Raw genomic sequence first — 57,671 nt, 5'->3', positions numbered from 1 at the left:
TGGGTGGAGGCGCTGATCGACCGGGGCGAGCCACCGATGTCGTACGTCACCGTACCGGCCAGCTCGTGGCCGTCGCCTGTGGCGTCAGCCGGAGGTGTGACGGCCCACGTGGTCTCGACCGTCGCTCCGGGGACTACCGTGGCGAAACTGGACGGCGACGTCGCGTCGACCTGCCAACCCTCCGGCACGGACAGCGCCAGCTCGACGTCGTTCGCGGCCTGCTGCTCGGTGCTGGTGAACGCCGTGGTGACCGTGGTCGCCTGACCGGCCGGGAACTGATCGGAAGCGGGTTCTACGTCCATGCTGCCGCAGGCGGGTTCGTCGTCGACCACGCCGAGATCCTCGACAGTGAAGTCGTCGATCACGAGGTCGGACTCGTCGCCGCCGCCACCGACCAGGTTGCGTAGCCCCACCCAGTAGTCGCCGCAGCTGCCGGCGACGAATTCTTCCGTGTGGCGCAGCGTGGTGCGCTGCTCGGGGAGCGGGGTACGGGTGACCTCGGTCGACACGGGCTGGCCGTCAGCGATCCGGTCGTATCCGGTGACCCACTGGTAGTGGCCGCTGCGGCCGGACTGATGGTCGAAGGAGACGCGGTAACGGTGACCCTGCTCGAACCGCACCGACTGCGGCAGGGTGCGGTATACGAGGCCGACCCGTTCCTCGTGCGACTTCAGCGACTCTTCACCGTCGATCACGTCGTCGACAAGCTTGCCGTTCCAACCGGCCTGCGTGTAGGGCGCGTGCCTCTGCGCGATGTGGGTCCGCGGTCCGGCCACACCTCCGGTGTCACCCTTCACGAACGGGTACCAGCCCTGGGTGACGTCCTCGAAGTCCTCGTGGATCACCACGCCGGGCCCTGTCGAGCGAGGCCCGTCGGTCTTCAGAACCCGCAGGTTGTCGAGCCGGACCTGCGCATCACCGGCCTCGGCGGCGATCCGCAGCGTGGCGGATCGGGTGCCCCGCGGGACCTCGAAGCGGACCTCTGCGGTCTGCGCGTAGGTGGTCAGTTTCTCGTCCGCGTTGAGGTAGTTGGGGGCGGTGGACCGGTCCAGGTAGGTGTGGGTGGTGCGGCCGGCAGAGGTGACCGACAGGGTCGTACGGCGGGTCTTGCCCGGCTCCACCTCGACCTGGACGTTGGCGGCCCACGTGCCCGGCGTGAGGCCGGTCAGCTTCTGGCCGATCGAGGACGTGCCCCCAGGACGGAGGATCGCCTCGTACTGCCCCTTGGCGTTGCGTTCGACGAACGCGTCTCCGGTCGTTTCCCACGCGCGCAGGTCGCCGGCGTTGAAGCCCGGGTCGTCGACGTGGGAGCTCTCGCCCCACGTCGGGTCGGTCTGCTTCGCGTGGCTCGAACCGGGCTGGCGGTCGAGCACGTAGGCCGTGCCGGCGTCCGCTGGGATGCTGACCGTTCCGTCCGTCACGGCGATGGTGCGCACGAGCTCGCGGCCCTGGTCGGTCAGCCGGTACTGGGCGAGCCGCCTGGTCTTGGCCCAGTCGTCCGTCAGCTTCCACGAGGTGGTGCCGCCGTCGGCGTTGTAGTGGTAGAGCTTCTCGGGGCCCTTTACCCCGGCCTGGTCGGACTTCCACGGGAGCAGGTAGGTGTCGCCGTCGAGCACCTTGGCGTCGCCGACGAAGACCTTGCGTCCCGCGAGGTCGGAGCCGTCGTTGGTCGCCCGCACGTCGCCCGTGAAGCGAATCTCGTGCGGCTCCCAGTCGAGGATCTCCTCCTGCTGAAGGAACTTCGTGGGCAGGTTGCGCTGCCAGATGTTGTCGTAGAACCAGTTCCAGTCGACCTCGGCGGTCCAGCCCTCGAAGTCGCGCAGCTCGGTGTTGCCCAGGATCGGGTCCGGGTTCCAGGTGTCCTTCTGAGTGTTGCGGACGAATCGGATCAGCTGGGAGTTGAGCCCCTTGTTGGTCTGGCCTCCGTACGACTCGTCGTTGGCCCAGTGCGACCACAGCGACTGCCGGTCGAAGTGATAGGACCACTCGGTGCTGATCTGCCAGCCCTGGTCGTCGAGCTCCTGTGCCAGGCGCTCCTGCTTCCATCCGTAGGAGTAGTACACGTCGAGGTAGAGCAGCTCGAGGTTGTCGTGGGTCTCCTCACGCAGCTGGGCAAAGCGTTCGGCCACGTCGCCGGAGATCAGGTCGCGCCGCTGGTCGATGTAGTACGACTGGTCGAGCCAGTCCCACCCCTTCGCGTCCGGGTCCACGAGATCGTCCGAGAAGCTGTTCGCGACCGGGTACGCCTCGGTGGCGTTGACGTGGACCCCGAAGTCGGCGCCGTACCTCTCGCCCTTCTTCAGCAGCGTGTTCAGCGCGTCAAGCCCGCCCGCACGCTTGTTGTAGTTCCCGCCGTAGTCGGGGTGCGCGGAGTCGTGGCCCTCGGACTGGTAGCCCTTGAGGATCGCCAGCTGACCCAGCCCGTCGGTCGCGAGCGAGATCCGCTTGGTGTCGTCGAGGGTGCGCAGGAATGGGTGGGTGGCCATACTGCCGAAGTTGTAGGGGATCCGCTGGACCACGCGGTCTGGAGTGGCCTCGGCGCCGCGCGGCGCGGCGACGATGCCGCGCAGCGCGACCGCGCCGTCCTGCCAGTCGACAGTCCGGTCGTCGTTGGCGTCGGGCGTCACCACGACCTTGGCCCAGGGCAGCTCCTCGGTGAACGGGGCGCCGTCGGCCCGGTAGGTCCACTGACCGCTCCAGAGCCCGACCTTCGTCTCGCCGCCCTGCTTGGTCGACTGTCGCCAGATCCGCCGGTTGTCAGAGCCTGCGTCCTCCTGCTGGTCGTAGGTCGAGTTGGACTCGATCGCCGCCGCGAGCCGGTCGGTGTTCACCACCGCGTACGCCGATCCCCTCGGCGCCTCGTCGGCCGGCGTGTCGGCCGTCACCGCGGTGGTGGTGTCGCCGTCCTTGGTGCGGTCCGCGGAGATCGCCGCGGTCGTGACCGTGGCGCCGGGCTGGTCGGACCCGACCGAGATCAGGTCGTGGCCCGGGATGTCGATAGTCCCGACCCGGAACGCCTCGGTGTCGTCGACCGCGTCGATGTTGAAGGTGGTCACGCGTCCCTTCAAGCGGAGGGACGCCTCCATGGACACGCCCGCCAGCTGCGGGAAGGACAGGTCGTAGGACACTGCCGACCTGCCGACGCGAGACGTCTCCGCCTCGACGTCGTAGGCCGTGCCGTTGAGAATGATCGTGGACAGGGGCTCCGTGCGACCAGCGATCGAGGAGCCGGTGCGCCTGTCGGTATAGGAGATCACCTGCGGGAAGTCCTCGCTGACCTCGACCTGCAGGTCTCCAGAGGTGAGCTTGAGCGTCGCCCCTTCGGTGGGCAGCGCAGTTGCCGTGGACGCGGGGACGAGCAGGGCGGATGCGGTGAGGAGCGTGGTCGCGACGGCCGCCGCGCCGCGGTTCCGGGTAAATGCGCTCACGAGACCATCTCCCGCTCTTCGATGCCCTTGAGGTATTCGTCGCGGATCTTGTCGCCGACGGACTTGCGCCAGGAGGCGACGACGTCGCCGAGCTCGCTCAGGTCCTTGCGCCCGAGAATGACGTCGTTCTGGACGTCGTAGACCTTCTGCGCCTCGCTCGCGCCGGCGATGGCCGCCTCGGAATACAGTCCCTCGGTGGGATCCTTCACCCGGCTTGCGGAGACCTCGCTCTGGAACTGGTGCATCTGCTCGACCAGGCGCCGGTCGTTGCTGGACGACGACAGCACGTCCGGGCCGCCCGCGATGAAGCGCAGGCACAGCGGGTTGACCTCGGCCTCGCCGCGCGCGGTGATCACCGGTTGGCCGGCTTCGACGGTGTGGTCGACGCCCTCCACGCCGTAGCTCCGGAGGTAGTTCTCTTCGCTGCCGTACGGCGCCGAGAGCCAGTTGAGGACACGGAGGCACTCCTGGACCCGCTCGTCGTCGGCCTTCTTGATGTAGGTCACGAAGTCGGTCCGCGCGCCCTCGTACGCGGTCGGCGTACCGTCGGGGCCGTAGACGGGCATGATGTCGGGCTTGAGCCCGTCGTCGTTGCGGACGGCGTAGCGGACGATGGAGTCCTGGCGCAGGGCCACCGAGCCGTTGGTGAACAACGGATCCGCGTCGAAGCCCTCGCTCGGGCTGTCGGGGTGGAAGTAGCCGCCGTCCCACAGCTTCTTGACGTAGGCGACCGCCTCCGTCCATTCCTCTGTCTCGAAGTCCTTGGTCAGGGCTCCGTCGTCCTCGAGCCGCCAGTCGTAGGGGACGCCGAACATCGGGTGGAAGATCGAGCCCGCCATCCAGCCGGGTGCTCCACCAGCGGAGGGCGCCCCGGCGAGCGCGTACCTGTTGGCACCCGGGTCGGTGAAGGCCTTGCACATCTCCTCGAACTCGTCCGGGGTCCGCGGGTTCGGGTTGGCGCCGTACTTGTCGAGCACGGAGGGCTGGAAGAAGCCCACGGAGCCGGTGGGGATGCGGAGCGTGGGTGTCGCGTAGATCCGCCCGCCGATCAGCGTCAGCGGCCACGAGTCTTCTGGAAGGCGAGCGAGGTTCGGGTAGTCCTTGACGGCGTCGCCCGAAAGGTGGTCGCTCAGGTCGGCGAAGCGCTCCCGCGCGAGATCCTCGAAGCGCCGCAGCCCGTTGGCGTCGGACTTGTACATCGTCACCAGGTCGGGGATGTCACCGCCGGTCAGGATGGCGGCCAGCTTCGTCGCGAAGTCCTCGGGCACCAGCGTCGGCTTGAAGTCGACGTTCAGCGACTCGTTGATCGCCTGCCAGTAGGCATTCTGGGAGACACCGGGTGGTGGCGGGGAGAACGAGACGACGAACGCGCTGAGCTCCCCGCCGGAGCCCACCTCGCCGTCCACGGTCTTGACCAGCCGGTCGATCGGGTACTGGAAGTAGCCGGGGTTGATGCCCTTGAGGACGTCGCCGGCCAGATCGGGCGTCGGGCCCTCGAACGGCACGTACGTCGGAAGCGACACGGCAGGTCCGGCCGCGCCGCCCGCGGAGGGCGAGGAGCTGCACGCGCTGAGCAGGGGACCTCCGAACGCGGCGGCGGCCAAGCCGAGCGACGCACCGCCGAGGAAGCGACGGCGGGAGAGGTGGGGTGTGGCCATGGCGACGATCCTTTCGGGGGATCAACCTTTGACGGCGCCGGTGAGGACACCGGCCTGGAAGTGCTTCTGGAGAAACGGGTACACGCAGACGATGGGCACGATGGCGAGCACGACGACCGCCATCTGGAGGGCTTGCTGCGGCGGAAGCGCACCGGCCGAGGCGGCGGCCTCGGCGGCCATCGGGCTGTCCTGCAGGACGTAGCTGCGCAGCACGAGCTGGAGCGGCCACTTGGCGGAGTCGTTGAGGTACAGCAGGGCGTTGAAGAACGAGTTCCAGTAGCCGACGGCATAGAAAAGGCCGACCACGGCGATGACGGCCTTCGACAGCGGCACCATGACGCTCCGGAGCACGCGCCAGTGCCCCGCGCCGTCGATACGGGCGCTGTCGAGCAGCTCCCGCGGGATTCCCTGGAAGAACCCGCGGACGATGACGATGTTGAAGGCACTGATGGCCGCAGGCAGGATCAGGGCGGCGTAGCTGTCGAGGAGGCCGAGCTGCTTGACCGTCAGGTACATCGGGATGATGCCGGGGGTGAACAGCATCGTGAGCAGCACCAGCGTGAGCAGGGGCCGCTGCCCGACCATCTCCCGTCGGGTCAGTGCGTACGCCGCCAGCACGGTCGCGACGAGCGAGATCGCAGTACCGACCAGCGTGACGCCGACGCTGACTGCTACGGCCCGGGTCACCGCGCCCCCGGCGAGCACCTGACGGTAGGCGTCGAGGCTCGGCGAGGTCGGCCAGAGCACGTAGCCGCCGGTCGAGTTGATCTGGTCCTGTGACGCCAGGCTGGTGGAGACGACCAGGACGAAGGGGAAGACCACCGCCGCGAGGATCACGAGCACCGCGAGGCCCTTGAGGGTCCTCGCCAGCGGTGACGGCTTCTCCATCCAGATCGGCCGCTCGCCGAGGATCGCCTTACTGTTCACGGCTGTAGACCCCCTGCTCGCCGAGCATGTGCGCCGCCTTGTTGGCGGCAAGAATCAGGACCAGGCCGACCAAGCCCTTGAGCAAGCCCGCGGCCACGCCGACGCTCCAGTTGCCGTCGATGACACCGTTGAAGTAGACGTAGGTGTCCAGCACCTCAGCCGCCTCGGCGCCGACGTTGCCGCGCTGGAGCAGGATCTGCTCGAACCCGACGGTCAGGGAGCTGCCGAGCTGGAGGATCAGCAGCAGCACGATGATGGGACGGACGCCCGGCAGCGTGATGTGCCAGAAGCGTTGGCGGCCGTTGGCGCCGTCGACCACCGCCGACTCGTAGAGCGCCACGTCGATCGCCACGAGTGCGGCGAGGAAGAGGATGGTGCCCCAGCCCGCGTCCTTCCAGACTCCCTGGGAGACGATCAGCAGCTTGAACGTCTCGGGGTTCGTCATCAGGTTGGTGGCATCGACGCCGAGGTCGCGCAGCGCCCGCGTCACCGCACCCGTGCCGCCGAGCATCTGCTGGAACAGCGCGACCACCACCACCCACGACAGGAAGTGGGGGAGGTAGATCACCGACTGCACGAACCGCCGCACCACGGGAGAGATGAGGCTGTTCAGCAGGACGGCCAGCAGCAGCGGCACCGGGAACGAGAAGACCAGCTGGAGACCGCTGATCACCAACGTGTTCCACAGGGCGTTCCAGAAGGCAGGGTCCTGGAACATCAGCTGGAAGTTCTGCAGGCCCACCCAGGGCGACTCCGACAGGGGCAGGTAGGGCACGTAGTCCAGGAACGCGACGAAGTTGCCCAGCAGCGGGATGTAGGTGAAGAGCAGCAGCAGGATGACCGCGGGGGCGATCATCGTCAGCAGGCCGCGGTCACGGACCAGTCGCTGCAGAAGGTTCGGGCCTCGCCGGCCTTCGCGGTCGTGGCGACCGCCGGCGCGGCCGGTGCGCCATGACGGCGCCTTCTGGTTGATCGGGTCCTCGATCGACAGGTCGGCTGCCACGCTGCGACTCCTCTCACCACCATTGGTGCTCTGATAGCACCATAGAGAGGAATTGCTAAGATAGCAACATGCGTCCAGCCCAGCCGAACCAGTCGCTCATCGACGGACTGTCGGTCCTCCAGGCCCTGGCGGCGCACGGAACGCCCATCGGATCGCGCGAGCTGGCGCGGATGCTGGGGCTGGAGCCCACCCGGGCCAACCGACTGCTCAAGACCCTCGCGCTCGTGGGTTTGGCGCAGCAAGACGCGGCCCGGCGGTACGCCCCAGGCCCCGGGATCCACGTGCTCGCCGCACAGAGCCTGCGCGGGTCGGGCCTGATCGGCCGGGCGCTCGGCCCGCTGGAGGAGCTCCGCTCTCGAGGACACGTGATCGCGATGGGTGTCCTGTGGTGGGACCAGGTGAGCTACCTCTATCACGCGGGCGCCGGGGCCGAGCACGGGCGTGGCATCGGCGGCGAGGCGCTCTTCCCGGCGGCGCAGTCGGGTCTGGGGCATGCCCTGCTCGCCGAGCTGTCCGACGAGGAGATCCGCGAGATCTACTCCGACGGGCACCGGCTGCACGCCACGCGCCCTGACAACGAGGCAGTGGTGCTCGACGGCGAGGACGGACTGCTGGCCGCGATCGAAGGCACCCGTCGGCGGGGCTACGCCCTGACCGGCGTGTACGGCGCCGAAGATCCCACCCGGACCATCGGTGTCGTGGTCGGTGACCCGGTGGTGGCCGCGATCGGCATGTCGGGCGACTTCACCGACGACGAGGTGCCCGAGCTCGTCGACGCCCTCCGCGCCACCGCCGGCCGGATCGCGGTGGCGTAAGCGTGGGCCGGCCGGCAGGCCGGGCCCTGACTCGTCGAGGGCCCGGCCCCCGCCGGCCATGGCGGGGGCCCGGTCCAGACGAGTCTCAGGCGCCAGACGGGTCTCAGGTGTAAGCGAGCTGGGCCGTCACGGTGGCGTCGGTGTCAGGCACCAGACGCACCCAGTGCGCGCTGAACCCGGTAGGAAACACGTGCTGGGCGTAGCCGCCGTCGTCGACCTCGACCGTGGTGTACCGGTGGAACTCACCGACGCCCTTGAAGTCGACCTCCACGGCGACGCGCACCGGACGATCCGCCGTGACGTGCAGGCACTTGTGCTCGAAACCGGTCATCAGGTACGGGTCCGAGGGGTTACCGGCGGTGACCTCGGTGTCCCACCACGGTCCGCCCCAGCCCTGCGGCTTGCCGAAGCTCCACAGGTCGTCGGTCTTGCCGAACCAGAGGTTCGCCTGCGGCTGACCCGCGACCGGGTTGGCGTCGTTGATCGGGGTGGTCTGGTCCCCGGCGAGCACCAGCATGCCGTTCCACGAGCAGAAGTCGCCCACGATCCGCAGGTGCGAGGAGATCGGCCGGATCCCCCACACCGCGTTGGCGTAGGTCAGCGAGGGCAGCTCGTAGAACATCCCGGACGCGTCCATCAGCAGCCGCTCGGACTCCACCTCGCGGATCCGCGGCCACTCGGTGGTGAACGCGTGGTCCTGGGTGTGCGTGGACTTCGGGAGCCGGTAGACCTTCCAGCCGGTCGCGGGCAGGTGGACGTGCAGGAGCGCGGACGCGCGATCCTGGCCGACGGCGTACAGCGCCTCGCCCATGCCGTTGGCGCTGGCGAGCGTGTTGAACTGGGTCTTCGCCAGGATCGTCCACTCGGTGCCGTCCCACTCCGCGAGCCGGCCTTCGCTCTCGCCGGTGGGGAAGTCGTGGTCGAAGTAGGAGTTGTTGACCACCACGACCCGGCCGTTGCGGGTGTAGCAGTCCTTGAAGTGGGGATAGCCCTGCACGCCGAGCACCTCGAGCAGGTCGAAGAGCTGGGTGACCTCCAGCGTGCGCACGTCGACCTCGAAGAACTCGCCCTCCATGCCGAGCACGTACACCTTGCCGGCCGGGTCGGTCAGGTGCCGAGCAGTGGCCGTGAGACGAACGTCGACCAGCGCGTCGATGGTCCGCACGTCGCCGTCGGTGGAGATGACGTGGGGGCCGATGAAGAGCTGGTCGCTTTCCTTGTGCACCAGGCGGTTGGCATAGGTGCCGACCACGCTGGCAGCGTGCTTGGTGATCGACATGTCGTCGTCGATGCTGAAAAGGCCCGTCCCGCCACCCGTCTTGCCGGTGTGCGCCACGTACGTGACGAACCAGAGCTTGTCGGCCCACGGCATCAGGGCACCGATGCCGGTCTCGGAACGAGGGGTGTGGTCGGCCTTCACGGCGAGGTGCGGGAAGACGCCGCTCGCCACCGCCGATCCGGTGCGGACGCCGGCGGACAGGGCATGAGTCGCAAGGGACATGGGATTCCTTCGATCTGGTGGGGCGGTCAGTGGCTCTGCTGGTTCATGGCGGCCTCGACGTCGCGCCGCCCCGCGTGCAGCACGAGGCGGACGGTGTCGGGGTCGAGAAGGTCGCTGCGACCGGCGACGGAGAGCGCCACCGGGGCATGCCCGGGAAGGTCGACGGTGATGGCGGCGGCGCGCTGCCCGGGGGCCTGCCAGTCGTCGAGCAGCAGGCAGTCGTGGTCGAGCGCCGCACGGGCCTGATCGAGGGCCTCGCGGGCCGAACCCGGCGCGGCAGGACCGGGTTCGGCCCAGCCGAAGCGCTGGCGCGACTTGTCGAGGAGGGTGAGCGCGTCGCCCTCGGGCAGGTCGAGCAACAGGCGCATGCCGGGGGCGGACAGGTGCAGGGGCCAGCCTTCGGCGTCGAACAGCCGCGGTTCGGTCCTCGATGACGACCGCAGGAAGTAGATGACCTGGTCCCGCCACAGGATCGACAACGCCACGGTGTGACCGACAGCCCGGTCCGCCACCGCCTGCATGGCCGCGCGAGGACGGTGCGCGAGGTCGAACTTGTCGACGGCCGCGGCTCCGAGGGAGAGGACGCCGAAGTCCGGCGCGAAGCTTCGGGGGCCGGTCTTGCGGGCGAACCCCGCGTCGGCCAGCGTCGCCAGGATCCGAGAGGCCGAGCTCTGGTGCAGGCCGACCCGTCGCGCGATCTCGGTCGCCGACAGCGGCGCGTCGGCGTCGACGAGGAGCTGCAGCACGCGCAGCCCGTTGGCGAGGGCGTTCGGGCTCGCGCTCGGAACGCTCGGGTGATCGGTCATGGCTTCATAGAACCATGCACAGGACGCATGGGCAAAGCCATTCATGCGTGGTAGAAACGCCCCATGACTTCCTCACCTCGCGTGATCTCAGGCGCCTTCCACTATCAGCGGGTCCACCCCGGCCAGTGGCGCGAGCGCCTCGCGCTCGTGCACGCCATGGGCTGCGACACCGTCGAGACCTACGTGCCGTGGAACCTGCACGAGCCCCGGGAGGGCGAGTTCGTCTTCGACGGGCTCGCCGACCTTGGGCACTTCCTCGACCTCACCGCCGAGGCCGGGCTGAAGGCGATCGTGCGGCCAGGTCCCTACATCTGCGCGGAGTGGGAGAACGGCGGGCTGCCCGCCTGGCTCACCGGACGCCCGGGCATGCGGATCCGAACGGCGGAACCCGCGTTTCTCGCAGCGGTCGACGCCTGGTTCGACGTGCTGGTCCCGCTCGTCGCCGAACGGCAGGTGACGCGCGGCGGCAACGTCACGATGGTGCAGGTCGAGAACGAGTACGGCTCCTTCGGCGACGATTCCGCCTACCTCGAGCACCTGGCCGACGGGCTTCGTCGGCGCGGGATCGACGTCCCGCTCTTCACCTCCGACGGCCCCGCGGACTACCTCCTGGCGGGCGGCACCCTGCCAGAGGTGCGTGCCACGGTGAACTTCGGCAGCAAGCCCGCAGAGGCCTTCGAGACGCTGGCGCGACACCGTCCCGAGGACGAGCCCTTCTGCATGGAGTTCTGGAACGGTTGGTTCGACCACTGGGGCGAGGCGCACCACACCCGCGACGCCGCCGATGCGGCGCGAGTGCTGGACGAGATGCTCGGTGCCGGCGCGTCGGTGAACTTCTACATGGCCCACGGCGGCACCAACTTCGGGTGCACCGCCGGGGCCAACCAGACCGCGCCGGACGCGGATCACCCGCACGGGCAGTACCTGCCGACGATCACGTCCTACGACTACGACGCGCCGATCGACGAGGCGGGCCGTCCGACGGCGAAGTTCTGGGCCTACCGCGAGGTGATCGGCAGGTACACCGACCTGCCCGCAGCACCGGTCGTGCCGGAACGCCTCGTGCTGCCCGCCGGGGAGGTCGCCGTGACCGAGGAGCTGTCCCTGGCGGCACACCTGGACACGGTCGCGACGATCAGCCGGTCCAACCCACCGACCTACGAGGAGCTCGGCCTCACGCACGGCCTGGTGCGCTACCGCACCCACGTGCGCGGCCCGCGCGAGCCCCTCCCGCTCTCGCTCCCCGGGCTCGGCGATCGCGCCCACGTGTACGCCGACGGCGAGCTGCTCGGGATCGTCGACCGTGCGTTCCCTGGCGAGCCCCTCCAGCTCCAGGTCCCGGCAGATGGTTGCGACCTGGAGATCTGGGTGGAGTCGATGGGGCGGGTCAACTACGGGCCCCAACAGGGCGACCGCAAGGGCCTGGTCGGCGGGGTCCAGCACGGGCAGCCGTTCCTGCACGGCTGGGAGGTGGCGACCATGCCACTGCCCGGCCTCCCGACCGACCTCGGCGGATGGCAGCCCGTCGGTGAGGCGGGGCCGGGACGCCCGACCCTCTACCGCGGATCCTTCGATGTCGCGCGCCCCGCCGACGGCTTCCTCGCACTCGACGACTGGCGCAAGGGATACGTCTGGGTCAACGGGTTCTGCCTCGGCCGGTATTGGTCCGTCGGACCCCAGCGCACGCTCTACCTTCCCGGCCCTGTCGTCGTCGAGGGCCGGAACGAGATCGTCGTGCTCGAGCTCGACGGGTGCGACCGACCGGTCGTGGCGTTCGAGGAGCGGGCAGACCTCGGCGCCCCGACCACCAACCCGCTGGTCTGACGGCCTGACGTCCACTTCCTGACCACTTCGGTGGACACGACGGACGCGGCCCTCCACCCGTCTCGGGTGAGGGCCGCGTCGTCAGGTTGGGTGGGGTGGGATCAGCGGGTCGTGTAGACCGAGACGTCGTCGACGAGGAAGTCGGTCTGCTCGCCGGCGTCCTCGGTGCTGACGAACTTCAGCGTGACGGTCTGACCGGCCCAGTCGGACAGGTCCACCACCCTCTGGGAGTAGACGGTGGTCTTGTCGACGTTGGTCCGGAAGTAGACGATCGACGTCTCGCCCGCCTCGTCGGTGACCTGCGCCTCGAAGGAGTCCGCGGCGGTTGTGGTCGGCTCCGCGGAGTTCACCCGCAGCCAGAAGTCCAGCAGCGTGGTCCCCGTCTCCGGGACGGTCACGTCCTGGAACAGCGTGTCAGTGCTCTCGACACCGTTGCCGCCCATCCAGGCGTAGAAGTTCCCGCCGTGCGCGGGGTAGTGGGAATAGGTGCCGACCACCCCGTTGGTCCACTCCCACCCCTCGCCCTGGTCCTCGAGGCCCGGGTTGGTGACGTTCTCGGTGCGGTTGACCTTGCGCAGGTCGATCGTGTACTTGAACAGCTGGTTGCGCGCCTTGGCGCTCACGTTCAGCCCGGTCTTGGGCCGGTCGACGTTGAACCATTCCTCGAAGCTCTCCGAGGCGTAGCGGTCCATGTTGTCGAGCGTCTTCTGCGGCCCGCCGTCGATCTTGGTCCAGAGCCCGTAGAGGGCTCCGGCCACGCGGCACTCGCAGTCCGCGCCGTTGTCAGGGTTGGTGCGCGACGCCGGCAGCGAGGGGTCGGAGAAGCCGGACTGGCGCAGGTCCATCCAGGCGTTGACGTTGTAGTAGTAGCGACCGTCCTCGAACAGGTAGGCCACCAGACCGTTGGGGAAGCCCTCGGTCCAGCCGCACGCCTGGCTGCTCGACTTGTCCAGGAAGTGCGGCGAAGGGCAGTTGGTCTTCGGCCAGTACCAGTCGTACAGCAAGTGCTGCAGGTTGTGCCCGGCCTCGTGGACGACGGTCGTCGGCGCGTCGGGCATGGCGTCGGTGAGGAACACGGCGCGGACCGCGGCCGCGGTCTGGTAGTAGCCACCGTTGGTGTTTCCGGGCGCCCAGCGGGCCTTCAGCTTGCCGCAGTCGGCGCTCTCCTGGTAGGTCCAGCAGTCGGTGCCGGAGCCGCGGACGTCGTACACCTTGTTGATCACGTCGAAGGCGTGGAAGGCCCGCATGTGCAGCGCATCCGGGGTCGTCAGGCCGAAGTCTTGGACGCTGCCGCGGCGGACGTTGAGCTTCTGCGCGGTCTCGACGACGTACGGCGACGCGCCGGTCATCTCGGTGACCTCCCACCAGTCGTTGCTGGTGGTGAGCTTGACCCACATCGTGGCGGTGTTGAGGGTGGTCGGCTGGAAGCAGAAGTTGTAGGCGCCCGTCGCCGAGGTCAGTCCGCTCGCGAGCGTCGTGACCGGCCCGTTGACAGCGGTCTGGCCGACCACCTCGACCTTCACCTGACGACCGGGCTTCCAGGTGCCGTAGTAGTCGGCGTAGTTCAGGCTGCCGATGGCGCAGACGTCGCTGGCACCGGCCGTGGCCTGCACCTTGCCGCTCGTGCGTGCCGGGGTGCGATCGGCGGTGGCGTCCTGCTGGACCGAGCCATCCTTGCTGTGGGCCTCGGACCTGCGGCCCTTGACCCCCTCGAAGGTGGTGGCGGCCGTCTTCCCGACGGTGAGCTCGGTGGTGGCGTGCGCCGACCTGTCGGCCTCGGGCCGGTCGGCATCGACGGCGTCGACCTGCAGCTGAGCCCGGCCGGTCTCGTCCGCCTTCACGGTCACGCTCAGCGTGGTCGAGCCCTGGGGAAGGGCCATCACGCGCGTCGACTCCGCGTCGAGCCCTCGCTGCACGGCGGCGGAGAACCCTTCGCTGGCGAAGCTCAGGCCCTCGGGCGCGCGCAGGGTCACCTTTGCCCGGTCGATCGCCACCTCCGACCGGATGGTCACGGTGGCGGTCGCGGTCTCGCCCAGGGCGGGGATCCGGTCCAGGGCGACCTCGGCGGCGACGCAGCTGGTCGGCGCCTCACTCTTGGCGCTGGCTGGCGGAGCGAGCGTGCAGGTCTGCTCAGTGGTGGGCGCTGCCGGGGCAGCGGCCGCGTTGGGCAGAGCGGCCATGGTGGAGAGGCCGATGATGGCCGCGAGGCCGGCAGCGGTGAGGTACTGCGCCGGCCTGCGGCGCGTGGTTCTCATGTGAGTCATGGGGACCACTGTGAGGTGGCTCACAGGCTTCGACAAGGCTAATCGCGATTCGTCTCACGTTGTGAACGACTTTTCGTAACTCCTGTCATAACCACCCTCTGGCAAGCAACCGGGACGGTCCGCAGCCCGCACATGCGAGCACTCGCGGAGAACCTCAGGAACGAGGCACCGCGGGCCGGAGCGAGCGCATGTTCGGCGGGGGGACGGGGCGGTCAGGTGGCCGCGACCGGCAGCACCAGCGCCGCCGAGGTGATGACGGCCATAGTGGCCGCCACGACGCCACCCGCCGCCTCCCGCCCGGCGGTGCCGCGCCACCACGACTCCGCGACCTCGTGCGTGCGCGCCTCGGCCTCGCGACGACGGTCGCGCGGCACGCGGGACAGCAGCCAGCCGGCCCCGTCGGCCAGGGTGAGCAGCGCGGCCGTGCGGTCCTCCGGCGGCGCGCCGTCGAGCAGCGCCCGCTCCACCCGGCGGCGGAGCGTCACGACGGCGGGCCCGGGGACGGCGCGCCACCGCGTGCTGCGCAGCACGCCCCACGTGGTGCGCTGCTCGGGACGCAGCAGGCCCCGGGCCTCGAGGGAGTCGATCAGCGGGCGCTCGACCTGTCGCGCCAGCCGCTCGACGAGGTCGGACGCCCGGAATGGCTGGGACCCGGCCAGCGCCAGGGCGCGGTCGAGCTCGGGCCGCCCGGTGGGGGCCGGGTCGAGCACCACCACGAGGAGGTCCTGCGGCCGCGACGTCCCGGGCCGCGGCCCGAGCGTCACGCGGTGCGCGAGCACCAGCTCGACGAGCAGGGCGCCCGCGAGGCGGTAAGGGGCGTCGTCGAACAGCGAGGGACCCGCCCGGTCGGCGTCGTGGGCGAGCAGCAGGAGTTCCTCGGCGACGAGCACGTCATGTCCTCCACACGTCGATGTCCGGGCGGGAGGCTCCGGTGCCCCCTACCAGGACGCCGACTCTCCCACAGCCGACCGCGCCTGCGGCACACCCCACGGGTTTCCGTCCTGTAACGGCGCCGGCAGCGCGTCCTGCGGGGCGTCCTGGAAGGTGACGCCGCGCAGGAACCGGCCGATCGCGGCGGTGCCCACCGACGTCGCGTCGCTGGTCGTGGCGGGCCAGGGGCCGCCGTGCTGCATCGCCGGCGTGACGGCGACGCCGGTCGGCCAGCCGTCGACGAGCACCCGGCCCGCGTGCCGCCCGAGCGCGGCCAGCAGGCCGGCGATCTGGGCCGCCTCGTCAGGGCCGCGGTGCACGGTCGCCGTGAGCTCGCCGGGGAAGAGCTCGGCGACGACGGCAGCCAGGTCGGTGCCCTCGGGGTAGGTGACCAGCACGGCGAACGGGCCGAACGTCTCGGAGAGCACCGTGTCGCGGTGCGCCCGCAGGGTGGCGAGGTCCGTCTCGACGAGAGTCGGCGTGGTGCGCACGACGCCGTCCTCCCCCGTGCGCGCGGTGCCCTCCGCCAGCACGCGGACGCCGCCGGTGCCGAGGACGGCCGCGCGCCGCTCGACGTAGCCCGCGCCCACGCGCGCGTTCAGCAGCGCGTGCTCCGGGACGGCGGCCGCGGCGTCGGCGACGATCGGCCCGAGCCCGTGACCCTCCGGCACCAGCAGGAAGCCGGGCTTCGTGCACAGCTGGCCGGCCGACCCGCCGACCGACCCCACCCACCCACGCGCGATGTCGTAGCCCCGGTCGGCCAGGGCCGCCGGCGTCACCAGCACGGGATTCACCGACCCGAGCTCGCCGTAGAACGGGATCGGGTCGGGTCGCGCGGCGGCGGCGTCGGCGAGCAGCCGCCCGACGCGGGTCGAGCCGGTGAAGGCCGCCGCCCGGACCGCCGGGTGCACCAGCAGGGCGCGGCCGGCGTCGTCGCCCTCGACCAGGGCGAACGTCCCGTCCGGGAGACCGGCGTCCGCCAGCGCCCCGCCGACGAGATCGGCGACCCGGCGGGAGAGCTCCGGGTGGCCGGGGTGCGCCTTGACGACCACCGGGCAGCCGGCGGCCAGCGCGGCGGCCGTGTCGCCGCCCGGGACGGAGAACGCGAACGGGAAGTTGCTCGCCGCGAAGACGAGCACGGGCCCGACCGGCCACAGCGTGCGGCGCAGGTCGGGGCGCGGGCCGAGGACGAAACCGGGGTCGGCGGCGTCGAGGCGCACGTCCAGGTACGCCCCCGACTCCACCGTGCGGGCGAAGAGCCGCAGCTGGACCCGGGTGCGCTTCAGCTCGCCGCGCAGCCGCGCCTCGCCGAGCCGGGTCTCGGCGGCGGCGAGCGCGACCAGCTCGTCCTCGTGCGCGCCGAGGGCCTCGGCCGCGGCCCGCAGGGCGTCGGCGCGGACGCCCGGGGGCAGGTCGGCCAGGACGGGCGCGGCGGCCGCGGCCGCGCGCGCGACGGCCTCGACCCCGGCGGGGGCGGTGGAGAGCCCGGTCGCCGCGACGGTGGGGGTGTGCGTCATCGTGGGCACCTCAGAACTGGAAGCCGGTGGGGAACGGGTCGCTCGGGTCGAGCAGGTACTGGCCGAGCCCGGTGACCCAGGCTCGGCCGGTGATGGTGGGCACGACGGCCGGGATGCCGGCCACGTCGGTCTCCCCGACGAGCCGGCCCACGAACCGCGAGCCGATGAAGGACTCGTTGACGAAGTCGGTGTGCAGGCCGAGCTCGCCGCGCCGCCACAGCTCCGCCATCCGCGCGGACGTGCCGGTGCCGCAGGGCGACCGGTCGAACCAGCCGGGGTGGATGGCCATCGCGTGCCGGGAGTGCTCCGCGGTGGAGCCGGGCGCGATGAACTCGACGTGGTGGCAGTGGTCGACGCCCGCGATGGTGGGGTGCGACGGCGGCGCGGTCGTGTTGATCGCGTCCATGATCGCGAGCCCGGCGGCGAGGATGTCCTGCTGCCGGGAGCGGTCGAACGGCAGCAAGACGTCGTCGAGGTCGACGAGCGCGTAGAAGTTGCCGCCGAACGCCAGCGAGTAGGGCACGGTGCCGAGGCCGGGGACGTCGATCTCGTCGTCGAGCCGCACGACGAAGCTCGGCACGTTCTCGATCGTCACCGACTCGGCGTGGCCGTCGCGCACCTCGACCCGGGCGACGACCACGCCGGCCGGCGTGTCCAGCCGGATCGTGGTCGTCGGCTCGGTCACGGCCACCATGCCCGTCTCGACCAGCACCGTCGCGACGCCGATCGTGCCGTGCCCGCACATCGGCAGGCACCCGGAGACCTCGATGTACACGACGCCCCAGTCGCAGTCGGCGCGGGTCGACGGCTGCAGGATGGCGCCGCTCATCGCCGAGTGCCCCCGCGGCTCGTTCATGAGCAGCAGGCGCACGTCGTCGAGGTGCTCCATGAAGTGCAGTCGCTTCTCGTTCATCGTCGCCCCGGGGATCACCCCCAGGCCCGACGTGACGACCCGCGTGGGCATGCCCTCGGTGTGCGAGTCGACGGCGTGGAAGATCCGGGACGATCGCATGGTCGGCCTCCTCGATGGCTCGTGCGGGACGGCGGGGTCAGCGGTTGGCGATGTACGCGAGGGCCTTCTCAGTGTCCCGGCGCACGGTGGCCTCCTGCTCCGGCGAGAGCGGGCCGCGCGGCGGGCGGGTCTCGATCCCGAACGGGCGCCCCGCGATCTGCGTGGACAGCTTGATGGCCTGCACGAACTCGGTGCGCGAGTCCCAGCGGAACATGGCCACGACGTTCTCGTACAGGTCCCGTGCCTCGGAGATCTTCCCGGCCCGCACCAGCTCGTACAGCTCGACGGCCACCTCGGGGATCGCGTTCGGGTACCCGGCGAACCAGCCCGTCGCGCCCATGACGAGCGACTCGAACAGCAGGTCGTCGGCGCCGGCGATGACGTCGATGTCCGCCACCTCGCGCAGCTCGGCGATGCGCCGCACGTCGCCGGAGAACTCCTTGATCGCGACGACGTTCTCGAGCTGCGCGAGCTCGGCCACGAGGTCGGGCACCAGGTCGACCTTGGTGTCGAACGGGTTGTTGTAGACCATGATCGGCAGGCCCACCTCGTTCACGCGGGAGTAGTGCTCGACGATCTCGCGGCGGTTGGCCCGGTAGATCGTGGGCGGCAGCAGCAGGACGGCGTCGGCGCCGTCCTCGGCGGCGAGCTCGGCCCAGTGCTTGGCCTGGTGCCAGCCCACGCCGTGCACGCCGGCGATGACGATGCCGCGCCCGGCGACGGCCTCGACGGCGGTCTGGACGACCGTGCGGCGCTCGTCGTCGGTGAGCGACGAGTACTCGCCGAGCGAGCCGTTGGGCCCGACGCCGCGGCAGCCGGCGTTCATGAGGTGGTCGACGTGGGCGGCGTAGCCCTCGTAGTCGACGGCCAGGCCGGCGGGCGCCGCGGCGTCGGGGGTGAACGGGAGCGTCGTGGCGACGACGACGCCGCCCAGGTCGACGGTCTTCGGGGTCGTCTCAGCGGTCATGGGTGGTTCCTTTCGGTTCACGCATCACGGACTCGGGACGCGGGGGTCTTCGGGACGGGTCGAGGTGGCGTCGGGGCCGCCGGGCAGCGGGTCGCCCGGCTGCGGTGCCCCGGGCGGAGGGTCGTCGGGCAGGGTGGCCAGGTCCCCGAGCCGGACCGGCACGACGAGCGGCCGGCGGTCGGGGGTCGCGGGCGGCGACGCGCCGCACGCGCCGGGGGCGTCGTCGCGCGCGCCGACCAGCTCCGCGACCGTGCGGCCGCAGACCCGCGCCTGGCACGGGCCGAGGCCGGCGCGGCTGGTGAGGCGCACGGACCGCAGGTCGGTGGAGCCGGTGGCGCACGCGGCTGCGCGCAGCGTGCCGGCGTCGACCTCCTCGCAGCGGCAGACGAGCGTGTCGTCGCGCAGCCAGGCGGTCCAGCCGCCGCGGATGCCGTGCGCGGCCTCGAGCCGCCGCGCGAAGTCGACGGACCGGGCGCGGCGCCGCACCGCCCGGGCGAGGCCTGCGTCGGCGCCGTCGGATTCGTCGGCGCCGTCGGATTCGTCGGCACCGTCGGATCCGTCGGCGGGATCCGGACCTCCGGGTCCGGTCGCGGCGTGGTGCCCGGCGACCCAGCCCTCGGCGAGCGCGGCCTCCGCGCCACCGATGCCGGTGAGCTCGCCCGCGGCCCAGACGCCGGGAACGGTGCTGCGCTGCGCGGCGTCGACGACGACGAACCGGTCGGGCGAGATCGCGCAGCCCGCGGCGACGGCGAGCTCGAGCCGCGGCGTGAAGCAGTGCGAGACGCAGACGGCGTCGGCCGCGACGGTGCGTTCCGTGCCGGGGACCGGCGACCAGCGCGCGTCGACGCGGGCGACCGTCACCTCCTCGACGCGGCCATCGCCGCGGGCGGCGACCACCGCCTCGCCCACGCGGTAGGCCACGCCGTGCCGCGCCAGCGCGCCGACGTACCCGGCCAGCTCGCCGAGCTTGTGCGCAGTGCCGACCAGCCCCGCCGGCCGGGAGCCCCAGCCGCGGGCCAGCGACGCCGGGGTCGCGGCCTCGTGCACGGACAGCACGCGCGCGCCGGTGCGCAGCAGGGACGTCGCCACGGGCAGCAGGAACGGGCCGGCCCCCGCCACGACGACGCGGTCGCCCACGGCCACGCGCTCCGCCTTGGCCAGCGCCTGGGCCGCCCCGGCCGTCGTGACGCCGGGCAGCTGCCAGCCGGGAAACGGCAGGGTGCGGTCGTGCGCGCCCGTGGCCAGCACCAGCGCGTCGGGCGTGAGGGTCAGGTGCTCGCGGCCCGCGGCGTCCGCGGGCCCGACCAGCACGCGCAGCCGCACGCCGTCGTCGAGCCGCTCGAGCGCCCACACCTGCGCGGACGTCAGGACCGTGACCCGCGGGTGGGTGGCGACCACGTCCCGCAGCGCCGTGAAGGTGCCCCAGCCGTGGTGGTACCGGCGCTCGTCGGGGGCCGGCCGGGCCGAGTGGCGCCAGAACTGGCCGCCCACCTGGTCCGACGCGTCGAGCAGCGTCACCTCGGCCCCGGCGCGCGCCGCCGCCCGCGCGGCGGACAGGCCGGCCGGCCCGGCGCCCACGACGACGACCGTCCGGGCGCTCACGCCGACGCTCCCGGCAGCGGGTCGTGCTGGGTCTCGACGACGTCGCCGTCGGCGGCGCGGCGCAGGCAGGCGCGCACGTCGCGCGCGCCGTTGACGGTGACGAGGCAGTCGAAGCACACCCCGATGCCGCAGAACACGCCGCGCGGCGCGGCGGCGACGCTGGTGGTGCGCCACGCGCGACGGCGCGCGGCGAGCAGCATCCCGGCGATCGTCTGCCCCTGTGTGCCGGCGAACGGCTCGCCGTCGAGGGTGATGGTCAGCGGGCGCGGGCCGGCGTCGTGCGGCGACGGCGCGGTCATGAGGCCTCCGCGATCGTCTCGGTCTGGTCGGCGCCGTGGTGGGCGCCGTGGTCGGCGCCGACGACCGCCGGGCGGTCGACGCGGAACGGCGCGGGGTCGACGGCGGGCGCCGCGCCGGTGAACAGGTCGGCGAGGAGCTCGCCGCTCACGGGCCCCAGGCCGATGCCGGCGCCCTCGTGCCCGGTCGCGACCCACAACCCGGGCGTCCGGGGGTCGGGCCCGACGATGGGCAGGTGGTCTGGCACGTACGGCCGGAACCCCAGGTAGGTGCGCATGGCGCTCGCCGCGGCGAGGAACGGGAAGAGCCGGATCGCGCGCGCCGCCATCTCGCGCAGCACGACGGCGCGCAGCCGGTCGTCGAAGCCCACCTGCTCGCGGCTGGACCCGATGAGCACCGTGCCGGCGGCGGTCGACTCGACGACGCTCGACGTCCTCAGCGCCGCGTCGCCGGACTGGGTAGCGCCCACGTAGTCGCCGTCGTACACCTTGTGCCGCACCACGTGCGGCATGCGCGTGGTCACCAGCACCATGCCGCGGCGCGGGCGCACGGGCAGCACGACGCCGAGCCGCTCGGCGACGACGCCGGACCACGGGCCGGCCGCGAGGACCACCGCCCCGGCGGGCACGTCGCCGGCGGTGGTGCGCACGCCGACGATCCGGTCCCCGTCCCGCAGGGCGCCGACGACGTCGACCCCGGTGCGCACGGTCGCCCCCGCCCGGCGGGCGGACGCGAGCAGCGCCTCCGCCGCCGCGACGGGCTGCACCTGCGCGTCCTCGGGGTACCAGACGGCGGCGGTGATTCCGGGGTTGAGCTCCGGCTCGAGGTCCAGCGCGACCGCTACGTCGACCTCGCGCGCGTCCACGCCGGCGCCCCGCTGCCGGGCCGCGAACTCCCGCAGCGGGCCGGCCCCCTCGACCGTGGTCGCGGCGACGAGGCCGCCCTTGGGGTCGTACTCGATCGGGGGGAACCCGCCGCCCGGCCCGCCGAGCTCGTCCGCGAGTTCCGCGACGAGGGACGGCCAGCGGGCGGCGGCGTGCTGCGCGAGCACGAGCTCGGGGCCGGGGCCCTTGTCCGAGACGAGCAAGTTGCCCTCGCCGTGCGCCGTCGTCCCGGACGCGGCGGCGCGCCGGTCGAGCACGGTCACCCGCAGCCCCCGGCGCGCGAGCGCACGGGCGCTCGCGGCGCCGACGATACCGGCCCCGACAACCACGACGTCGACGGTCATACGGCCCTCCCCTCAGTAATATGTCACATACCAACAACCTTGACGGGCCGGCCGCGACGACCGACCCGTCAGTGCTCAGTCCTCCTCGGGACGACCCGCCCACCAGCCGGTCGTGTGGCCGATGTGGCGGTGCATGAGGTCCCGCGCGCCGGCGGCGTCGCCGGCCGACAGCAGGTCCAGCAGCTCGTGGTGCTCGGCCGCCGACTGCTCGAGTCGGTCGGTCGCGACCATCTGCGACAGGCCCAGCAGCCGGGCACGGCTGCGCAGGTCGGCGACCACGTCCACGAGCAGCGGGTTGCCCGCCAGCGTCGTGAGCCGCAGATGGAAGGCGCGGTCCGCCTCGAGGTAGGTCACGAGGTCCCCCGAGCGCGCGCCCGTCACGATGGCGTCGGCCTGCTCGCGGAGCGGCGGCAGCGCGCCCTGCGGAAAGCGGCCGGCCAGCGTCTCCATGGCGGGCGGCTCCAGGAGCTGACGCACCTCCGCGATGTGGCCCAGCATCTCGGGCGACACCTCGGTGACGCGGAAGCCCTTGTTCCGCACGGCCGTGACGAACCCGCGCTTCTCCAGGTCCAGCATCGCCTCGCGCACCGGCGTCGCCGAGACGGCGAAGCGCGCCGTCAGCGACGGCACCGACACCAGCGTCCCCGGGGCCAGGTCGCCCGAGACGATCGAGGCCATGAGGGCGCGCGAGACGCTCTCACGCAGGCTCACCGGTGCCTCGATACGGCGGATCGACGCCAGGGATTCCGACAAGGGCACTTCCTCAGGGACGGCAGTCACGGCGGATGAAACAGTAGTGCGTGATATGTTACCGGTCGCCTCGGCGGTGGGGTCAAGACGACCCGCCCCGCGACGGTGCTGGGACCCGCGATCCGGCACGCCCCCGCTACCTGCAAAAACCCGATGAGCTGCGACGCCGACGTCGCCCGCGCGGAACCGGCCGACGACGTCCCGGAGCTTCCGAGGCGACCCACCGGCACCTGTGCCATGCGAATCACCACCGAGGAGAGCCCGTGGCCGTCGCGCCGAACCTGACTCCCGCCCGCACCCGACCGGAGCGGGAGCGGCCGGAGGCCGACGCTCGCCGCCCGGCTGGAGAAGGGACGGCGCGATGACGACCTACCTGCTGCCCGGGCTGCACGTCACGGAGCGCACGGCCGAGGTACCGCTGGACTGGTCGCGGCCCGAGGGCGAGCGCCTCACGATCTTCTGGCGCGAGGTGGTCGACCCCGATCGGCGCGGCGACGACCTTCCCCAGCTCGTCTACCTGCAGGGCGGCCCTGGCGGAGCGTCGCCGCGCCCGACAGACCGCAGCGGCTGGCTCGACGAGGCGCTGAAGACCTACCGCGTGATCCTGCCCGACCAGCGCGGCACCGGGCGCAGCACGCCGGTGGACGGCGAGGTCGTCGCGGCCCGCGGGGATGCCGCCGCGGGGGCCGACTACCTGTCCTGCTTCCGCGCGGACTCGATCGTCGCCGACCTGGAGCACCTGCGGCGCACGGTCTACGGCGGGCGCCGCTGGTCGACCCTCGGGCAGAGCTTCGGCGGCTGGATCACCCTCACGTACCTGTCGACCGCGCCCGAGGGCCTGGCCGCCTGCTACGTCGCCGGCGGCATCCCCGGCACGCCCGCGAGCGCCGACGAGGTCTACCGCCGCACGTTCGAGCGCGTGGCCGCCAAGACGGCGGAGTATTACGCGCGGTACCCGCAGGACGTCGACGCCGTCGCGGCGATCGCCGACCGGCTGGCCGAGGGCGACGTGCTGCTGCCCGACGGCGACGCACTCACCGTCCACCGCTTCCAGTCGATCGGCATCGACCTGGGGATGAAGCCGGGGCCGGAGCGCCTGCACTGGCTGGTGGACGAGGCGTTCGTGCGCCCGGGCAGGCTGTCGCACGGATTCCTCGAGCAGGTGCGGGCGCGCACGTCGTCGGCGGCGGGCCCGCTGTTCTGGACGCTGCAGGAGTCGATCTACGGCGACGGCGCGAACGGGCCGACGGCGTGGGCGGCGCAGCGGGCGCGCGACGCCCGCCCGCAGTTCGGCCCCGACGAGCGCCCGCTGCTGTTCACGGGCGAGATGGCGTTTCCCTGGATGTTCGACGAGGTGCGGCTGCTGCGGCCGTTCGCGCCCGCCGTCCAGGAGCTCGCGGCGCGCTCCGACTGGAGCACGCTCTACGACCCGGCCCGCCTGGCGGCGAACGAGGTGCCCGTGGCGGCGGCCGTGTACTTCGACGACATGTTCGTCGACTCCGGGCTGCAGCTCGACACGCTCTCCCGGCTGGGGAACGCGCGCGCCTGGGTGACCAACGAGTACGAGCACGACGGCATCGGCGACCCCCGGGTGCTGCGGCGCCTGCGGGAGCTCGTCCGCGACGCAGGAGGAGAGCAGCGATGACGCACCACGACCACCAGCAGGACCACTCGCACGCGCACCGGCCGCCCCACTCGGGGAACCGGACGCCACGCCTCACCGAGGTGCCGGCCTTCACCGAGATGATCTCCCAGGGCTGGGGCACCTACGTGGTCGAGGCGCGGGTGCCCGACGGCGCGGCCGAGGCGGCCGCCGCGCACCGGGCGAGGCTGGCCGAGCGCCTGGGTGGCCGGACGGTCGTCGTCGGCGCCGGCCGCGCCCCCGTGCGCAGCAACGATACGTCGTACGACTTCCGGGCCGACAGCGACTTCGTGTGGCTCACGGGCTGCCAGCTCGAGGACGCCGTCGTCGTGCTGCACGGCTCCGAGGCGGTGCTCTACGCGCCGCCGCCGGCCCGACCGGGCGACCCCGCGTTCTTCTCCGACGCGATGCACGGCGAGCTGTGGGTGGGCGCCTCCCCGGGCCTCGGCGAGTGGGAGCGGGCGCTGGGCATCCCCGTGCGGCCGCTCTCGGAACTGGACGCGGCGCTCGCGGCCGGGTCGGGCTGGTGGGCCGGGCGCGCCGTGCCGTCCGACGTCGTGACGCGGCACGGGCTGGAGCGGTCGGCAGAGCTCGCCCGCGCGTGCTCCGACCTGCGCATGGTCAAGGACGCCTGGGAGGTGGCGCAGCTGCGTGCCGCCGTCGACCACACCGTGACCGGCTTCGAGGCCGTGGCGCGCGAGATCCCGGCGGCCGTCCGTTCCGGCGGCGAGCGCTGGCTGCAGGGCACGTTCGACCGGCACGCCCGCACCACGGGCAACGGCCCGGGCTACGCGAGCATCGTCGGCAGCGGGCCGCACGCGCCGACCCTGCACTGGGTGCGCTGCGACGGGCCCGTGCTGCCCGACGCCGCCCTGCTGCTCGACATGGGCGTGGAGACGAACACCCTGTACACGGCCGACGTCACGCGCACCGTGCCGCCGTCGGGCCGGTTCACCGCGGAGCAGCGGGCCGTGCACGACCTCGTGGAGAAGTCCCACCGCGCGGGCATGGCGCACGTGAAGCCGGGCGTGAACTACCTCGACTTCCACTACGCGGCCATGGAGGTGATCGCCCAGGGCCTGCACGACTGGGGCCTGCTGCCCGTGTCGGTCGACGAGGCGCTGTCGCCGCAGGGCCAGCACCACCGCCGGTGGCTGGTGTGCGGCATCGGGCACCACCTGGGCCTGGACGTGCACGACTGCGCCGCGAGCGACTGGCAGGACTACATGGGCGCCGACCTGGAGCCGGGCGTCGTGATGACCGTCGAGCCGGGCCTGTACTTTCACGCCCACGACCTCACCGTGCCGCCGGAGCTGCGCGGCGTCGGCGTGCGGCTGGAGGACGACCTGCTCGTCACCGCCGCCGGCCACGAGGTGCTCTCCGATGCCCTGCCCATCGACGCCACCGGCATCGAGGAGTGGACGGCGAGGCTGCTGCCGGCCGGGGCCGTCGTCTGAGGACGTCCCTGCCGGCCCTGGCGGCAGGGACGAGCATCACAGCGTCCCGCGCGCGCTGGACCGACTCGCCCACCGGGCGGCGCGGACGCGTCGGCCCGCACACGGAGCCAGCTCGAACCCGGTAAATCGGCTCGGCCGATCTCGCTGTGCCTTGGCACACCTCCTGGTGACCCGTCCCGCCATCAGGAGGCCCCGATGCCGAACTTCGACGATCCGGTCGCTTCTGCTGAGGATGCGGCCGAGGCGATGCGCGCACTGGCTCATGCGACCCGCGGGTTCGACGACCCGTCGGACACGTACTGGGCCCTGGGCAACATCCTGGCGATCTCGAGCCGCTTCATCCAGGTGCTCGAGCAGGTCGCGGCCACCCACCGTGACCACATCGGCTCCGCACACGACGACAAGGGTCACCGCACCGCCGGGCGCGCGTTCGGGTTGTCGGCCGCGGAGACCCTGCACAAGGCTGCGATCGTGCAGGCCGAGGCGTTTCGCCGTCTGGAGCAGGCCTCGCAGGCGTCGGGTCGCATCGCCTGGTACCCCGTCGAGCCGGTCTCACGCACGCGCACCCCGCAATGTTGTTCGGCGTCAGCGGAGTGTCATTGCGCGAGAAGAAGACCAGGTGCTCGTCGTCCTTTGCCTCGATCTTTGCTATCCGCACTCGAAGGGCATCGGCCGCAAACTTGGGCAAGACCAACCGCTCGGATGTGGATGTCTTCGCGTGGTCCTGCCGGAACGTCGGCCGATCGCTCAGGGCGATGATCGTGCCGGTGATCACGACCGCTGCCGGCTCCATGTCGAGGATGACGTCGCACTTGCGGATCGCCAGCACCTCCCCGATCCGGGCCGACGTTCCGAGCATGACCTCGATGATCACCTCGAGCTGACCGTCCGGCTTAGGGCCAGGAATGCCACCGCCCGTCCGCCAACCCGAGACGGCGTCCCGCACGGTCTGTACCGTCTCGATGTCCAGCGACTTCGGCTTGCGATTCGGTCGGCGCAGACGCGAGGTTCCACGGACGGGGTTGCGCTCGAGCGCCTCGTAGCGAACCGCCATCCCGAGCGCGAGGTTGAGCACCACCTTCGCCTTCTTCGCCCGGCTGTAGCTCTTCGTCGCCTGCGATCGAAGGAAATGATCGACGCGTCGGACACTCATCTCACGAAGCGTAAAGTCACGGAATGCCGGCAAGACGAGACTGGCCAAGTCCTTCTTGTACCGGTACTTGGTGCTCGCCGAGAGCTCGGCGTCGTCCTCGATGGTCTCCAGCCAGACCTTGGCGAGCCTCTCGAAGGTCGAGTCGGCGGTGATCTCGCCTCGTTCGCCGACCAGGCGGGTCATCTCGGCGATCTTCCGCTTCAGGTTCCGTGTTGCGGCGGCTGGGCTCTCACCGACGGCGCTCATCTTGCGCCGGTTGCCGGCGTCGTCGCGGAGCTTCACGCGTGCCAGGGTCTTGCCGCTTCCCGTCTGTTCGTGCCAGATCTCGCCGAAGGTGCCGAGTGGGGTGCGGGGACGGGGCATCGTCGGTCACCGCCCCTCGAGAGTGCGGTCAGCGTCGCGGTTCTGCTCGAGCCAGGCCCGAACGTCGCTGACGGCGAACTTGAGGTGCCGCCCGACACGGATTCCGCGAGGGCCCTTCGCGTCGACTCGCCAGTCGTAGATGGTGGCGATCGGCACGCCGAGGTACTCGGACAGCTCCTCGGTGTTGATCAGCACCTCAAGGCCTTCAGCTGGGGTGGTGTGGGTCTCCATGCACGCCAGGTGTGCCAGACGATCCGAACCGATCCAGGACGGTCGCCGTCGGTTCGGTCGGACGGGCCCAGCGGCGCTACGCAGACACCCTCGCCACGAGGGTTCTGGTCCAGTTTTGGTCCAGTGCTTCAAATCTCCGGGCTCTCTCGGGTTCGGCAACCCAAGGAATCCCAACGATCTTCGGTCGGGGTGACTGGATTCGAACCAGCGACCCTCTGCTCCCAAAGCAGATGCGCTACCAAGCTGCGCCACACCCCGTGGGCCCGCGCGTGCGGCGCAGGCCCAGGTCAGTGTAGTGCGACGCGGCGGCGGGCGGGGCGCTGCCGCCACGCCGACGTCGGCCCGACGGGGCCCTCGCCTTTGCTAGGGTGAGCCCCGCGTTCCGAAGGACGCCCGGCAACGGCGTGCCGTCCTTCGAGCATCGTGCGGGCGTAGCTCAATGGTAGAGCCCCAGTCTTCCAAACTGGCTACGCGGGTTCGATTCCCGTCGCCCGCTCCCTGAGACGATCCCCGCCGGCCGTTGTGGCCGGCGGGGATCGGCCGTTACGCTCGGTCCCACGTCACATCTCCGCGTCGCCGCGGACCGTGACGACGCACGCGGCCACCGGCCGCCCGGACGGAAGGGACACAGGGATGCGCCACGCGCTCGCCGTCGTCGCCGCCCGTCCCTGCCTCCCCTGCTGCTGCACCTGTCTCTAGAGCGTCCGCGTCACGCCTGACCCGCCCGACGGCGGGCCGCGGCGACCGCGCGACGCTCAGCACCCACGACGCGCACCAGCACTCCTCTCCCCCCGGCCCGAGCGCCGGGGCGCCACCGCTGGCGGCGTCGTCCTCCCCAGGTCATCGTGACGTGCGTAGGCGCACGTCCACCCGCCGGCCGACGCCGGCCCACGCCAGACGACAAGGACACCACCATGGCCCGCATCTACGACGACGCCACCCAGCTCATCGGCCGCACCCCCCTCGTGAAGCTCAACCGCCTCTCCGACGGCCTCGGCGCCACCGTCGTCGCGAAGCTCGAGTTCTACAACCCCGCCAACTCCGTCAAGGACCGCATCGGCGTCTCGATCATCGACGCGGCGGAGGCCGCCGGCGAGCTGCAGCCCGGCGGCACGATCGTCGAGGGGACGTCGGGCAACACCGGCATCGCCCTCGCGTGGGTGGGCGCCGCCCGCGGCTACAAGGTCGTGCTCGCCATGCCCGAGACGATGTCGAAGGAGCGCCGCGCCCTGCTGCGCGCGTACGGGGCGGAGCTCGTGCTCACGCCCGGCGCCGAGGGCATGAAGGGGGCCGTCGCCGCGGCCGAGAAGATCGCGGCGGAGCGGCCCGGCGCCGTCCTCGCCCGGCAGTTCGCCAACGAGGCCAACCCGAAGATCCACCGGGAGACCACCGCCGAGGAGATCTGGGCCGACACCGACGGCGCCGTGGACATCGTGGTGTCCGGCATCGGCACCGGCGGGACAATCACCGGCGTCGGGCAGGTGCTCAAGGAGCGCAAGCCCGAGGTGCAGATCGTGGCGGTCGAGCCGGCCGAGTCGCCCATCCTCACCGGCGGCAGCCCCGGGCCCCACAAGATCCAGGGCCTCGGCGCGAACTTCGTCCCCGAGATCCTCGACACCTCCGTGTACGACGAGGTGATCGACGTCGACGCCGAGACGTCCGTCGACCTCGCGCGCCGCGCGGCGAAGGAGGAGGGCCTGCTGGTCGGCATCTCGTCCGGCGCCGCGATCTCCGGCGCGCTCCAGGTCGCAGCCCGCCCGGAGAACGCCGGCAAGCTGATCGTCGTCGTGATCCCGGACTTCGGCGAGCGGTACCTCTCGACCATCCTCTACGCCGACCTGCTGGACTGACGTGACCGCACCGAGCGCCGCACGCGGGTCCGGGCACGTCGCGGGCGACGACGAGGCCGACCACCCCATGCCCGACGGGCACCGCCCGGGCCTGCGGCACCTGTGCGAGATCCTCCTGGAGGACCTCGACGCCGCGCACGCCCACGACCCCGCGGCGCGCTCGCGCTTCGAGGTCGCGCTGGGCTACCCGGGGGTGCATGCGGTCTGGGTGCACCGCATCAGCCACCGGATGTGGCACCGGCCCGCGCTGCGCCTGCCGGCGCGGCTGGTCTCCCAGCTCGCGCGCTGGCTGACCGGGATCGAGATCCATCCCGGCGCACGCATCGGGCGGCGGCTGTTCATCGACCACGGCATGGGCGTGGTGATCGGGCAGACGACCGTGGTCGGCGACGACTGCGTGCTGTTCCACGGCTCGACCCTGGGCGGGCGGTCCATGACCCGCGGCAAGCGGCACCCGACCCTGGGCGACCGGGTGATGGTGGGCGCGGGCGCGAAGGTCCTGGGCCCGCTGTGGATCGGCGACGACGCGCAGATCGGCGCCAACGCGGTGGTCGTCCGGGACGTCCCCGCGGGGATGGTCGCCGTCGGCGTGCCGGCCCAGGTCCGCACGCCGGGCCACCGCCCCGACCACGGGCAGCACGTGGAGGACGCCTCCGAGCTGCTCGAGTACGTGATCTGAGGGACCCGCGCGGCCCACCGTTCGACGGAACGGTGGGCCGGTCCCGCTCAGCGCAACAGGTCGCGGTGGGCGTCCGCGAGGGCGGCCGGCGCCTTCGCGAACCACGCGTCCACGAGGAGCTCGCGCAGCTCCGGCTCGTCCACGCCATCGAGCCGGACGAGGACGGCCGCATAGCCGTCGAAGTGCGGGATCGTGAAGCAGGCGACCGGGTGGGCGGCGAGCACGGCCTCCTTGTCCTGGAGGTCCTCCGTGGTCACGGCGAGGATCGGGCCGGCGGGGACGGGGGCGTCCCCGTAGCGACGGACGTCCGCCTTGCTGAACTGCCGCTGCCACGCGAAGACGGCGCCACGCACGGCCCACGTGCGCTGGCCGCGGTAACGCTCGCCCTCGGTTACCTCGGGCAGCCGGGACACGTGCCGGGCGACGTCCTCGTAGGTCGGCATCCCTCGACGGTACGACGCCACCGGGGCTCGGGCTAGGGTGGGCGCAGCAGTACCCGAGACGCTGGGTTTCGGGTACTACGTCCCGACTCGACGAGGAGCGTCCGCCTTGACCACCCTGCGCATCGGCATCCAGACCGGCTACTGGTCCCGCAAGCCCCCGAAGGGCATCGTGCCCGCGCTGGTCGCCGCCGAGGCGCTCGGGCTCGACTCGGTCTGGACGGCGGAGGCGTACGGGTCGGACGCCTTCACCCCGCTCGCATGGTGGGGGTCGCGCACCCGCCGGCTGCGGCTCGGCACCGGCATCGCGCAGATGGCGGCGCGCACCCCGACCGCCACCGCGATGCAGGCGATCACCCTGGACCACCTCTCCGGCGGGCGGTTCGTGCTGGGGCTCGGGGCGTCGGGGCCGCAGGTCGTCGAGGGCTGGTACGGGCAGCCCTACCGCCGGCCGCTGGCCCGCACGCGCGAGTACGTGGACGTCGTGCGGCAGGTGTTCACCCGCGAGCGTCCGGTCACCGCGGACGGCGACTTCTACCGCCTCCCGCTGCCCGCCGACGCCCCGGGTGCCACCGGGCTCGGCAAGGCGCTCAAGCCCACCGTGCACCCGCGCCGCGCGGACATCCCGATCGTGCTCGCGGCCCAGGGGCCCAAGAACGTCGCCCTCGCCGCCGAGATCGCCGACGGGTGGATGGCCGGCTTCTACGCCCCGCGCGCCGACGCCGAGCACCGAGAGCTGCTGGCGGCCGGGTTCGCGCAGCGCTCAGGCGAGCGCACGCCGTCGTCTCGGTTCGAGGTGCTCGCGACCGTCCCCGTCGTGGTGCGCGACGACGTCGAGGCCGCTGCGGACGTGATCCGGCCGCACATCGCCCTGTACGCGGGCGGCATGGGGTCGAAGGAGGCGAACTTCCACAAGGCCTCGCTCGACCGCCTCGGCTACGCGGAGGCGCTCGACGAGGTGCAGGACCTGTACCTCGCCGGCCGCAAGGAGGACGCGGCGCGGGCCGTGCCCACCGAGCTGGTCGAGGAGATCGCGCTGGTGGGGCCGGCGGAGAAGGTGGCCCGCGACCTCGCCCGTTGGGACGGCACCGCCCTGACCACCGCGCTGCTGCAGGGCGACCCGTCGTCCGTGCTCACCGTGCTCGCGGCGGCACAGGGGTCGCGGCGCGACGCCGACGGCGGCACGCCGGTGAGCGCGCGGGTCCGGGCCACGGCCGGCACCTGGGCCGCGAAGGTGGCGCCGACGAAGGCCTGAACCGCCGTCGACCCCCGCGCTCAGTCCTCGTCGGGGAACCAGACGGCGCGACGCAGGTCCACCCGGCGGCCGTCGCGGGTCAGCGGGCATCCCTCGGCCCGCAGCGCGTCGAGCGCCGCGGTGAGATGGCGCGCCGGCGGGGAGCCGGCGGCGTTGACGACCCGCCACCAAGGGACGGGGTGGTTGTCCTGCACCGGCCCGACCACCGCCGCCCCCTCGGGCACGAGGTGCGCGTACCGGTCGCCCGAACCGGCCATGACGTTGCCGACCTGGCGCGGGCCGCCGCGCCCGAGCCGCTCTCCGACGATCTCGGCGATCAGCCCGTAGGTCATGGCACGCCCGGACGGGATGCGGCGCGCGAGGTCGAGCACGGCGGCCGCATACTCCTCGACGGGGTCGGGGGCCGTGCGCGCCCGCGAGGCGTCCGGGCCGGCGGGATCGGTGTCGTCGTGATCGGGCACGACGGCGACCCTACGCGCGGGCTCCGTCGTCGGCACGAAGAGCCCCGCGCGCCAGCCGGAGCTCGCCCCGCTCCCGGGCTCTTCCCCTGGCGACCGCGGTCGGCGGCGGCGAGGATCGCGACCATGACCACGTCCCTGCCCGACGGCTACCGGTTCCGCCAGCTCGCCTCCGACGACCTCCGCGCCCTGCTCGAGCTCGACACGTGGGCGTTCCCCGAGTCGCAGCCGGTCGACGAGCTCGCGAAGCTCCCCTCGCCCATCACCTGGGAGCGCGCGGTCGGCGTCGAGGCCGACGACGCCGACGGGCTGGCGGGTGTGCACGCCTCCTACCCCTTCAGCCGGTTCCCGGTGCCGGGCGCCGAGCTGCCCGTCGCGGGCCTCACGTGGGTCGGCGTGCACCCGCAGCACCGGCGCCGCGGGCTCCTGACGGCGATGATGGACCTGCACCTGGCCCGCTGCCGCGAGCGCGGCGAGCCCTTGTCCGCGCTCTTCGCCGCCGAGACGGCGATCTACGGGCGCTTCGGCTACGGCAAGGCCGCCGACGACCTCCGCGTGCAGGTCCCGCGCGGGGCGGAGCTCCGCGACGTGCCGGGCGCCGACGCCCACACGGTCCGGATCGAGCACGCCGACCGGGCGCGCCACGGCGACCTCGTCGACCGGGTGCACCGCGCAGCGGGGGCCGACGCGGGCGGGACGGGCGTCAACCGCCCCGGCTGGGCGACGCGCGAGACCTCCGAGCTGCAGGCGGCCTTCTGGGACGACCCGGCGTTCTGGCGCGAGGGTCGCGAGTCGCGCCGGATCGTCGTCGTCGAGCGGGCCGGCGAGCCGCGCGGTTACGCCACGTTCCGGCGCAAGGTCGAGTGGCAGGTGTCCGGGCCGCGGGGCAGCGCCACCACGGGCGAGGTGGTCGCCCTCGACGCGGCCGCCTCGCGCGCCCTGTGGGGGGTGCTCCTCGACCTGGACCTCATGGCCACCACCGAGCCGATGCTGCTGCCCGTCGACGACCCGATCACCACGCTGCTCGTCGACCCGCGCACGGCCGGACCGAAGGTGACGGACAACGTGTGGGTGCGCGTCGTCGACCTGCCGGCGGCCCTCGCCGGACGGCGGTACCAGGCCGACGTCGACGTGGTGCTCGGCGTCACAGACCACCGGCTGTCCGACAACGCCGGCGCGTGGCGGCTGCGGGCCGCCGCGTTCGGCGAGGCGACGTGCGAGCGCGCGGACGCCGCGCCCGACCTGGAGCTGGACGTCCGGGAGCTCGGCGCCGCCTACCTCGGCGGGACGTCGCTCACGTCCCAGGCGGCGGCGGGCCTCGTCACCGAGCGCACGCCCGGCGCGCTCGCGCACGCGGGCGCCGCGTTCGGGTGGCCCGTCGCACCCGCCTGCAGCTGGGTGTTCTGAGCCGGGCTCGACGCGGGGCGTCACCTCAGCGCACACCGAGCCGGTGCGCCAGTGCCGACCGCGTCGCGGCGCCGAGCTTGCGCCGCGCCGCCGCGACGTGCTTCTCCACCGTGCGCGGGGAGAGATGCAGCTCCCGGGCGATCTCCCGGTCGGTCCGCCCCACCGCGGCGAGCGCGGCGACCTCCTGCTCGCGGGGCGAGAGCTCCTCCCCGTAGCCCCGACGGCCGCCGCGGTGCCTCGCCGGTGCCGCGATCCCCGCGGACCGCGCGGTCCGTGCGGCGCGGGCCTCGTCCCAGGTCGCGCCCAGCGTGCGGTAGGTGTCGAGGGCCGCGGTCAGCAGCGCCGGCGCCCCGGGGTCGCCGGCGTCCAGGAGGCAACCGCCGGCGAGCTCCCGGGTCATGGCCGCCTCGTAGCGGCAGCCCCGACGGTCGTACGCGGTCGCCGCCTCGAGCAGGGTCGCGGCGGCCCGTTCCCACTCGCGTGCCCCGCGCTCGACGAGCCCGGTGGCGTGCCGCTCGGCCGCGCGGGCCAGGGGCACGTCCAGGCCGACCAGGTCGCGCGCGAGGTCCCCCACGACCGCGGCCGCCGCGTCGGCCTCCCCGACCCTGAGCGCGGTCCCGACCCAGAACGGGAGGACCCGCACCGCCGGCGCCAGCAGCCCGCTGCCCCGGGCGTGGTCGAGCACCCGCCGGCCCAGGTCGAACGCGTCCGCCGGGCGGTCGCGCGCCGCGAGGAGCCGGATCAGCGCGCCGGCGGGGATCGGCCGGAGGTCGGCGGCGTCGCGTTCCCGCACCGCCCGCTCGAGCAGTCGTTCGGCGCGCACGAGGTCGCCTCGCGCGAGGGCGAGCGAGCCGCGCAGCGCGTCGGTGGCCACCCGGACCGACGGATACGCCCCCGCGTTGCGGGCCAGCACCAGCAGCCGCCGGTCGAGCCCGTCCCACCGGCCGGTGCAGTAGTCGATCGCCGCCGCGGTCCGGCGCACCCGCAGGGCGATCCCCGGCCCGGCCTCGCTCGCCGCCGCGTCCGGGACGGCGCCGATCAGGTCGCGCGCCAGGTCGTGGTGCCCGCTGTACGCCGCGTCGGCCGCGACCGACTCGAACGCGCTCGTCTCACGACGCCCCGCGGGGACGCCGCCCGTCGTGCCGACCATGTCGTCCACCCGTGCACGCCAGGCCGGGTCGCCCATCGCCACGAGGACCATCGCCGCCTTGCCCCACAGGAACACACGGTCCGGGCCGGCGGCGACGGCGGGCACCGCCGCGAGCGAACGGTGCAGCCATCGCCTGGTCTCGTCGGGCCGACGGCCCGGATAGGTCGGCTCACCGAGGCCCACCATGGCCCAGGCCTGCAGGTCGGGGCGGTCGCCGAGGTCGTCGACGGCCCGCAGATAGTGCTCGCGTCGCGACTGCGGGTCGCGGTCCACCTGGGAGCGCAGCAGGGCGATCGCCAGGTGCAGCTCCCCACGGTCCGACCGGTCCCCTGCCAGGCCCGTCGCCCGCTCGAGCAGGTCGAGCACCTCCGGCCCCGTGTGGATCGACCGCACCGCGGCGCGGCCGAGCCGGACGGCGGTCTCGGCCCACCGGTCGTCCGGCAGCGGGCCGTGCCGCAGCAGGTCCTCGAGCAGGCGCGCCGCCCGCCCGTCGTCGCCGCGCTCCACGGCCTCCTGCGCAGCGCGCTCGACGGCGACCGCCCAGGCGTCGAGCTGGCCCGCGTGCCACCGGTGCGGCGCGACCCGGGCCGGCTCCGCGCCCAGGCGTTCGAGCACGTCGGCCGCGCGGGCGTGCAGGCGGATCCGACGAAGCCGAGGGACGGCGTCGTGCACGGCCTCGGCGGCGAGCGGGTGCCGGAAGCCCGGCTCCGCGCCGTGCTCGACGAGGACGCCTGCCCGCAGCGCCTCCTCGATCGCCTCGAGCGCGGACTCCTCCGTCGTCGAGGCGCAGGCGGCCAGGACGTCGACCGTGGTCGGGCGGTGCAACACCGCCGCGACGTCGACGATCCTCCGGGCCTGGGGGGACAGGGCCCGGGCCCGGGCAAGCACCGCCTCGCGGACCACCTCGGGCACGGTCGACGGGCCGGGGCGCAGGGCGACGGTCTCGTCGTCCCCGACGAGCAGGCCCTGGTCGGCGAGCGCGCCGACCAGCTCCTCGACGACCAGCGGCACGCCGCCGGACCGTTCGTGCAGCCCTTCGGCGACGTCGTCCGGGAGCAGCTCCGCGTCCGTCAGGGACGCCGCCAGCTGACGGGTGCCGTCCACGGAGAGCGGGCCCAGCCGGAGGGTCGCGCGGTGCACCGCGCGCGCGTGCGCGATCAGGTCCGGCAGGGGCGTGCGCTGCTCGTCGTCGCGGAACGTGACCACGAGGCCCAGGCCGGGAGGCGGGTCCGCGGCGAGGTAGCCGACGAGCTCGAGCGTCAGGTCGTCGGCCCGGTCGACGTCCTCGAGCACCACCACCACGTCGCCGAGCGCGCCGACGACCTCCCGGACCGCGCGCAGGACCCGGTGCCGCGCGGTGTCCACGTCGCCCGGCGGGCCGGCGTCCGGCGGCAGGACGTCGCAGAGCTCGGGCAGCCACGGGCGCAGCGCCCCCGCGACCGCCGGCAGAGCGAGGGTCGCGAGGGTCGCGGCGTGGTGCCGCAGGCCTTCGACCAGCGGCCCCAGCGGCACCGGCACCCGCGCCCAGCGGCTCGACCCGACGACCGCGTGCCGGCACACGCCGGGGGTCGTCACCGCGGCACGCACCAGGCGGGTCTTGCCGATCCCCGCCTCGCCGGACACCACGACGAGTGCCGGCCGGCGGGTCAGCGCGCCGACGAGCACGGACATCTCCTCGTCCCTCCCGACGAACGGCGCCCGCGGGCCGCCCGGCCCCGACGCGCCGTCCGGGCCCGACCACGTAGGCACCGGCGCTCCTCTCGTCGTGCTCATCGTCGACGATCCGGCGCCCCGGGCGGCCGCAGGCCCCGCCGCGGGACGCGGCGAGAATCCGACATGGCGGGACCTCGTCACCACGGCTGGGGGAAATCCCCCATGGCAACCGCGCCCGCCGGCCTCCAGGGTGAGCGCGGAGCGGTCCAGCTCCCCGCGGCTCGCCCGCCCTACTGCTGGAGGTCACATGTCGTCTCGGTGGTCCAGACTCTCGGCCCGGAGCGGGACGCGTCCCGCCAGGTCGCGACGACGTAGGGGTACGGCACGGACCGTGCCCGCGCTCGTCGCGGCCGCGGGGCTCGCGACCTGCCTCGCCCTGCCCGCCGGGGCCTCGACCGGGGCCTCGACCGTCGCCTCGGCCGGGAGCACCGCCGGCGCATCGACGCCGGACGCCGTCGCCGCGCCGGCGTCGGCCTCGGGCGGCGACGGCGCGGCCCAGGTGGGCGACAAGATCCGCCCGGAGCTGGTGCGCGCGCTCGACTCGAGCGGGACGGCTGACTTCTGGGTCCGGTTCGACGCCGAGCCGGCCGCCACCCTCGACGCCGCCGCCCGCGTGGGCGAATGGGACGCGCGCGGCGACGCCGTCGTCGACGCGCTGCGCGGGGCCGCACGGGAGAGCCAGCGGGACGTCGTCGCGACCCTGGACGCCGCGGGCGCGGCGTACGAGTCCTTCTGGGCGACGAACGCGGTGTACGTGGAGGGCGGGTCGACGGAGCTGGCGGCGACGCTGGCCGGGATGGCGTCGGTCGACGGGCTGTGGCCGTCGCGCACGTACGACCAGGTGGAGCCCGTCACCGCACAGGCGGGTCGCGACGCAGCGGCGACGGCCGTCGAGTGGGGTCTGGAGCAGATCCGCGCCGACGACGTCTGGGAGACCGGGGTCGACGGCGACGGGATCACGGTGGCGAGCATCGACTCCGGGGTCCAGTTCGACCACCCCGCGCTCGTCGGCTCCTACCGCGGCAACGACGGCGACGGGACCTTCACGCACGACTACAACTGGCTGGACACGAGCGGACGGTGCGACGGCGCCCCGTGCGACGAGAACGGCCACGGCACCCACACGATGGGCACCATGGTCGGGGCCGCCCCCGAGCACGCCGTCGGCGTCGCGCCGGGCGCCACCTGGATCACGGCCAACGGCTGCGACGAGTGCTCGGACGTCGACCTCGTCGAGGCCGGGCAGTGGATGCTCGCCCCGACCAGGACCGACGGGAGCGCGCCTGACCCGAGCCGGCGGCCGCAGATCGTCAACAACTCCTGGGGCACCCTCGTGGCCTCCGACGACCCGTTCATGGAGGACGTCCAGGAGGCGTGGTCCGCCTCCGGGATCTTCGCCGTCTGGTCGAACGGGAACAACGGCCCCGAGTGCCGCACCTCCGGCTCCCCCGGCTCGCGGATCATCAACTACTCCGTCGGCGCCTACGACTCGAACGGCGTCGTCGCGTCGTTCTCGTCGCGGGGCACCGGCCAGGACGGCGAGATCAAGCCGGACATCTCCGCGCCGGGCGCGGGCATCCGCTCCTCGGTGCCGGGCGGTTCGTACGGGCTGTCCGACGGCACGTCGATGGCCGCCCCGCACGTCTCCGGCGCGATCGCCCTGCTGTGGTCGGCCCAGCCGACCCTCGTCGGCGACCTCCTGACCACCCGCGCGCTGCTCGACGAGACCGCCGTGGACGCAGAGGACCTGCAGTGCGGCGGCACCGCCGCGGACAACAACGTCTACGGCGAGGGTCGCCTGGACGCGCTCGGTCTCGTCGAGGCCGGCGACCGCGGGCCGGTGGGCACGCTCGAGGTCGACGTGACCGACGCCGCCACCGGCGACGTCGTCCCCGGCGCGGGCGCCCGGATCGTGGGGGACGGCACGGACCGCGAGGTCGTTCTCGACCCCGGGGGTCACGGCACCCTGACGCTCCCCGTCGGCGACTACGACATCACCGTGCACGCGTTCGGCTACGACGACCGCACGGTGCAGGTCCGGCTCTCCGAGGACGCGACGACCAGTCGGAAGATCGGGCTGACAGCCACCCCGCGGGTCGACGTGTCGGGCACGGTGACCGACGGCTCCGGGCACGGGTGGCCCCTGTACGCCTCGATCGACGTCGAGGGGACGACTCTGTCGCCGGTGCACACGGACCCGTCCGACGGCACCTGGTCCCTCGCGCTGCCGGTGGGCGCCGCCTACGACCTGCGCGTCGAGGCCGTGTACCCCGGCTACGAGGCTGCGACCCGCACGGTCGACCTCACGACCGACCCGGGCGCCGGGGTGTCCCTGGACGTCGCGGTCGGCGTGGACGCCCTGCCGTGCGAGGCGCCGGGGTACCACCAGCAGCAGCCGCGCATCGCGGCGATCACCTGGGACCCGGGCAGCGAGATCGCCGAGCTCTTCGCCGACCAGGGCCTGGACGTCGACCTCTTCGGGCCCGACGAGCTGGACCAGGTCGAGGACTACGACGTGGTGCTGTGGGGCTACAACACCGTGGCGCCGACGCGTGGCGCGTTCGACGCGTTCCTCGCCGCCACCGACGCGAGCGGGACCGGCGTCGTCTTCCTGGACTACGCGTTCGGCGCCTGGAACGGCGTGTCGACGCTCTCGGCGATGACCGGCGTGCCCACCGCCGTGCAGCGCCGCAACGGCAGCGGCACCGGAACCTACTACGAGGTCACGGCCGAGCACCCGGTCCTGGACGGGCTCGCCGTCGGAGACCGGGTGACGCACGAGCGGCCCTCCGGCCGCACGGCGTGGTTCACCGGCTGGACGGGCGAGGGCCGCGAGGTCGTCGCCACGGCCGGCACGGACGGCGCCGCCCCGAGCGGCGCCGGCATCGGCGTGCAGCAGCGGCCGGGCAACCGGCACGTGCTCATGTCCATGAGCGCGCGGTATGCCCCCGAGTGGACCGACGGCTCGAAGCAGGCGTTCTGGGACGCGGTCGCCTGGGCCAACACCTCGGGCGACGAGATGGCGTGCGTCCCCGACGAGGGCGCGCTCGTCCTCGGGCAGGTGACGGACGCCAACACGGCTGCCGGCGTCGCCGGGGCGAGCGTCACGGCCGGGGACGTCGAGGTCCGGACCGCGGCCACCGAGGACGACGACGCGACCGGGGACGGGTTCTACTGGTTCTTCTCCCCCGGGTCCGGGTCGCTGGAGGTCGAGGCGGCCGCGACCCGGTACTCCACGGCCGGCACCACGGTCGACGTCGACCCCGACACGGTCGCCGTGGCCGACGTCGCGCTCCCCGCCGGCCGGATCGACGTCACCGCGCAGGGCACCTCGCCGACGCTGACGCTGGGCGGCCGCGCGGCCACCGCGACGATCGCCGTCACCAACACCGGGACCGCGCCCGTCGACCTCCGGTTCGGCGAGCGGGACGGCACGTTCAGCCTGCTCCGGGCGGACGGGACCCGGACGGACGCCGACGCGATCGCCGGATCGGCCGGCGCCCCGCTCCAGGAGCTGGACGCGCCGGTCGCGCTGGGCGACTTCGGCGCGCCGCGGGCAGCGACCTCGACCCGGAGCGGGGTGCCCGACGTCGCCCCCGCCGCGGAGCCGTGGACCCCGGTCGCGGACTACCCCACCGCGATCATGGACAACGCCGTGGTGCGGGCCGCCGGCGCGCTCTACTCGATCGGCGGCTCGGACGGCGAGGGCGCGACGGACGCCGTGTGGGCCTACGACCCGGCGACGCTCGGCTGGCGGGAGGCGGCTCCGCTGCCCGAGGCCCGCAACGCGATGACCGCGGCCGTGGTCGACGGCCGGATCGTCGCCACCGGCGGCTGGGGCCCGGACGGCGTGGCCGCCGAGACGTGGGTCTACGACCCGGCCCAGGACTCCTGGGAGGCGGCGGCCCCGATGCCGCAGGGTCGCAGCGCGGCGGGCGCAGCGGTCGTCAACGGTCAGCTCTACGTGGTCGGCGGGTGCACGACGTCGAGCTGCGCGCCGATGTCCGCCGACGTGCTCGTCTACGACGTCGCCGGCGACGCCTGGTCCGCGGCCGCGGACTACCCCCAGGGCGTGGCGTTCGCCGGGTGCGGGGCGCTGGACTGGACGGTCGTCTGCGCCGGCGGGAACAACGGCGCGTCGACCGCCCGCACGTACCAGTACGACCCGGGGACCGACGAGTGGAGCCGGCGCGCCGACGCACCGGTCGACGCGTGGGGGGCGGCGGCCGCCGTCGCGAACGACCGCCTGCTGGTGGTCGGGGGCGTGCAGGCCGGGACCATCACGAACGCGGCCTTCGCCTACGACGCGGGCGCCGACACGTGGGAACGGATGCCCAACGCGGGCTCGGCGCGGTACCGCGGCGGTGCCGCCTGCGGCTTCTACAAGGTCGGCGGCTCCGTGCAGAACTACATCCCGGACCCGGCGGCCGAGATGCTGCCCGGGTACGACGACTGCGCGGAGGGCTCGACCGACGTGGCCTGGCTCTCGACCGACACCGTCTCCGCCGAGCTCGGCGTGGGCGAGTCGGTCGAGGTCACGGCGACGATGACCCCCGACGTCGACCAGCCCGGGACCTTCACGGGCGCCGTCGCGGTGGCCGAGAGCACCCCGTACCCGCAGGCTCCCGTCGCGGTCACGCTCACCGTCGACCCGCCGCGGTCGTGGGGCAAGCTGTCGGGTCTGGTGACCGGGACGTCGTGCGCGGCGACCGCGGCGCCACTGCCGGGCGCCACCGTCCAGCTCACGTCCGGGACCGACCGCTGGACGTTCAGCACGCCCACCGACGGGACCTGGGCGCGGTGGTTCGACCGCAAGGTGCACCGCAAGATCGACGTCGCCGCCGCCAAGGACGGGTACTCCATCGACACCGCGCGGGCGACGATCGTGTCCGGAGCCGTGACGGAGGTGGAGCTCGGTCTGGACCGGCTGGGCTGCTGAGGACGGTTCGGCCCCGGTCGGCGCACGTGCGCCGACCGGGGCCGCTCCCGTGGGGTCAGGCCTGGCAGACCCCGCACCAGAAGAGGTTGCGGCCGGCGAGCTCCTTGGTGAGCACGGGTGCGCCGCACGCGCGACAGCCCAGGCCGTCGCGGTGGTAGACGTAGAACGACGCGTCGCGCGGCACCGCCCCCGGCTCCCCGTCGGTGTTCTGCCTGGTAGGCCGGCCCGAGTCGCCGTCCGGCACCCGGTCGTCGGGCCGGGTGGTGACGATGGCGCCGGTCGCGGCACCCTCGCGCATGAGCACGACCAGGTCGTCCCAGATCCCCGCCAGGGTCTCGGCGGGCACGTCGCGACCGGGCCGCAGCGGGTCGACGCCGGCCCGGAACAGCACCTCGGCGCGGTAGATGTTGCCCACCCCGGCGACGACCGCCTGGTCCATGAGCTGCTGCCCGACCGTCACGCGGGACCGGCGCACGCGCTCGACGAACGCCGCGCGCGCCGCCTCCGGGGAGCCGCGGCCCCCGTCCGGCCGGATCGGGTCCGGACCGAGGCGCGCCTCGGCGGCGGCCTTCTCGGCCCCGGTCAGGACCTCGCACGCCGTCGGCCCGGTGAGGTCGGCGACGGCGTGGTCCGCGAGCAGCCGCAGGCGGACCGCGCCGCGCGGCGCGGGCGGCACCCAGCCGCCGTCGGGCCCGGCGGCCACGGCCGGGAGGCCTGCGGGGACGGACTCACGCTCGCCGATCCGACGGCGCGGGGCGCCGATGGCGTGGACGACGTCGGCGCCCTGGCCGGCGAACGTCCACGCCCCGTAGAGCCCGAGGTGGACGCGCAGCCACCGGGGCTCCGCCGCGCCCCTGGTGTCCGCGAAGCCGCAGAAGAGCTGCTTGCCCCACGCCTCGCACGCGACGAGCTCCAGCCCGTCGAGCAGCGCGGCGCCGCCCGCGAACCGGCCCTGCGGGCTGGTCACGCCCAGCCGCTGCCCCCCGAACAGGGCGTCGAGGGTCCGCGCGAGGCGGTGGACGGTGTGCCCCTCGGGCACGTCAGGCGATGGTGGAGAGGTCGTGCGACGCCTCGTACGCGGCGAGCTTGTCGATGCGGCGCTGGTGGCGGGCGTCGCCGCTGAAGGGCTCGGCGACGAACGCCTCGACGAAGCTCGTCGCCTCGTCCAGCGAGTGCATGCGGCCGCCGACGGCGATGACGTTCGCGTCGTTGTGCTGGCGTCCCAGCGTCGCCGTCTCCAGCGACCAGGCGAGCACGGCGCGCACCCCGACGACCTTGTTGGCCGCGATCTGCTCGCCGTTGCCCGAGCCCCCGATGACGATCCCGAGCGTGCCCGGGTCGGCGACGACGGCCTCTCCGGCGGCCGCGCAGAACGCGGGGTAGTCGTCCTGCGGGTCGAAGTCGTGCGCCCCGTGGTCGACGACGTCGTGGCCCGCGGCGCGCAGGTGGTCCACGAGGTGGGTCTTGAGCTCGTATCCGGCGTGATCGGCGGCGATGTGCAGACGCATGGTCGCCATTCTCCCCCACCCCGGGCCGCCGCGGCGGCTTCGTCCCGTGCCCGTCTCACGGCGTCGGCGGGCGGCCGTAGTCTGACGCCATGACTGCCGACGCGACCGGGCTGAGGTCCGGCATCGACCTGTCCGCTCTCGACCCGGGCGTGCGCCCGCAGGACGACCTGTACCTCCACGTGAACGGGCGCTGGGTCGCCCGGCACGAGATCCCTGCCGACCGCGCCATGGACGGCTCCTTCCGCGCCCTGCACGACGCCGCCGAGGTCCACGTGCGGGAGATCATCACCGATGCCGCGACGGCGATCGAGGCGGGCACGGCCACGGGGACGCAGGCGCAGGTCGGCGCCGTGTTCGCGAGCTTCATGGACACCGAGCGGATCGAGTCCCTCGGGACGACGCCCCTGGCCGAGGACCTGGCACCGGTACGGGCCGCGGGCGACCGGGCCGACCTCGCGCGGGCGCTCGGCACCCTGCAGCGCACGGGCGGCGCCGCGGCCCTGCGGTTCTGGGTCGACAACGACGCGAAGGACCCGGAGCGGTACGTCGTCTACCTGGTGCAGGCCGGGCTCGGCCTGCCCGACGAGGCGTACTACCGCGAGGACCAGTACGCGCCCCTGCGGGCCAAGTACGCCCCGCACGTGGCCCGCATGCTGGCGCTCGCCGGCGTCGACGAGGCCGGCTGGGGCACGACGCCCGAGGCCGCCGCGGAGCGCGTCGTCGCGCTCGAGACGGCGCTCGCGAGCCACCACTGGGACGTGGTGCGTGACCGCGACGCAACCCTGACGTACAACCCGATGTCGCTCGCCGACCTCGCCGCGAGCGCGCCCGGCTTCGACTGGCACGCCTGGGTGCAGGCGCTCGGCGTCCCCGCCGGGGCGATGGAGGACGTCGTCGTGCGCGAGCCCGACTTCGCGACCGGGTTCGCCGCGTCGTGGGCCGAGCTGCCCCTGGCGGACTGGAAGCTGTGGATGGCCTACCACCTGGTCACCGCCCGCGCGCCCTACCTGAGCGACGAGGTCGTCGAGGCCAACTTCGACTTCTACGGCCGCACGCTGTCGGGGGCCCAGGAGGTGCGGGAGCGCTGGAAGCGCGGCGTCGCGCTCGTCGAGGGAGCGCTCGGCGAGGCCGTCGGCCAGGAGTACGTGGCCCGGCACTTCCCGCCCGCGCACAAGGCCCGCATGGACGAGCTGGTCGGCAACCTCGTGGCGGCCTACCGCGAGTCCATCCAGGGCCTGGACTGGATGACGGAGGACACCAAGCTCAAGGCCCTGGCGAAGCTGGAGCGGTTCACGCCCAAGGTCGGCTACCCGGACCGGTGGCGCGACTACGCGGGCCTCGAGGTCGACGCCGCCGACCTGGTGGGCAACGTGCGCCGGTCCAACGCGTTCGACCAGGACTACGAGCTGAACAAGATCGGCCGGCCCCTGGACCGCGACGAGTGGTTCATGACGCCGCAGACCGTCAACGCGTACTACAACCCGGGGATGAACGAGATCGTCTTCCCCGCCGCGATCCTGCAGCCGCCGTTCTTCGACCCCGACGCAGACGACGCCGTGAACTACGGCGGCATCGGCGGCGTCATCGGGCACGAGATCGGGCACGGCTTCGACGACCAGGGGTCCAAGTACGACGGCGACGGCCGCCTCGAGGACTGGTGGACCGAGTCCGACCGGTCGGAGTTCGAGAAGCGGACCAAGGCCCTCATCGCGCAGTACGACGCCTTCCGTCCCGCCCAGCTCCCGGCGGACGGCCCGCGCGTCAACGGCGCGCTGACCATCGGCGAGAACATCGGCGACCTCGGCGGGCTCTCGATCGCCCTCAAGGCCTACCGCATCGCCCTCGGCCGGCCGCTCGACGAGGCCCCGGTGGTCGACGGGCTCACCGGGCTCGAGCGGGTGTTCCTCGGCTGGGCGCAGGTCTGGCAGTCCAAGGGCCGCGACGAGGAGATCGTGCGCCGCATCGCCACGGACCCGCACTCCCCCAACGAGTTCCGGTGCAACGGCGTCGTGCGCAACGTCGACGAGTTCTACGCGACGTACGGCGTCGGCCCCGACGACGCGCTGTGGCTCGCTCCCGAGGAGCGGGTGCGCATCTGGTGACGCCGCGGTCCGGCGCCGGGAACCCATGACTGATGGCACTCCCCGGCGCCGGGCCGCACCTGCCACCGTCGGAGGGTGGACACGCGACCGGCGCCGCGAGCGCCCGACAGAGCCCGCCCCGACGGGGCCGATCCCGTACGCGCCGGCCGCCCCGACGGAGCCGGGCCCGACGGCGCAGCGCTGCGGCTGCGGCCGCCGGAGCACCCGCTCGACCCCCGCGTCGTGCGCTGGTGGGTGCTGCGCGGCCTCTGCTCGGCGGGGCTGGTGCTGCTGGTGCTGCTGGTCGCGTGGTGGCTCTGGGTCCCCGCCCGGCCCTGGCTCGTCGGGCCGGTCGTCCTGGCGGCGCTCGCGACCGTGGTGCGCACCACGGTGGAGCCGCGGTGGCGCTACGCCGTCCACCGGTGGCAGACGACGCCCGACGCCGTCTACGGCCTGACGGGCTGGGTCGTGCGCGAGTGGCGCGTCGCACCGCTGTCGCGCGTGCAGACCGTCGACGCCGTCCGCGGGCCGCTCGAGCAGCTGCTCGGGCTGGCGACCCTGCGCGTCACGACCGCGTCGTCGAACGGGGCGCTCAGGATCGTCGGCCTGGACCAGCGCCTCGCCGACGAGGTCGCCGAGGCGCTCACCGCCGTCGGCGAGCGCACCCCGGGGGACGCGACGTGACCGCGCCCGAGGTCCACCGGCCGGCGCCCTCCGGCGGGGAGGCCCGGGACGCGCCCGCGCCCGCCCCCGCCCCCGACGACGCCCCCTGGCTCCGCCTCTCCGGGCGCACGGTGGCAGTGGACCTGGTGCAGACCGTCGTGTCCCTGGCGCCGACGGCCGTGGCGGTCGTGGTGTTCGGCCTCGAGCCGACCTGGGAGGCGCTGTGGCCGCTGGTCGTGCCGGGCGTGCTCGGCGCGCTCGGCGCGCTGGGCGACGCGCTGCGCTGGGCGTTCACCCGGTACCGCGTCACCGACGAGTACGTGGAGCGCCGCTCGGGGATCGTCGTGCGGCGCTACCGGTCGGTCCGGCGCGACCGGATCCGCAGCGTCGACACCTCGGCCCGGCTGCGCCACCGCGTCGCCGGCCTGCGCGTCGTCCTCGTCGGGGCGGGTCAGCAGAAGGCCGCCGGCGAGTCGGCCCTCGCCCTCGACGCCCTCGCCCTCCACGACGCCGAGGCGCTGCGCTGCGGGCTGCTCGCGGGCGCCCCTGGCGCCGCGAGGGTCACCGGGACCGCCGACGGGACCACAGGGGCCGGGCGGCAGGAGCCCGACGACGACCGGCAGGTGCTCGCTCGGTTCCGGTGGCGGTGGGTCGTGCACCACGTGCTCGGCGTGTGGGCGTTCGTCTCGGCGGCCGGGCTGCTCTGGGGCGGCTACTGGCTCGCGACGACGATCGGCCTCGACCCCGGCGCCTGGGTCGAGGCGAGGATGGGCCCCGAACGACTGGGCTGGCCGCGGACGATCGTGCTCGTCCTGCTGCTCACGGGCGCGCTCGGCGCCGTCTCGATGGCCGCGACCTACGTCACCACGTACTGGGGCTTCGAGCTGGCGCGGGTGCCGGGCGCCAAGGGCTCGCAGCTGCGCACCCGGCGCGGGCTGTTCACCACGCGCGAGGTCGTCCGGGACGACTCGCGCCTGCGCGGCGTGCAGATCTCGGAGCCGGTGCTGCGGCGGTGGATGGGCACCGCCGACACCCAGGTCGTGACGACCGGCCTGTCCGTCTGGTCGACGACCGAGCCGGCGACGGTCCTGCCGCGCGGGCCGGTCGGGGTCGCCCGGACCGTCGCGAGCGCGGTGCTCGGCGCCGACCCCGATCCGCTCGCCGCACCCTTGGCACGGCACCCGCGGGGCGCCCTGCGCCGGCGCCTGTGGTGGGCCACGGCCGGCGCAGGCCTCATGACGGCAGTCCTCGGCCTGCTCGCGGGGAACGGCGTCGTCGACTCGGCGACGGTGTGGTGGGGCGCGGCCTTGTGGGCCGGCGCCCTCCTCGCCGCGGTCGTCGCCTACCGTGCGCTGGGCCACACGATCACGGGCCGGTACCTCGTGGTCCGGTCCGGTCTGGTCAGCCGGGCGACCACGGTCCTGCGCCGGGACGCCGTGAGCACGGTCGCGCTGCGCGAGTCGGTCCTGCAGCGCAGGCTCGGCCTGCGCACGGTCTCCGTCATGACGGCCGCCGGGTGGGGGGTCTACGAGGCGCCCGACGTCTCCGCGGACGATGCGCTCGCGTTCGCCCTCCGCGCCGCACCGGGGCTCCTCGACCCGTTCGTCGTGCCGGGACCGCGCCGCTGACCCGACCGGCCGGTCGGGCCGGTCGGGTCGGTTCAGGTCAGCGCGTGCCGATGCCGGCGCGTGCGAGCGAGAAACCCTTGCCCGTCGGGTCGTGGGTGCAGCTCATGCCGGTCTGCTCGCTCGTGCAGGTGAAGTCGCCCTCGGTGATCGACTCCCCGTAGTCGACGACGTCGACCTTCTTGCCCGCCTTCTTCGGCTGGTCGGACCCCGGGACGCACGGCAGGGCGACGTCGCCGGAGTCGTCCAGCGTGACGACGTAACCGGTGGTGCCGTCGCACCCCTCCATGGGCGCCGGCTGCTGGTCGAGCTCGGCGATCCCGCAGGTCACGCCGTCGGCGAACATGGTGCAGGTGATGTTCGCCGACGGCGACGCGAACCGTGCGAGCCGCTCCCGCTGGACGGGGGCCTCGGAGGCCTCAGCCGTGGGGGTGGTCGCCCCACCGTTCCCGCCGGCCGTGGCGTCGGGCGGCGACGACGTGAAGATCTGCACGGCGAACGCCACCGCCATCACGAGCAGCACGGCGTCGACGGCGATGAAGGCGATCCACCCGGCGCTCAGCCTGCGCCGACGCGGCACGGGCTCAGCGGCCGGACCGGCCCCGGCATGGCCGGGCGTCGGCGCGTACGCGGCCTGCGGGGCGTACCCGGGCTGCGGCGCGTAGCCGGGCTGCGGCGCGTACCCCGGCTGCTGCGCATACCCGGGCTGCGGGGCGTAACCGGGCTGCTGCGCATACCCCGTCTGCTGCGCGTACGCCGGCTGCTGCGCGTACCCGGGCTGCGGGGCGTAGCCGGGCTGTGCGGCGTAGGGGGCGGCGGTCGCCGGGGGGAGCTGCTGCGTCGGCTGGTGCACGGCCGGCGGCACGGCGACGGGCGCCGCGTCGGGCGGCGGCGGCACCGGCGCGTGCACGGTGGGCGGCACCGGCGGCGCGGCGTCGTGCCCCACGGCGGCGGACGGGGCCGTCACCTGCTGCAGCGGGACCTGGGCGTCGGCGGTCGTCGGGTCGATCGACGGCGGCCGGTGGTAGGCGGACGTCACTCGCCGCACGCCGGTCGGGGCCCCGGGCGCGGCCGTCGGCCGGTCGTCGGGCCCCGGCGGGGGCGGGGGCGGCACGGTGCCGGACATCTGGACTCCCTCCAGTCACTCCTGTGGCGACCCCGTGGGTGGGTGCCGGGCACCCTCGCCGCGGAGACGCACCGGGCAGGATGTCACGATCCGGTATCGGCGGTCGAACCCGTGGGCGAACCCATGGCCGTGCCCATAGCCGAACCGAGGCCGGACCGACGCCGGACCCTGCGGGCCGCGGGCCGCCCGCGCCCCGCGGACCTCACCCGGAGCGTGTGGGGAAAGCCGTACGACGGGCCGCGCCGAGGTGGCATCATCGACGGCGAAACCCGCGCGCCCTTCGCGCGCGGCCACCGTCGATCACAGGGAGAACCCGTGCCCGCAGAGAACCTGACCCGCGCCGAGGCGATCGAGCGCGCCGGCGTGGTGTCCGGAGTCGAGTCGTACTCGATCGAGCTCGACCTCACCACCGGCCCGACGACCTTCGCGTCCACCACCGTCATCCGGTTCTCCGCCACCCCCGGCGCCGGCACGTTCGTCGACCTGGTCGCGCCGTCCGTCCGCGAGGTCGTGCTCAACGGCCGCAGCCTGGACGTCGCCGAGGTGTTCGCCGACTCGCGCATCGCCCTCGCCGACCTCGACGCCGAGAACGAGCTCCGCGTCGTCGCCGACTGCGCCTACACGAACACGGGCGAGGGCCTGCACCGCTTCGTCGACCCCGTGGACGGCGAGGTCTACCTCTACACGCAGTTCGAGGTGCCCGACGCCCGCCGCGTCTTCGCGACGTTCGAGCAGCCCGACCTCAAGGCCCCGTTCTCCGTGACGGTCACCGCCCCGGCCGCCTGGCAGGTCGTCTCGAACCAGCCGACCCCGGAGCCCGAGGCCGCGCGGCACGCCGCCGAGCCGGGGACGGAGGCCGCGACGTGGCGCTTCGAGCCCACCCCGCGCATCTCGAGCTACCTCGTCGCGCTGGTGGCCGGCCCGTACGCCGTGCAGCGCGGGGAGCTCACGTCGTCGGACGGCCGGACCGTCCCGCTCGGCGTCTTCTGCCGCGCCTCACTGGCCGAGCACCTCGACGCGGACTACATCATGGAGACCACCCGCAAGGGCTTCGCGTTCTACGAGAAGACCTTCGACGTGCCATACCCGTTCGACAAGTACGACCAGCTCTTCGTGCCCGAGTACAACATGGGCGCGATGGAGAACCCCGGCTGCGTGACGTTCACCGAGTCGTACGTCTTCCGCTCCCAGGTGACGGACGCCGTGCGCGAGCGTCGCGTGGTGACGATCCTGCACGAGCTGGCGCACATGTGGTTCGGCGACCTCGTGACCATGAAGTGGTGGAACGACCTGTGGCTGAACGAGTCGTTCGCCGAGTACGCCTCCACGCTCGCCACGGCCGAGGCCACCGAGTGGGAGGCCGCGTGGACCACCTTCTCCGCGATGGAGAAGACCTGGGCCTACCGGCAGGACCAGCTGCCCACGACGCACCCGATCGTCGCGGAGATCCGTGACCTCGAGGACGTGCAGGTCAACTTCGACGGCATCACCTACGCCAAGGGCGCGTCGGTGCTCAAGCAGCTCGCCGCGTGGGTGGGCCGCGACGAGTTCCTGTCCGGCGTCTCGGCGTACTTCAAGAAGCACGCCTGGTCGAACACCGAGCTGCCCGACCTGCTGGTGGAGCTCGAGGCGACCAGCGGCCGCGACCTCACGGCCTGGTCGAAGGCATGGCTGGAGACGGCGGGTGTGAACACGCTGCGTCCGGAGATCGAGGTCGACGGCGACGGCCGGATCACCGCCCTCGCGGTGCTGCAGTCCGCGCCGGCCGACTACCCGACCATCCGCCCGCACCGCCTCGCCATCGGCTGCTACGACCTGGTCGAGGAGACCGACGGCTCCGTCGCGCTCGTGGCCACCCACCAGGTCGTCATCGACGTCGACGGCGAGCGCACCGAGGTGCCGGAGCTCGTCGGCCACGAGCGCCCGGCGCTGCTGCTGCTCAACGACGAGGACCTCGCGTACGCGAAGATCCGGCTCGACGAGGAGTCCCTCGCCGCCGCGCTCGAGCACCTGTCGCACATCTCCGACCCGCTCGCGCGGTCGCTGGTCTGGGGCTCCGTGTGGGACGCCGTGCGCGACGGCGAGACGCCGGCGTCGTCGTACGTCGACCTCGTGCTCGGCAACATCGCCGCCGAGACGGAGTCGACGACGGTGCGCACGACGCTGAACCAGCTCGGGCTGGCGGCACGGTCGTACGTCGCGCCCGAGCGTCGCGCGGAGACCCTCGCGCGGATCGGCGACCGTGTGTGGGCGCTGGCGCAGGACGCCGCGGCCGGCTCCGACCTGCAGCTGCAGCTGGTGAAGTTCTTCGCCGCGCTCGCCTCGACCCCCGACCACGTGACGCCGCTGCGCGGCCTCGTCCAGGGCACGACGACGCTGGACGGGCTCGCCGTCGACACCGACCTGCGCTGGGAGCTGCTGCAGGGCCTGGTGCAGCTCGGCGCCGCGGAGCCGTCCGAGGTGGACGCCGCGCTCGCCCAGGACGACACCGCCACGGGCCGCCAGTCGGCGGCGCGCGCCCGCGCCGCCACGCCGACCCTCGAGGGCAAGGAGGCCGCGTTCGCGTCCGTCGTCGACGCGACCGACGTCCCGAACGCGATCATCCGCGCCACGGCCGCCGGGTTCGTGCACGTCACCGACCCCGCCGTGCTCGAGCCGTTCGCCGCCCGGTACACCGACGCGCTCCTGCCGATCTGGACCACGCGCAGCTACCACATCGCCGAGGAGCTCATCGAGGGCCTCTACCCGGCGCCGCTCGCTTCGGTCGCCCTGCGCGACGCCGTGCAGGCGTGGCTCGACGCCCACGCCGACGCCCCGGCCGCGCTGCGCCGGATGGTCGCCGAGCAGCTGGCCGGCACCGAGCGGGCCCTCGCCGCCCAGGCCGCCGACGCCTGAGCGAACCTCCCGCCGGTCGAGCCCGTCGAGACCCCGGTCCCGACGGGCTCGACCGGCGTGCACCCGCTCGACCGGCGTCCGCACGGTGCCGCGACCACACTGAGGGCCGCGGCCGGGATCACCGCGCCTCGCGGACCGCCTGCAGGAGGGAACGCAGGCGCGCGTTGTCGAACAGGTCGTCGACGAGGACGACGTTCCCCGCGCCGTCGCCGAGCGGCACCTTCCAGTTGGGGTACTCGGTGTCGGTGCCCGGCTGGTTCTGCGCCCGCCGCTCCCCCACGGCGTCGACGAGCTGCACGCCGACGAGCAGTGCCGGGCTGCGCCGCAGGAAGAGGTGCAGGCCCTCGACGATCTCCCGCTCGGACGGATGGTCGGAGACCAGCCCGCGCATGGCCAGGGCCAGCACCGCGGAGTCCCGCTCGGCGCGCGCCTGCCGCCGTACCTCCTGGGCGTCGTCGGTGAGGAGTCCGAGGCGCTCCCGCAGGTCGACGTGCTCACCGGCGAGGAACCCCGCGGCGGGCGGCATGTCGTGCGTGCCCACGGTCGCGAGCGTGAGGGGCCGGTAGTCCTCGGCCGGCAGCGGGCGCCCGTCGTCGTCCTTCTCGAACCACAGCACCGACGTGCCGAGGACGCCGCGGTCGGCCAGGTACTCGCGCACCCACGGCTCGAAGACGCCGAGGTCCTCACCGACGACGATCGCCCCCGCGCGGTGCGCCTCGAGGCACAGGATGCCCACGAGCGCCTCGTGGTCGTAGCGCACGTACGCGCCGTCGGCGGGCGACGTCCCCGACGGCACCCACCACAGCCGGAACAGACCCAGCACGTGGTCGACCCGCAGCCCGCCGGCGTGCCGCAGCGCGGTGCGCAGCATGTCCCGGTACGGCGCGTAGCCGGCCCGGGCCAGCGCGCGGGGGCTCCACGGCGGCTGCGACCAGTCCTGCCCCTGCTGGTTGTACATGTCCGGCGGAGCGCCGACCCCGACCCCGCGCGCGAGGACGTCGCGGTGCAGCCAGGCGTCGGCGCCCTGCGGGTGCACCCCGACGGCGAGGTCGTGCACGATGCCGACCCGCATGCCGGCCTCGCGCGCGACGCGCTGCGCGGTCTGCTTCTGCTCGTCGGCGACCCACTGCAGCCACGTGTAGAACTCGACCCGCTCGGCGAGCTGCTCCCGCAGGGCGGCGACGGCGGGCGACGCCGGGTCGCCGAGCTCGTCGGGCCGCGGGGCACGGCCGAGGTGCTCGACGATGGCGCACCAGGTCGCGAAGTCGCGCAGTCCGCTCCCCTGCTCGGAGGTGAACTCCTCGTAGGCCGCCTGCCGGGCGGCCCGCCTCGGCGCGGTGAAGACCACCTCGAGCGCCGCCTTCTTGGCATCCCACACCGCGTCGCGGTCGATCGGGCCCGGGTCGGTCACGAGGTCGCGCACCGGGTCGGCCGCCCACTCGACGAGCGACCGGTCGGCGGCCGCCAGGTACGCCGTCTCCGGGATGTCCTCGACCCGCACGTACAGCGGGCTGAGGAACCGGCGGCTGGTCGGCAGGTACGGCGACGGCGTGACGGGCGTGACCGGCTCGGTCGCCGACAGCGGGTTCACGGCGACGAAGTCCGCGCCCGAGCGGTGCGCGGTGAGCCACGCGAGGTCGGCGAGGTCGGCGAGGTCGCCGATCCCCCACGACGCGCCCGAGCGCACCGAGTACAGCTGCGCGAGAACACCCCACCACTGGTCGCCCTCCAGGCCGGCGGGCAGCTCCAGGCGGCGCGGCGTCACGACCAGGGCCGACCGCGTCTCGTGCCCCTCGGTCAGCGCGTGCAGCGAGTGCCAGCCGAGCGGCAGGTCGGAGGGCACCGCGAAGGTCGCGCGGCCCACGCTGCGCCCGTCGACCGTGCGCGGCTCGGTGAAGACGTCGACCTGCTCCAGGTCCCGGCGGGGCCGGTGCGAGTGCGTGCGCACCCCCGGCTCCGCGCCGTCGACCTCGAGCCACACGTGCACGGACGCGCCGTCGGTCACGTGCACGGGCAGGGAGGCGTCGTCGCCCTGCCGCACGACGACGGTGGGCGGCAGCACGGCGCGCCACTCGTCGTCCCGCGCGCGCTGCAGGCTGTGCGTGACCTGCTGCGGGGTAGCGGCCGGGACGCCGAGCGCCTCGAGGACGGCCACGAGCGTGGCCGCCGGCGCCGCGGCCGCGGCCCCGCCGAACGTGTGGTGCTCCGTGAGCACGCCGTGCGCCGACGCCAGCTCCCGGAGCTCCGCCGACGGCAACCGCGGGTCGTCGGGCCCTTCGTCGGTCACGACGTCGGTCACCTGGTCGGTCGCCTTGTCGGGCACCTGGTCGGGCGCGTCGGCGGGCGTCTCGTCCGGGGTCGGCTGGTCCTTGCTCACGGGGACGATCCTGCCATCCCGCGGCACCACCGGCCGGGCCCCACGCGGCCCGAGAGCGGGATCGGTGCCGCAAGCAGCCGCTCGCGACCGTGCCGTGGACGTCGCGTGACGGTTTGCCTCGGCCTGAGGGCTGGCGGCTACCGTGGCCCGGTGATCGTCTCGACGTCTGTCCCCGACCCCGACCCGACGAGCACCAGCACCAACCCCGCCGAGGAGTTCATCGAGGGCGGCAAGGAGGCCGGTGCGACCTTCTGGGACTGGTTCACCGGCTGGCCCCTGCACGTGCTGATCATCCTGGTCGTGGGGATCGTCGTCCTCGTGCTGCTCCGCCGCGTCATCGGGCACGTGACGGAGCGCATCGCCCTCGGCGCGGGCACCCCCACGACCGACGCCCCGGCGCGCGGGGCGTGGCGCAGCTACCTGCGGCGGGCGCCGCTCGTCGAGGACGCCCTCACGATGGCCAACCCGCTCGCGCACGAGCGCCGGGCGCAGCGGGCGCGCACCGTCGGCTCCGTGCTGCGGTCCACGGCGAACGTCGTGGTCGGCACCATCATGCTGCTGATGATCCTGCAGGACGTCGGGGTCAACGTGGGCCCGCTCGTCGCCTCCGCGGGGGTCGTCGGCGTCGCGGTCGGCTTCGGCGCCCAGAGCCTCGTGAAGGACTTCATCTCCGGCGTCCTGCTCCTGGTCGAGGACCAGTTCGGCGTCGGCGACACCGTCGACCTCGGCTCCGGCGCGATCGGCACCGTCGAGGAGGTGCAGCTGCGCGTCACGCAGGTGCGTGCCTTCGACGGCACCCTCTGGTACGTGCGCAACGGGGAGATCCTGCGCGCGGGCAACCTGACGCAGCAGTGGTCGCGCGCGGTGGCCGAGGTGCTGGTGCCGGTGGGCGCCGACCTCGGGGTCGTGCGGGCCGCGCTGGGCCGCGCCGTCGACCGGGTGCACGCCGACCCCGAGCTGGCGCACCTGTTCTTCGAGGCGCCGTCCGTCCGCGGGGTCGACGCCAGCACCGACTTCTCGATGACGTTCACGCTCCACGCGCAGGTCCGGCCCGGCGAGCAGTGGGAGATCTCCCGGGCGCTGCGCGAGACCGCGCAGGAGGAGCTGCGCACCGCCGGCGTGCTGGGTGCCGAGGCGCTCGAGCCGCGCGCGGAGCACTGAGCCGGCCGGGCGGTCGCCGCCCGCGGCGCCGTCGTCAGGAGCGGTCAGGAGGGGGTCAGCAGGCCGTCCATCTGGGCGGCCAGGTCGTCGGCCTCAGGACCCACGATGACCTGCACGATCCGCCCCGAGCGGACGACCCCGAACGCGCCGGACTCCTTGAGCCCGGGCTCGTCGATCAACGCAGGATCGGTGACCTGGACCCGCAACCGGGTGATGCACGGCTCGAGCTCGACGACGTTGCCGGTGCCGCCGAGCGCCGCCAGGATGTGGTCCGCCTTGTCGTTCAGGCTGGTCATAGGTTCTCCCCGTGGAGTGCGTCGTTGCAGGTCCTCCTCCACCCTAGCGGCTCGCGCGCCGCGCGGGGCGATCGCCACGGGTGCTTTCTGGGAGGATGACCCGGTGACCCATCAGACCCCCGCCCCGCAGGCGGACGGCGCGGCGGCCCGTCCCGAGTCGTTCTACGAGGCCGTCGGCGGCCACGCGACGTTCGAGCGCCTGGTCGAGGTTTTCTACGAGGGCGTCGCGACCGACGAGGTCCTGCGCCCGATGTACCCCGAGGCCGACCTGGGACCCGCCAAGCAGCGCCTCACGATGTTCCTCGAGCAGTACTGGGGCGGCCCGACGACGTACAGCCAGCAGCGCGGACATCCCCGCCTGCGCATGCGGCACGCCCCGTTCAAGGTGAACCCCGACGCGCGCGACCGCTGGCTGCGGCACATGCGCGTCGCCGTCGACCAGCTCGGCCTGGCCCCGATCCACGAGTCGCAGCTGTGGGACTACCTGGAGCGCGCGGCGTTCTCCATGATCAACACCTTCGAGGAATGACGCGGCGCGCAGCGCAGGGTGAGGGCCGAGGAACGAGGCACTCGCCCGCAGCGGAGCACAGCGACAAGCCGACCACCAGTTTCGAGGAATGAGCGCCGTGACCAGCGAATCGACCACCACACCGCAGGCCGCCGCCGGCATCCCCGACGCCCTCGACCGGCTCCTGGCCGCCCTGGAGCTGCGCGAGGTCGACGGCTGGGGGCCGCGCGGCGAGGACGACCTGTGGCGGGGCGACAGCGTCCCCGGCCCGGCCCGGCGCGTCTACGGGGGCCAGGTCCTGGCGCAGGCGCTGCTGGCCTGCGGCCGCACGGTGACGGACGACCGGCTGCCGCACTCGCTGCACGCCTACTTCCTGCGGGAGGGGTCGCTGGAGGCGCCCATCGACTTCGCCGTGGAGCGCCTGCGCGACGGCAGGTCGTTCAGCGCGCGCCGCACGCACGCGATCCAGGACGGGCGGCCGATCCTCACCCTCACGGCGTCGTTCCAGGTGGAGCAGCCGGGGTACGAGCACGCCGAACCGGCGCCGTCCGACGTGCCCGCGCCCGAGGACGTCCCGTCCGCGATCGAGACCCTCCGCAGCATCGACCACCCCGCGGCGCGCTTCTGGTCGCACGAGTCGGCCTTCGACCTGCGGCACGTCGGCGGGTCGCTCTACCTGGGGGCGGACCCCGACCCGACGCCCGCGCAGCGGGTGTGGGTGCGGGCGCGGCACGAGATCGCCTCCGGCGACCGGATGCTGCATCGCGCCCTGCTCGCCTTCGCCTGCGACCAGGTCATGCTCGAGCCGGTGCTGCGCCAGGCCGGCCGGTCGTGGCTGGACGTCGGTGCCAGCGTGCCGATGGCGAGCCTCGACCACACCATGTGGTTCCACCGCGACGCCCGCGCGGACGAGTGGCTGCTGTTCGTGCAGGAGTCCCCGGGTGCGCAGGGCGGCCGCGGGCTCGGCCTCGCCCGCGTCTACGACCGCGCCGGTGCGCTGGTCGCGACCATCGCCCAGGAGGGGATGATCCGGCTCCCCGCGTGACCCGCGCCGCGTGATGCGCGCCGCCTGACGCGCCCGGCTGCGCGGACGACGGGCACGCCGCACACTGTCCGCGTGCGACTGCGCCGCGTCTCCGTCAGCTCCCCGGGCTACGCCCGGCGGGCCAAGGGTGAGGGCTGGGTGTTCCTCGACGTGGACGGGGTGCCCCTCGAGGACGCCCACGAGGTGGCGCGCTGCGAGCGCCTCGCCGTCCCGCCCGCCTGGCGCGACGTCTGGATCTGCCGCTTCCCGGACGGGCACCTGCAGGCCTTCGGCCGGGACGACGCCGGGCGCGGGCAGTACCTGTACCACCCGCAGTGGGAGGAACGCCGGGCGCGGCGCAAGCACGACCACGTGCTCGAGGTCGGGCGTCGCCTGCCGGCGGCCCGCGGTGGCGTCACGCGCGACCTCTCCGCGCCGGGGATGGAGCGCCGCAAGGTGCTCGCGCTCGCGTTCCGGCTGCTCGACGAGGCGTACTTCCGGGCCGGCGGCGAGGTGTACGCCAAGCAGCACGGCAGCTACGGGCTCGCCACGATCCGCAAGGAGCACGCCACCGTCCGCCGCGACGGCAGCGTCCACTTCCACTACCCCGCCAAGTCGGGCCAGCTCCGCGACGTGCTGGTCGAGGACCCGGTCGTCGCCGAGGCCGTCACGACCCTCAAGCGCCGCAGCGGCGGCGAGGACCTGCTCGCCTGGCGCGAACCGGACGCCGGCGGCCGGGCCCGCTGGCACGACGTCACCAGCGCCGACGTCCAGGCGGACATCAAGGACCGGCTCGGCGAGGACGCGACGCCCAAGGACTTCCGGACCTGGCACGCGACCGTGCTGACCGCCCGGGCGCTCGCCGACGCCGGCGACCCGCCGCGCTCCGCCCGGGCCCGGCGGCGCACGATCTCCGCGATCGTCGGCGACGTCGCCGAGGAGCTCGGGAACACGCCGGCAGTGGCCCGGTCGTCGTACATCGACCCGCGCCTGTTCGACCTGTGGGAGCGGGGCGAGACGATCGGCCGCACGCGGACGCGCTCCCGCGCCGAGCGTGCGGTGCTGGAGCTCCTCGGCTGATATGTAGGCCTGTTCTGTCAAGTGGCAGGGCGAAGTGCCCGCCTCGGACCGTCGTCCGGGG

Annotated in this window: 42 protein-coding genes and 2 tRNA genes (1 of these 44 running past the window's edge); 18 read left to right on the top strand and 26 right to left on the bottom strand. The window is 73.6% G+C overall.

What is annotated here, in order from left to right; translation table 11 throughout:
- The 4 genes in view from ABD254_RS11635 to ABD254_RS11620 are tightly spaced (at most 21 nt apart) and all read right to left on the bottom strand, a layout consistent with a single transcriptional unit that may run on beyond the window.
- Positions 1–3,428 carry the 5' portion of an endo-alpha-N-acetylgalactosaminidase family protein gene (locus ABD254_RS11635; protein WP_344248585.1) on the bottom strand. It extends 451 nt beyond the left edge of the window, so only the first 3,428 of its 3,879 coding nucleotides appear in the window; its start codon is at positions 3,426–3,428; its stop codon lies off the left edge, out of view.
- Positions 3,425–5,086, bottom strand: a complete 1,662-nt coding sequence (locus tag ABD254_RS11630; RefSeq protein ID WP_344248584.1) for an extracellular solute-binding protein — start codon at positions 5,084–5,086, stop codon at positions 3,425–3,427. The genes ABD254_RS11635 and ABD254_RS11630 overlap by 4 nt, the downstream gene beginning before the upstream one ends.
- A 21-nt stretch (positions 5,087–5,107) precedes the next feature.
- The gene (locus tag ABD254_RS11625) at positions 5,108–6,013 is read right to left on the bottom strand and encodes a carbohydrate ABC transporter permease (RefSeq protein ID WP_344248583.1); all 906 of its coding nucleotides are present in this window, start codon (positions 6,011–6,013) and stop codon (positions 5,108–5,110) included.
- A complete protein-coding gene (locus ABD254_RS11620; RefSeq protein WP_344248582.1) occupies positions 6,003–7,016 on the bottom strand; it encodes an ABC transporter permease in 1,014 nt (337 codons plus the stop codon). Before ABD254_RS11620 ends, ABD254_RS11625 begins: the two co-directional genes overlap by 11 nt.
- Positions 7,017–7,084: 68 nt before the next feature.
- Between ABD254_RS11620 and ABD254_RS11615 the strand changes: the two genes are divergently transcribed.
- Entirely contained in the window at positions 7,085–7,831 is a 747-nt protein-coding gene (locus tag ABD254_RS11615; RefSeq protein WP_344248581.1) for an IclR family transcriptional regulator, read from the top strand.
- Between the two features lie 103 nt (positions 7,832–7,934).
- Here ABD254_RS11615 and ABD254_RS11610 read toward each other — a convergent pair whose 3' ends face one another.
- Both ABD254_RS11610 and ABD254_RS11605 read right to left on the bottom strand, forming a co-directional pair.
- Positions 7,935–9,332 (bottom strand): hypothetical protein, encoded by a 1,398-nt coding sequence (locus ABD254_RS11610; RefSeq protein ID WP_344248580.1) that lies wholly within the window; start codon positions 9,330–9,332, stop codon positions 7,935–7,937.
- A 26-nt stretch (positions 9,333–9,358) separates the two neighbouring features.
- Entirely contained in the window at positions 9,359–10,183 is an 825-nt protein-coding gene (locus ABD254_RS11605) for an IclR family transcriptional regulator (protein WP_344248579.1), read from the bottom strand.
- 18 nt (positions 10,184–10,201) lie between these two features.
- Between ABD254_RS11605 and ABD254_RS11600 the strand changes: the two genes are divergently transcribed.
- Positions 10,202–11,962 (top strand): glycoside hydrolase family 35 protein, encoded by a 1,761-nt coding sequence (locus tag ABD254_RS11600; protein ID WP_344248578.1) that lies wholly within the window; start codon positions 10,202–10,204, stop codon positions 11,960–11,962.
- Between the two features lie 101 nt (positions 11,963–12,063).
- Here the strand turns inward: ABD254_RS11600 and ABD254_RS11595 are convergent, their stop codons facing one another.
- The 9 genes from ABD254_RS11595 to ABD254_RS11555 all read right to left on the bottom strand — a co-directional run bounded on the left by ABD254_RS11595 (position 12,064) and on the right by ABD254_RS11555 (position 22,490).
- A complete protein-coding gene (locus ABD254_RS11595) occupies positions 12,064–14,226 on the bottom strand; it encodes a hypothetical protein (RefSeq protein ID WP_344248577.1) in 2,163 nt (720 codons plus the stop codon).
- A gap of 212 nt (positions 14,227–14,438) precedes the next feature.
- Positions 14,439–15,116 (bottom strand): GOLPH3/VPS74 family protein, encoded by a 678-nt coding sequence (locus tag ABD254_RS11590; RefSeq protein WP_344248576.1) that lies wholly within the window; start codon positions 15,114–15,116, stop codon positions 14,439–14,441.
- A gap of 48 nt (positions 15,117–15,164) precedes the next feature.
- Positions 15,165–16,673 carry an aldehyde dehydrogenase family protein gene (locus tag ABD254_RS11585; protein ID WP_344248575.1) on the bottom strand — a complete coding sequence of 503 codons (1,509 nt, stop codon included), beginning with the start codon at positions 16,671–16,673 and terminating at the stop codon, positions 15,165–15,167.
- 10 nt (positions 16,674–16,683) lie between these two features.
- The gene (locus tag ABD254_RS11580; RefSeq protein ID WP_344248574.1) at positions 16,684–17,685 is read right to left on the bottom strand and encodes a proline racemase family protein; all 1,002 of its coding nucleotides are present in this window, start codon (positions 17,683–17,685) and stop codon (positions 16,684–16,686) included.
- Between the two features lie 37 nt (positions 17,686–17,722).
- Complete coding sequence (locus ABD254_RS11575; protein WP_344248573.1) at positions 17,723–18,652, bottom strand: dihydrodipicolinate synthase family protein; 930 nt, start codon at positions 18,650–18,652, stop codon at positions 17,723–17,725.
- A gap of 24 nt (positions 18,653–18,676) precedes the next feature.
- Entirely contained in the window at positions 18,677–20,254 is a 1,578-nt protein-coding gene (locus tag ABD254_RS11570; RefSeq protein WP_344248572.1) for an FAD/NAD(P)-dependent oxidoreductase, read from the bottom strand.
- Positions 20,251–20,553 (bottom strand): (2Fe-2S)-binding protein, encoded by a 303-nt coding sequence (locus tag ABD254_RS11565; protein WP_344248571.1) that lies wholly within the window; start codon positions 20,551–20,553, stop codon positions 20,251–20,253. Before ABD254_RS11565 ends, ABD254_RS11570 begins: the two co-directional genes overlap by 4 nt.
- Complete coding sequence (locus tag ABD254_RS11560; protein WP_344248570.1) at positions 20,550–21,779, bottom strand: NAD(P)/FAD-dependent oxidoreductase; 1,230 nt, start codon at positions 21,777–21,779, stop codon at positions 20,550–20,552. Before ABD254_RS11560 ends, ABD254_RS11565 begins: the two co-directional genes overlap by 4 nt.
- A gap of 75 nt (positions 21,780–21,854) precedes the next feature.
- Positions 21,855–22,490: a GntR family transcriptional regulator gene (locus tag ABD254_RS11555; protein WP_344248569.1), complete on the bottom strand. Its 636-nt coding sequence runs from the start codon at positions 22,488–22,490 to the stop codon at positions 21,855–21,857.
- 400 nt (positions 22,491–22,890) lie between these two features.
- Here ABD254_RS11555 and ABD254_RS11550 point away from each other — a divergent pair, with 400 nt between their 5' ends.
- Together ABD254_RS11550 and ABD254_RS11545 are read left to right on the top strand one after the other, a co-directional pair.
- Positions 22,891–24,174, top strand: a complete 1,284-nt coding sequence (locus ABD254_RS11550) for an alpha/beta fold hydrolase (protein WP_344248568.1) — start codon at positions 22,891–22,893, stop codon at positions 24,172–24,174.
- Positions 24,171–25,628: an aminopeptidase P family protein gene (locus ABD254_RS11545; RefSeq protein ID WP_344248567.1), complete on the top strand. Its 1,458-nt coding sequence runs from the start codon at positions 24,171–24,173 to the stop codon at positions 25,626–25,628. The genes ABD254_RS11550 and ABD254_RS11545 overlap by 4 nt, the downstream gene beginning before the upstream one ends.
- Positions 25,629–25,965: 337 nt before the next feature.
- On the opposite strand, the gene ABD254_RS11540 is transcribed toward ABD254_RS11545, so the two are convergent.
- The 3 genes from ABD254_RS11540 to ABD254_RS11530 form a co-directional block, all read right to left on the bottom strand.
- On the bottom strand, positions 25,966–27,144 hold the full coding sequence (locus ABD254_RS11540; protein WP_344248566.1) for a tyrosine-type recombinase/integrase: 1,179 nt from the start codon (positions 27,142–27,144) through the stop codon (positions 25,966–25,968).
- Positions 27,145–27,150: 6 nt separating this feature from the next.
- On the bottom strand, positions 27,151–27,375 hold the full coding sequence (locus ABD254_RS11535; RefSeq protein ID WP_344248565.1) for a helix-turn-helix transcriptional regulator: 225 nt from the start codon (positions 27,373–27,375) through the stop codon (positions 27,151–27,153).
- A gap of 184 nt (positions 27,376–27,559) precedes the next feature.
- A tRNA-Pro gene (locus ABD254_RS11530) sits at positions 27,560–27,633 on the bottom strand.
- 167 nt (positions 27,634–27,800) lie between these two features.
- Here ABD254_RS11530 and ABD254_RS11525 point away from each other — a divergent pair.
- From ABD254_RS11525 to epsC, 3 genes are all read left to right on the top strand, one after another.
- A tRNA-Gly gene (locus ABD254_RS11525) sits at positions 27,801–27,871 on the top strand.
- Positions 27,872–28,289: 418 nt separating this feature from the next.
- Positions 28,290–29,225: a cysteine synthase A gene (gene cysK / locus ABD254_RS11520; RefSeq protein ID WP_344248564.1), complete on the top strand. Its 936-nt coding sequence runs from the start codon at positions 28,290–28,292 to the stop codon at positions 29,223–29,225.
- Positions 29,226–29,292: 67 nt separating this feature from the next.
- On the top strand, positions 29,293–29,904 hold the full coding sequence (gene epsC, locus ABD254_RS11515; protein ID WP_344248769.1) for a serine O-acetyltransferase EpsC: 612 nt from the start codon (positions 29,293–29,295) through the stop codon (positions 29,902–29,904).
- Between the two features lie 47 nt (positions 29,905–29,951).
- On the opposite strand, the gene ABD254_RS11510 is transcribed toward epsC, so the two are convergent.
- Entirely contained in the window at positions 29,952–30,347 is a 396-nt protein-coding gene (locus tag ABD254_RS11510) for an MmcQ/YjbR family DNA-binding protein (protein WP_344248563.1), read from the bottom strand.
- 61 nt (positions 30,348–30,408) lie between these two features.
- Here ABD254_RS11510 and ABD254_RS11505 point away from each other — a divergent pair, with 61 nt between their 5' ends.
- Positions 30,409–31,599, top strand: a complete 1,191-nt coding sequence (locus tag ABD254_RS11505) for an LLM class F420-dependent oxidoreductase (RefSeq protein WP_344248768.1) — start codon at positions 30,409–30,411, stop codon at positions 31,597–31,599.
- Positions 31,600–31,619: 20 nt separating this feature from the next.
- Here the strand turns inward: ABD254_RS11505 and ABD254_RS11500 are convergent, their stop codons facing one another.
- Positions 31,620–32,060, bottom strand: a complete 441-nt coding sequence (locus tag ABD254_RS11500) for an MGMT family protein (RefSeq protein ID WP_425553745.1) — start codon at positions 32,058–32,060, stop codon at positions 31,620–31,622.
- A gap of 123 nt (positions 32,061–32,183) precedes the next feature.
- Between ABD254_RS11500 and ABD254_RS11495 the strand changes: the two genes are divergently transcribed.
- Positions 32,184–33,464: a GNAT family N-acetyltransferase gene (locus tag ABD254_RS11495; protein WP_344248562.1), complete on the top strand. Its 1,281-nt coding sequence runs from the start codon at positions 32,184–32,186 to the stop codon at positions 33,462–33,464.
- A 25-nt stretch (positions 33,465–33,489) separates the two neighbouring features.
- Here ABD254_RS11495 and ABD254_RS11490 read toward each other — a convergent pair whose 3' ends face one another.
- The gene (locus tag ABD254_RS11490) at positions 33,490–36,363 is read right to left on the bottom strand and encodes a helix-turn-helix transcriptional regulator (RefSeq protein ID WP_344248561.1); all 2,874 of its coding nucleotides are present in this window, start codon (positions 36,361–36,363) and stop codon (positions 33,490–33,492) included.
- 295 nt (positions 36,364–36,658) lie between these two features.
- On the opposite strand from ABD254_RS11490, the gene ABD254_RS11485 reads away from it, so the two are divergent.
- A complete protein-coding gene (locus tag ABD254_RS11485; RefSeq protein WP_344248560.1) occupies positions 36,659–41,266 on the top strand; it encodes a S8 family serine peptidase in 4,608 nt (1,535 codons plus the stop codon).
- 55 nt (positions 41,267–41,321) lie between these two features.
- Here the strand turns inward: ABD254_RS11485 and ABD254_RS11480 are convergent, their stop codons facing one another.
- On the bottom strand, positions 41,322–42,305 hold the full coding sequence (locus ABD254_RS11480; RefSeq protein ID WP_344248559.1) for an Fpg/Nei family DNA glycosylase: 984 nt from the start codon (positions 42,303–42,305) through the stop codon (positions 41,322–41,324).
- 1 nt (position 42,306) lies between these two features.
- Positions 42,307–42,774 (bottom strand): ribose-5-phosphate isomerase, encoded by a 468-nt coding sequence (locus ABD254_RS11475; protein ID WP_344248558.1) that lies wholly within the window; start codon positions 42,772–42,774, stop codon positions 42,307–42,309.
- Positions 42,775–42,863: 89 nt separating this feature from the next.
- Between ABD254_RS11475 and ABD254_RS11470 the strand changes: the two genes are divergently transcribed.
- The 3 genes from ABD254_RS11470 to ABD254_RS11460 all read left to right on the top strand — a co-directional run bounded on the left by ABD254_RS11470 (position 42,864) and on the right by ABD254_RS11460 (position 47,146).
- Positions 42,864–44,876 (top strand): M13 family metallopeptidase, encoded by a 2,013-nt coding sequence (locus tag ABD254_RS11470; protein ID WP_344248557.1) that lies wholly within the window; start codon positions 42,864–42,866, stop codon positions 44,874–44,876.
- Between the two features lie 75 nt (positions 44,877–44,951).
- Positions 44,952–45,539: a PH domain-containing protein gene (locus ABD254_RS11465; RefSeq protein WP_344248556.1), complete on the top strand. Its 588-nt coding sequence runs from the start codon at positions 44,952–44,954 to the stop codon at positions 45,537–45,539.
- Complete coding sequence (locus ABD254_RS11460) at positions 45,536–47,146, top strand: PH domain-containing protein (RefSeq protein WP_344248555.1); 1,611 nt, start codon at positions 45,536–45,538, stop codon at positions 47,144–47,146. The genes ABD254_RS11465 and ABD254_RS11460 overlap by 4 nt, the downstream gene beginning before the upstream one ends.
- 37 nt (positions 47,147–47,183) lie before the next feature.
- Here the strand turns inward: ABD254_RS11460 and ABD254_RS11455 are convergent, their stop codons facing one another.
- On the bottom strand, positions 47,184–48,269 hold the full coding sequence (locus ABD254_RS11455; RefSeq protein ID WP_344248554.1) for a hypothetical protein: 1,086 nt from the start codon (positions 48,267–48,269) through the stop codon (positions 47,184–47,186).
- Positions 48,270–48,584: 315 nt separating this feature from the next.
- Between ABD254_RS11455 and pepN the strand changes: the two genes are divergently transcribed.
- A complete protein-coding gene (pepN, locus tag ABD254_RS11450) occupies positions 48,585–51,164 on the top strand; it encodes an aminopeptidase N (protein WP_344248553.1) in 2,580 nt (859 codons plus the stop codon).
- Between the two features lie 118 nt (positions 51,165–51,282).
- Here pepN and malQ read toward each other — a convergent pair whose 3' ends face one another.
- Positions 51,283–53,463: a 4-alpha-glucanotransferase gene (gene malQ / locus ABD254_RS11445; RefSeq protein WP_425553768.1), complete on the bottom strand. Its 2,181-nt coding sequence runs from the start codon at positions 53,461–53,463 to the stop codon at positions 51,283–51,285.
- A 228-nt stretch (positions 53,464–53,691) separates the two neighbouring features.
- Between malQ and ABD254_RS11440 the strand changes: the two genes are divergently transcribed.
- On the top strand, positions 53,692–54,702 hold the full coding sequence (locus ABD254_RS11440) for a mechanosensitive ion channel family protein (protein WP_344248552.1): 1,011 nt from the start codon (positions 53,692–53,694) through the stop codon (positions 54,700–54,702).
- 44 nt (positions 54,703–54,746) lie between these two features.
- On the opposite strand, the gene ABD254_RS11435 is transcribed toward ABD254_RS11440, so the two are convergent.
- The gene (locus ABD254_RS11435) at positions 54,747–54,998 is read right to left on the bottom strand and encodes a PTS sugar transporter subunit IIB (RefSeq protein ID WP_344248551.1); all 252 of its coding nucleotides are present in this window, start codon (positions 54,996–54,998) and stop codon (positions 54,747–54,749) included.
- Positions 54,999–55,101: 103 nt separating this feature from the next.
- On the opposite strand from ABD254_RS11435, the gene ABD254_RS11430 reads away from it, so the two are divergent.
- From ABD254_RS11430 to ABD254_RS11420, 3 genes are all read left to right on the top strand, one after another.
- Positions 55,102–55,527: a globin gene (locus ABD254_RS11430; protein WP_344248550.1), complete on the top strand. Its 426-nt coding sequence runs from the start codon at positions 55,102–55,104 to the stop codon at positions 55,525–55,527.
- An 88-nt stretch (positions 55,528–55,615) separates the two neighbouring features.
- Positions 55,616–56,551, top strand: coding sequence for an acyl-CoA thioesterase (locus ABD254_RS11425; protein WP_425553744.1), 936 nt, complete (start codon positions 55,616–55,618; stop codon positions 56,549–56,551).
- A gap of 72 nt (positions 56,552–56,623) precedes the next feature.
- Positions 56,624–57,610 (top strand): DNA topoisomerase IB, encoded by a 987-nt coding sequence (locus ABD254_RS11420; RefSeq protein WP_344248548.1) that lies wholly within the window; start codon positions 56,624–56,626, stop codon positions 57,608–57,610.
- The last annotated feature ends 61 nt before the right edge of the window (positions 57,611–57,671 follow it).

The sequence above is a fragment of the Isoptericola hypogeus genome (assembly GCF_039531145.1).
Taxonomy (GTDB): Bacteria; Actinomycetota; Actinomycetes; order Actinomycetales; family Cellulomonadaceae; genus Isoptericola; species Isoptericola hypogeus.
Note: the sequence above shows the minus strand (reverse complement) of the source record. Positions and strands in the feature narration are given on the sequence as shown.

What these genes read in the sequence shown, in the direction of transcription:
- ABD254_RS11565 (WP_344248571.1), bottom strand. Translation starts at nt 20,553, where the DNA reads ATGACCGCGCCGTCGCCGCACGACGCCGGCCCGCGCCCGCTGACCATC.
- ABD254_RS11600 (WP_344248578.1), top strand. Translation starts at nt 10,202, where the DNA reads ATGACTTCCTCACCTCGCGTGATCTCAGGCGCCTTCCACTATCAGCGG.
- ABD254_RS11585 (WP_344248575.1), bottom strand. Translation starts at nt 16,673, where the DNA reads ATGACGCACACCCCCACCGTCGCGGCGACCGGGCTCTCCACCGCCCCC.
- ABD254_RS11435 (WP_344248551.1), bottom strand. Translation starts at nt 54,998, where the DNA reads ATGACCAGCCTGAACGACAAGGCGGACCACATCCTGGCGGCGCTCGGC.
- cysK (WP_344248564.1), top strand. Translation starts at nt 28,290, where the DNA reads ATGGCCCGCATCTACGACGACGCCACCCAGCTCATCGGCCGCACCCCC.
- ABD254_RS11615 (WP_344248581.1), top strand. Translation starts at nt 7,085, where the DNA reads ATGCGTCCAGCCCAGCCGAACCAGTCGCTCATCGACGGACTGTCGGTC.
- ABD254_RS11605 (WP_344248579.1), bottom strand. Translation starts at nt 10,183, where the DNA reads ATGAATGGCTTTGCCCATGCGTCCTGTGCATGGTTCTATGAAGCCATG.
- ABD254_RS11545 (WP_344248567.1), top strand. Translation starts at nt 24,171, where the DNA reads ATGACGCACCACGACCACCAGCAGGACCACTCGCACGCGCACCGGCCG.
- ABD254_RS11610 (WP_344248580.1), bottom strand. Translation starts at nt 9,332, where the DNA reads ATGTCCCTTGCGACTCATGCCCTGTCCGCCGGCGTCCGCACCGGATCG.
- ABD254_RS11580 (WP_344248574.1), bottom strand. Translation starts at nt 17,685, where the DNA reads ATGCGATCGTCCCGGATCTTCCACGCCGTCGACTCGCACACCGAGGGC.
- ABD254_RS11475 (WP_344248558.1), bottom strand. Translation starts at nt 42,774, where the DNA reads ATGCGTCTGCACATCGCCGCCGATCACGCCGGATACGAGCTCAAGACC.
- ABD254_RS11495 (WP_344248562.1), top strand. Translation starts at nt 32,184, where the DNA reads ATGACCACGTCCCTGCCCGACGGCTACCGGTTCCGCCAGCTCGCCTCC.
- ABD254_RS11535 (WP_344248565.1), bottom strand. Translation starts at nt 27,375, where the DNA reads ATGGAGACCCACACCACCCCAGCTGAAGGCCTTGAGGTGCTGATCAAC.
- ABD254_RS11510 (WP_344248563.1), bottom strand. Translation starts at nt 30,347, where the DNA reads ATGCCGACCTACGAGGACGTCGCCCGGCACGTGTCCCGGCTGCCCGAG.
- ABD254_RS11575 (WP_344248573.1), bottom strand. Translation starts at nt 18,652, where the DNA reads ATGACCGCTGAGACGACCCCGAAGACCGTCGACCTGGGCGGCGTCGTC.
- epsC (WP_344248769.1), top strand. Translation starts at nt 29,293, where the DNA reads ATGCCCGACGGGCACCGCCCGGGCCTGCGGCACCTGTGCGAGATCCTC.
- ABD254_RS11540 (WP_344248566.1), bottom strand. Translation starts at nt 27,144, where the DNA reads ATGCCCCGTCCCCGCACCCCACTCGGCACCTTCGGCGAGATCTGGCAC.
- ABD254_RS11630 (WP_344248584.1), bottom strand. Translation starts at nt 5,086, where the DNA reads ATGGCCACACCCCACCTCTCCCGCCGTCGCTTCCTCGGCGGTGCGTCG.
- ABD254_RS11470 (WP_344248557.1), top strand. Translation starts at nt 42,864, where the DNA reads ATGACTGCCGACGCGACCGGGCTGAGGTCCGGCATCGACCTGTCCGCT.
- ABD254_RS11425 (WP_425553744.1), top strand. Translation starts at nt 55,616, where the DNA reads ATGAGCGCCGTGACCAGCGAATCGACCACCACACCGCAGGCCGCCGCC.
- ABD254_RS11595 (WP_344248577.1), bottom strand. Translation starts at nt 14,226, where the DNA reads ATGACTCACATGAGAACCACGCGCCGCAGGCCGGCGCAGTACCTCACC.
- ABD254_RS11550 (WP_344248568.1), top strand. Translation starts at nt 22,891, where the DNA reads ATGACGACCTACCTGCTGCCCGGGCTGCACGTCACGGAGCGCACGGCC.
- ABD254_RS11455 (WP_344248554.1), bottom strand. Translation starts at nt 48,269, where the DNA reads ATGTCCGGCACCGTGCCGCCCCCGCCCCCGCCGGGGCCCGACGACCGG.
- ABD254_RS11560 (WP_344248570.1), bottom strand. Translation starts at nt 21,779, where the DNA reads ATGACCGTCGACGTCGTGGTTGTCGGGGCCGGTATCGTCGGCGCCGCG.